This is a genomic window from Rhizobium sp. BR 317 (genome assembly GCF_047445835.1).
GTDB lineage: Bacteria > Pseudomonadota > Alphaproteobacteria > Rhizobiales > Rhizobiaceae > Rhizobium > Rhizobium paranaense.
Genome location: NZ_JARWLB010000021.1, coordinates 57,672 through 102,810, shown reverse-complemented (window position 1 = coordinate 102,810; position 45,139 = coordinate 57,672). Strand labels below are relative to the sequence as shown.

Annotated in this window: 47 protein-coding genes and 1 pseudogene (1 of these 48 running past the window's edge); 32 read left to right on the top strand and 16 right to left on the bottom strand. The window is 59.4% G+C overall.

Annotation, left to right across the window (positions count from 1 at the left end; all coding sequences use genetic code 11):
• Positions 1-1,053, bottom strand: a pseudogene (locus QD357_RS26260) (cache domain-containing protein); the annotation flags it as partial.
• Between the two features lie 366 nt (positions 1,054-1,419).
• Between QD357_RS26260 and QD357_RS26255 the strand changes: the two are divergent.
• The 5 genes from QD357_RS26255 (at position 1,420) to QD357_RS26235 (ending at position 4,594) form a co-directional block, all read left to right on the top strand.
• Positions 1,420-1,734 carry a DUF2282 domain-containing protein gene (locus tag QD357_RS26255; RefSeq protein WP_028751990.1) on the top strand — a complete coding sequence of 105 codons (315 nt, stop codon included), beginning with the start codon at positions 1,420-1,422 and terminating at the stop codon, positions 1,732-1,734.
• A 33-nt stretch (positions 1,735-1,767) separates the two neighbouring features.
• Positions 1,768-2,694 carry a DUF692 domain-containing protein gene (locus tag QD357_RS26250; RefSeq protein ID WP_414125369.1) on the top strand — a complete coding sequence of 309 codons (927 nt, stop codon included), beginning with the start codon at positions 1,768-1,770 and terminating at the stop codon, positions 2,692-2,694.
• Positions 2,681-3,496: a DUF2063 domain-containing protein gene (locus QD357_RS26245; RefSeq protein ID WP_183939756.1), complete on the top strand. Its 816-nt coding sequence runs from the start codon at positions 2,681-2,683 to the stop codon at positions 3,494-3,496. The genes QD357_RS26250 and QD357_RS26245 overlap by 14 nt, the downstream gene beginning before the upstream one ends.
• Positions 3,480-4,034 carry a DoxX family protein gene (locus QD357_RS26240; protein WP_183939758.1) on the top strand — a complete coding sequence of 185 codons (555 nt, stop codon included), beginning with the start codon at positions 3,480-3,482 and terminating at the stop codon, positions 4,032-4,034. Before QD357_RS26245 ends, QD357_RS26240 begins: the two co-directional genes overlap by 17 nt.
• Positions 4,035-4,138: 104 nt before the next feature.
• Positions 4,139-4,594: a thiol-disulfide oxidoreductase DCC family protein gene (locus tag QD357_RS26235; protein ID WP_183939760.1), complete on the top strand. Its 456-nt coding sequence runs from the start codon at positions 4,139-4,141 to the stop codon at positions 4,592-4,594.
• Between the two features lie 23 nt (positions 4,595-4,617).
• Here the strand turns inward: QD357_RS26235 and QD357_RS26230 are convergent, their stop codons facing one another.
• Entirely contained in the window at positions 4,618-5,043 is a 426-nt protein-coding gene (locus QD357_RS26230; RefSeq protein WP_183939763.1) for a hypothetical protein, read from the bottom strand.
• A 489-nt stretch (positions 5,044-5,532) separates the two neighbouring features.
• Here QD357_RS26230 and QD357_RS26225 point away from each other — a divergent pair, with 489 nt between their 5' ends.
• Positions 5,533-6,027 carry a hypothetical protein gene (locus tag QD357_RS26225; protein WP_183939765.1) on the top strand — a complete coding sequence of 165 codons (495 nt, stop codon included), beginning with the start codon at positions 5,533-5,535 and terminating at the stop codon, positions 6,025-6,027.
• A 96-nt stretch (positions 6,028-6,123) separates the two neighbouring features.
• On the opposite strand, the gene QD357_RS26220 is transcribed toward QD357_RS26225, so the two are convergent.
• Together QD357_RS26220 and QD357_RS26215 are read right to left on the bottom strand one after the other, a co-directional pair.
• A complete protein-coding gene (locus QD357_RS26220; protein ID WP_183939766.1) occupies positions 6,124-6,771 on the bottom strand; it encodes a response regulator in 648 nt (215 codons plus the stop codon).
• The gene (locus tag QD357_RS26215; protein WP_183939768.1) at positions 6,768-8,192 is read right to left on the bottom strand and encodes a sensor histidine kinase; all 1,425 of its coding nucleotides are present in this window, start codon (positions 8,190-8,192) and stop codon (positions 6,768-6,770) included. The genes QD357_RS26220 and QD357_RS26215 overlap by 4 nt, the downstream gene beginning before the upstream one ends.
• A gap of 306 nt (positions 8,193-8,498) precedes the next feature.
• On the opposite strand from QD357_RS26215, the gene QD357_RS26210 reads away from it, so the two are divergent.
• Positions 8,499-9,206, top strand: coding sequence for a hypothetical protein (locus tag QD357_RS26210; protein ID WP_183939770.1), 708 nt, complete (start codon positions 8,499-8,501; stop codon positions 9,204-9,206).
• A gap of 460 nt (positions 9,207-9,666) precedes the next feature.
• Positions 9,667-10,257 (top strand): sterol desaturase family protein, encoded by a 591-nt coding sequence (locus QD357_RS26205; RefSeq protein ID WP_183939772.1) that lies wholly within the window; start codon positions 9,667-9,669, stop codon positions 10,255-10,257.
• A gap of 67 nt (positions 10,258-10,324) precedes the next feature.
• On the opposite strand, the gene hutC is transcribed toward QD357_RS26205, so the two are convergent.
• A complete protein-coding gene (gene hutC, locus QD357_RS26200; protein WP_104826450.1) occupies positions 10,325-11,080 on the bottom strand; it encodes a histidine utilization repressor in 756 nt (251 codons plus the stop codon).
• A 195-nt stretch (positions 11,081-11,275) separates the two neighbouring features.
• Between hutC and QD357_RS26195 the strand changes: the two genes are divergently transcribed.
• The 6 genes from QD357_RS26195 (at position 11,276) to solA (ending at position 17,153) form a co-directional block, all read left to right on the top strand.
• Entirely contained in the window at positions 11,276-12,121 is an 846-nt protein-coding gene (locus tag QD357_RS26195; RefSeq protein ID WP_028751980.1) for a transporter substrate-binding domain-containing protein, read from the top strand.
• 114 nt (positions 12,122-12,235) lie between these two features.
• Positions 12,236-12,958: an ABC transporter permease gene (locus QD357_RS26190; RefSeq protein WP_183939776.1), complete on the top strand. Its 723-nt coding sequence runs from the start codon at positions 12,236-12,238 to the stop codon at positions 12,956-12,958.
• A 9-nt stretch (positions 12,959-12,967) separates the two neighbouring features.
• Positions 12,968-13,672 (top strand): ABC transporter permease, encoded by a 705-nt coding sequence (locus tag QD357_RS26185; protein WP_183939778.1) that lies wholly within the window; start codon positions 12,968-12,970, stop codon positions 13,670-13,672.
• A gap of 32 nt (positions 13,673-13,704) precedes the next feature.
• Positions 13,705-14,481 carry an ABC transporter ATP-binding protein gene (locus tag QD357_RS26180; protein ID WP_414125368.1) on the top strand — a complete coding sequence of 259 codons (777 nt, stop codon included), beginning with the start codon at positions 13,705-13,707 and terminating at the stop codon, positions 14,479-14,481.
• Positions 14,478-15,974: an HAL/PAL/TAL family ammonia-lyase gene (locus QD357_RS26175; protein ID WP_183939781.1), complete on the top strand. Its 1,497-nt coding sequence runs from the start codon at positions 14,478-14,480 to the stop codon at positions 15,972-15,974. The genes QD357_RS26180 and QD357_RS26175 overlap by 4 nt, the downstream gene beginning before the upstream one ends.
• Positions 15,975-15,983: 9 nt before the next feature.
• Complete coding sequence (solA, locus tag QD357_RS26170; RefSeq protein WP_414125367.1) at positions 15,984-17,153, top strand: N-methyl-L-tryptophan oxidase; 1,170 nt, start codon at positions 15,984-15,986, stop codon at positions 17,151-17,153.
• A 23-nt stretch (positions 17,154-17,176) separates the two neighbouring features.
• On the opposite strand, the gene QD357_RS26165 is transcribed toward solA, so the two are convergent.
• The 3 genes from QD357_RS26165 to QD357_RS26155 form a co-directional block, all read right to left on the bottom strand.
• Positions 17,177-17,950 (bottom strand): slipin family protein, encoded by a 774-nt coding sequence (locus tag QD357_RS26165; RefSeq protein WP_183939785.1) that lies wholly within the window; start codon positions 17,948-17,950, stop codon positions 17,177-17,179.
• 36 nt (positions 17,951-17,986) lie between these two features.
• Entirely contained in the window at positions 17,987-19,342 is a 1,356-nt protein-coding gene (locus QD357_RS26160; protein ID WP_414125366.1) for an NfeD family protein, read from the bottom strand.
• 123 nt (positions 19,343-19,465) lie between these two features.
• The gene (locus QD357_RS26155; RefSeq protein WP_183939787.1) at positions 19,466-19,606 is read right to left on the bottom strand and encodes a hypothetical protein; all 141 of its coding nucleotides are present in this window, start codon (positions 19,604-19,606) and stop codon (positions 19,466-19,468) included.
• Positions 19,607-20,550: 944 nt separating this feature from the next.
• Between QD357_RS26155 and QD357_RS26150 the strand changes: the two genes are divergently transcribed.
• The 4 genes from QD357_RS26150 to QD357_RS26135 all read left to right on the top strand — a co-directional run bounded on the left by QD357_RS26150 (position 20,551) and on the right by QD357_RS26135 (position 22,584).
• Positions 20,551-21,084, top strand: a complete 534-nt coding sequence (locus QD357_RS26150) for a hypothetical protein (RefSeq protein ID WP_414125365.1) — start codon at positions 20,551-20,553, stop codon at positions 21,082-21,084.
• Positions 21,081-21,680: a hypothetical protein gene (locus QD357_RS26145; protein WP_210318853.1), complete on the top strand. Its 600-nt coding sequence runs from the start codon at positions 21,081-21,083 to the stop codon at positions 21,678-21,680. Before QD357_RS26150 ends, QD357_RS26145 begins: the two co-directional genes overlap by 4 nt.
• 34 nt (positions 21,681-21,714) lie before the next feature.
• Positions 21,715-22,110 carry a hypothetical protein gene (locus QD357_RS26140; protein WP_183938287.1) on the top strand — a complete coding sequence of 132 codons (396 nt, stop codon included), beginning with the start codon at positions 21,715-21,717 and terminating at the stop codon, positions 22,108-22,110.
• Between the two features lie 294 nt (positions 22,111-22,404).
• A complete protein-coding gene (locus tag QD357_RS26135) occupies positions 22,405-22,584 on the top strand; it encodes a PAAR domain-containing protein (protein ID WP_414125364.1) in 180 nt (59 codons plus the stop codon).
• 69 nt (positions 22,585-22,653) lie between these two features.
• Here the strand turns inward: QD357_RS26135 and QD357_RS26130 are convergent, their stop codons facing one another.
• Positions 22,654-23,961, bottom strand: a complete 1,308-nt coding sequence (locus tag QD357_RS26130; protein ID WP_414125362.1) for an MFS transporter — start codon at positions 23,959-23,961, stop codon at positions 22,654-22,656.
• Between the two features lie 264 nt (positions 23,962-24,225).
• Here QD357_RS26130 and QD357_RS26125 point away from each other — a divergent pair, with 264 nt between their 5' ends.
• From QD357_RS26125 to QD357_RS26115, 3 genes are all read left to right on the top strand, one after another.
• Positions 24,226-24,537, top strand: coding sequence for a putative quinol monooxygenase (locus QD357_RS26125; RefSeq protein WP_183938284.1), 312 nt, complete (start codon positions 24,226-24,228; stop codon positions 24,535-24,537).
• Between the two features lie 43 nt (positions 24,538-24,580).
• On the top strand, positions 24,581-24,895 hold the full coding sequence (locus QD357_RS26120; protein ID WP_414125361.1) for an EthD family reductase: 315 nt from the start codon (positions 24,581-24,583) through the stop codon (positions 24,893-24,895).
• A gap of 90 nt (positions 24,896-24,985) precedes the next feature.
• Positions 24,986-25,843, top strand: a complete 858-nt coding sequence (locus QD357_RS26115) for a sigma-70 family RNA polymerase sigma factor (RefSeq protein ID WP_414125360.1) — start codon at positions 24,986-24,988, stop codon at positions 25,841-25,843.
• Positions 25,844-25,911: 68 nt separating this feature from the next.
• Here the strand turns inward: QD357_RS26115 and QD357_RS26110 are convergent, their stop codons facing one another.
• The 3 genes from QD357_RS26110 to QD357_RS26100 all read right to left on the bottom strand — a co-directional run bounded on the left by QD357_RS26110 (position 25,912) and on the right by QD357_RS26100 (position 28,235).
• Positions 25,912-26,949: a GH25 family lysozyme gene (locus QD357_RS26110; protein WP_183938281.1), complete on the bottom strand. Its 1,038-nt coding sequence runs from the start codon at positions 26,947-26,949 to the stop codon at positions 25,912-25,914.
• A 199-nt stretch (positions 26,950-27,148) separates the two neighbouring features.
• Positions 27,149-27,430 (bottom strand): hypothetical protein, encoded by a 282-nt coding sequence (locus QD357_RS26105; RefSeq protein WP_414125359.1) that lies wholly within the window; start codon positions 27,428-27,430, stop codon positions 27,149-27,151.
• 7 nt (positions 27,431-27,437) lie between these two features.
• On the bottom strand, positions 27,438-28,235 hold the full coding sequence (locus tag QD357_RS26100) for a DUF899 domain-containing protein (RefSeq protein ID WP_414125358.1): 798 nt from the start codon (positions 28,233-28,235) through the stop codon (positions 27,438-27,440).
• A gap of 122 nt (positions 28,236-28,357) precedes the next feature.
• Here QD357_RS26100 and QD357_RS26095 point away from each other — a divergent pair, with 122 nt between their 5' ends.
• The 8 genes from QD357_RS26095 (at position 28,358) to QD357_RS26060 (ending at position 36,428) form a co-directional block, all read left to right on the top strand.
• Positions 28,358-29,578 carry a helix-turn-helix domain-containing protein gene (locus QD357_RS26095; protein WP_414125357.1) on the top strand — a complete coding sequence of 407 codons (1,221 nt, stop codon included), beginning with the start codon at positions 28,358-28,360 and terminating at the stop codon, positions 29,576-29,578.
• 9 nt (positions 29,579-29,587) lie between these two features.
• A complete protein-coding gene (locus tag QD357_RS26090) occupies positions 29,588-30,244 on the top strand; it encodes a glutamine cyclotransferase (protein WP_414125356.1) in 657 nt (218 codons plus the stop codon).
• 421 nt (positions 30,245-30,665) lie between these two features.
• On the top strand, positions 30,666-30,911 hold the full coding sequence (locus QD357_RS26085) for a helix-turn-helix domain-containing protein (RefSeq protein WP_183938277.1): 246 nt from the start codon (positions 30,666-30,668) through the stop codon (positions 30,909-30,911).
• A gap of 423 nt (positions 30,912-31,334) precedes the next feature.
• On the top strand, positions 31,335-32,816 hold the full coding sequence (locus QD357_RS26080) for an ABC transporter substrate-binding protein (protein ID WP_414125370.1): 1,482 nt from the start codon (positions 31,335-31,337) through the stop codon (positions 32,814-32,816).
• Between the two features lie 57 nt (positions 32,817-32,873).
• On the top strand, positions 32,874-33,815 hold the full coding sequence (locus QD357_RS26075) for an ABC transporter permease (RefSeq protein WP_414125355.1): 942 nt from the start codon (positions 32,874-32,876) through the stop codon (positions 33,813-33,815).
• Complete coding sequence (locus tag QD357_RS26070; protein WP_414125354.1) at positions 33,815-34,684, top strand: ABC transporter permease; 870 nt, start codon at positions 33,815-33,817, stop codon at positions 34,682-34,684. The genes QD357_RS26075 and QD357_RS26070 overlap by 1 nt, the downstream gene beginning before the upstream one ends.
• 3 nt (positions 34,685-34,687) lie before the next feature.
• Positions 34,688-35,890: an amidohydrolase/deacetylase family metallohydrolase gene (locus QD357_RS26065; RefSeq protein WP_414125353.1), complete on the top strand. Its 1,203-nt coding sequence runs from the start codon at positions 34,688-34,690 to the stop codon at positions 35,888-35,890.
• A 40-nt stretch (positions 35,891-35,930) separates the two neighbouring features.
• Positions 35,931-36,428, top strand: coding sequence for a RidA family protein (locus QD357_RS26060; RefSeq protein WP_414125352.1), 498 nt, complete (start codon positions 35,931-35,933; stop codon positions 36,426-36,428).
• A 15-nt stretch (positions 36,429-36,443) separates the two neighbouring features.
• Here QD357_RS26060 and QD357_RS26055 read toward each other — a convergent pair whose 3' ends face one another.
• The gene (locus QD357_RS26055) at positions 36,444-37,262 is read right to left on the bottom strand and encodes an IclR family transcriptional regulator (RefSeq protein WP_183938311.1); all 819 of its coding nucleotides are present in this window, start codon (positions 37,260-37,262) and stop codon (positions 36,444-36,446) included.
• Positions 37,263-37,390: 128 nt separating this feature from the next.
• On the opposite strand from QD357_RS26055, the gene QD357_RS26050 reads away from it, so the two are divergent.
• The 3 genes from QD357_RS26050 (at position 37,391) to QD357_RS26040 (ending at position 41,487) form a co-directional block, all read left to right on the top strand.
• Positions 37,391-38,590 (top strand): aminotransferase class V-fold PLP-dependent enzyme, encoded by a 1,200-nt coding sequence (locus QD357_RS26050; RefSeq protein ID WP_414125351.1) that lies wholly within the window; start codon positions 37,391-37,393, stop codon positions 38,588-38,590.
• Between the two features lie 22 nt (positions 38,591-38,612).
• A complete protein-coding gene (locus QD357_RS26045) occupies positions 38,613-40,448 on the top strand; it encodes a dipeptide ABC transporter ATP-binding protein (protein WP_414125350.1) in 1,836 nt (611 codons plus the stop codon).
• Between the two features lie 118 nt (positions 40,449-40,566).
• Complete coding sequence (locus QD357_RS26040) at positions 40,567-41,487, top strand: alpha/beta hydrolase (protein ID WP_414125349.1); 921 nt, start codon at positions 40,567-40,569, stop codon at positions 41,485-41,487.
• Here QD357_RS26040 and QD357_RS26035 read toward each other — a convergent pair whose 3' ends face one another.
• The 3 genes in view from QD357_RS26035 to QD357_RS26025 are tightly spaced (at most 4 nt apart) and all read right to left on the bottom strand, a layout consistent with a single transcriptional unit that may run on beyond the window.
• On the bottom strand, positions 41,488-43,494 hold the full coding sequence (locus QD357_RS26035) for a CocE/NonD family hydrolase (RefSeq protein ID WP_414125348.1): 2,007 nt from the start codon (positions 43,492-43,494) through the stop codon (positions 41,488-41,490).
• Between the two features lie 4 nt (positions 43,495-43,498).
• Positions 43,499-45,130 carry an ABC transporter ATP-binding protein gene (locus QD357_RS26030; RefSeq protein WP_183938267.1) on the bottom strand — a complete coding sequence of 544 codons (1,632 nt, stop codon included), beginning with the start codon at positions 45,128-45,130 and terminating at the stop codon, positions 43,499-43,501.
• Positions 45,123-45,139 carry the 3' end of an ABC transporter permease gene (locus QD357_RS26025; RefSeq protein ID WP_183938266.1) on the bottom strand. Its footprint extends 811 nt past the window's final position, so the window shows 17 of its 828 coding nt (coding positions 812-828); its start codon lies off the right edge, out of view; the stop codon is at positions 45,123-45,125. Before QD357_RS26025 ends, QD357_RS26030 begins: the two co-directional genes overlap by 8 nt.

Here is a 45,139-nt window from a genome sequence, read left to right as displayed (position 1 = left end):
CCGATGTCATTGCCCTTGGCATTGACCCGGCCCATGGCGGCTTCCAGATGCGACAGCGCCTCGTTGAAGTTGTTGCGCAGGCCGGCATAGCCGATGCCGATATCGCCGCAGGGTCAGGTCGCCCGCGGCCAGCGCTTCGAGCGCCTGGCCAATGGTGGAAACGACACGCGCCTGTTCATGCGCCTCATCTTGCTGCTGACGCAGGTTCTGTTGGCGCTCGGCGTTGATCGCCTCTTCCTGCGCCGCCTGACGCGCGGCCATTGTATGGCGCTCGCGAATTTTTTTCTGGAGCGCCTGGGTGGCCTTGGCCATCAGGCCGATTTCGTTACGCATCTCGGCATGCGGGATCGCAACCCTGACATCCTCGTCGGCCACGGCCTTGAGGGCGGCGTGAACCTCGGTCAGGGGCTTCGAGATGCCGCGGATGACGACGAAGGCCGCGCCGAGTGCAGCGGCAAAGAGCACGAGGCTCGACCACAAGGTCATCCAGATCTTCTCGCGGACCAGCGCGTCCAGGTCGTCCATATAGACGCCGGTAATGACGACGACCTTCCAAGGTTCGAAGGCGCGGGCATAGGCGGTCTTGCGGTAAGTGGCGTCGGCGGTCGGCTGCCCGGGTTTGCTGGCATAGAAATCGGTAAGGCCGCCACCCTGCTGGCCGAGCTTGACCAGTTCCTCACGATAGTAGTGGCCCTTCGGATCGGGTTGTCCCTTCAGGCTTTTACCGACCTTCGACGCGTCATAGTGGAAGACCATGTTGATGTCGTAGTCGTAACCGAAGAGATAGCCGTCCGGGGTGTATCTGATGGCGTTGACGGCGGCAAAGGCCTGTGCCTTCGCCTGCTCTTCGGTCAGTTCGCCGGCCTTTTCCTGATCATAATAGAATTTCAGGACGGAGATGCCGGATTCGACCTGCGTGCGAAGCATTTCATAGCGTTCATTGTAAATGGAGTCCGCAGAAGAGCGGATTTGCAGATAGGTAGCCGCAGCGAAAGCGACCATAAGCCCGGTGACGAGCAATATAAGCTGACTTGAAATTTTCAGATTTTTTATGGCGCCTCGCAACAGGATAGATCAGTGAGCCCGGCGCGGTTTGATCCCGCCTGTGTGATCGCCCAGGTGCAACCAGGCGAATCTACTGCTGCTGAAAATGACATGCTGCTACCGGCGGGATTGAAAATGGCTTGATTTGGCTAAGAAAACTTTAATTCATCATTTCAATCGATCCTATGGCAGCTAATATTCGCTGAGCGGCCGCGGTCAATCTCAGTTCCTTCATGACGGCCACTCACGCTTGGCCCGATGCGTTGGCAATCACGCGTTCGTGACAATCTCGGCTGTAACGAATCTCCCTTCCCGAACGAGTATCTGACGTGCCCCGAAGACAGGGGCGTCAACGAACCCAAATGGAGATAGTTCATGTTGAAAGCTACTGTGAGTTCTGTCCTGCTCGCCGGTGCGGTTACGACGGCGCTTGCGTCCATGGCCGCCGCCGCACCGCTGACGAAGGCTGAAGCCAGTGCTGCCGTCGCGGCTCACAAGGAGAAGTGCTACGGTGTCGCACTGAAGGGCCAAAACGATTGTGCCGCCGGTCCGGGAACCACCTGCCAAGGTACGTCGACCGTCGATTTCCAGGGCAATTCCTGGAAGTTTGTGCAGGGCGGCACCTGCGCCTCGCTCGACATTCCCGGCGGCCGCCACGGCTCGTTGATGCCGCTCAAGCGCGACCTCTGATCGACCCAGCTATCGGAAAGCGGAGAAAACACGATGAACGCCCACAATCGAACCGTCGCGCCTGTCGGTAAAGCGAGTGCGGATCTCCGCTTTCCCTCCTATCCTGTTCACGGCTTGGCCGGCACGAGCTTCAAGCCGGAACATCTGTCGGCCATACTTGCCGAAAACGGACCACAAGGGTTTTTCGAAATTCATGCCGAGAACTACATGGGCGCCGGCGGCCCTCCTCATCACGCGCTCGAACTCGTGCGCCGGGATCATCCGATCTCGCTCCATGGCGTTTGCATGTCCCTCGGTGGGCCGCAACCGCTGAACAAGGACCATCTGCGGCGTTTTCGCGAGCTGGTGATCAGATATGAGCCCGCGCTCGTATCCGAGCACCTGGCATGGTCGACCCACGAGAACACCTATCTGAACGATCTGCTGCCCCTGCCTTATACGAGTGCCACGCTCATGCATGTCTGCGATCACATCGACGAGATGCAGACGGCGATCGGACGTCCCATTCTGCTGGAAAATCCATCGACTTACGTACTTTTCGCCGAATCCTCGATGAGCGAAACGGATTTCATGGGCGAGATTGCAAAGCGGACTGGTTGCGGTCTTTTGCTCGACATCAACAATGTCTTTGTTTCGGCCACGAACCACGGCTATTCCGCGCTGGACTATCTTGCTGACTTTCCCTTGACGAAAGTCGGTGAAATCCATCTCGCAGGCCATGCGGAGCAGACGGATGATGAGGGCGAGCAGCTGCTGATCGACAGTCACGATGGACCTGTCGCGGACGCGGTCTGGCGTCTCTACGAGATCGTCATCGGCCACTGCGGCGGGGTTCCCTCGCTGGTCGAATGGGACAGCAAAATCCCCGATTGGCCGGTCTTGCGCGCCGAGGCGGTCGCAGCGCAGGCAATCCTCGATCGGCAATCACAGACGGTAGGAAAATCTCATGCGGCCCGCTGACGTCCTGTCCATCGGGCGCGGCGACCCGTCATTCGCTTCGAGTTTTTCCAAACCGCTGCTGGATCCCGAACAGCAAACGCCGGCTTCGGTGGTCGGCCCGCATGGGAAGGCCGCCGACAAGCGCTACAACGTCTACCGCAACAACGTCACCGTAAGCCTGATCGAGGCGCTGGCCGCGATTTTTCCCGCGACCCAGCGCATAACGGGACCGGATTTCTTTCGGGCGATGGCGCGATTTCACATTCGAGAGACGCCGCCGACGTCACCGCTTTTGTTCGAATATGGCCACGACTTCCCCGCTTTTATCGATGCCTACGAATATGCCCAGTCGATGCCTTGGTTGGGCGATGTCGCGCGCTTGGAGCGAGCCTGGTTGGATGCCTACCATGCGACCGATTGCCCGGTTATTTCGGCAGATGATCTCGCGTGCGTAGCGTCGGGGGCGTTGCCCGAACTTCGGTTTCGCGTCCATCCGGCGACGAGAATTCTCTCCTCCAGATTTCCGGCCGTGATGATCTTTGCCGCCAACCGCGGCTCCGATCCGGTGGAGCGCATCGAGCATATCGTTCCCGAGGACGCGTTGATCACGCGGCCGGAACTTGAGGTCGTGGTCCGCTTGCTGCCGCCCGGGGGAGCGGCATTCCTCCTCTGCCTTGCCGATGGCGGCGCTCTCGGGGCGGCTGCGGCTACGGCGCTGGACGTCAATTCCGCCTTCGATCTTGCAGGCATGGTCACAGAGATGATCGAGGCCGGCGCTTTTACTGAAGTTTACGTGGAGAATTCCCATGTCGAAAACGATTGAAACTGCAGCCGTGAACAAGCCGTTTGCGTCGATCGTTGGATTGGTCGAAAAGGCAAGCTGGCTGATACAGATGATCGCGCAGCCATCCCTAGTGCAACTCGTCCTGCGTGTCGGGCTGGCGGTGCCATTTTGGCGTTCCGGCATTCTCAAATGGGATGGGTTTCTGCAGTTGAGCGATACGGCCGTCGAGCTCTTCACGGACGAATTCATGCTGCATCTTCCGGGCGGGCCATACCCCTATCCCGCGCCAGCGGTGATGGCATTCCTGTCTGGTTCCGGGGAGGTCGTATTTTCGACGCTTCTGGTGCTCGGCCTTGCCACGCGCTTTGCCGCGACTGGTCTTCTCGCGATGACGGCTATCGTGGAACTGACCGTTCCCGATGGATGGCCCGTTCATATCACCTGGGCGGCGATGGCGCTCGGCATCATGGCCTGGGGACCGGGACGTTTGTCCTTGGATTATCTTGTCCGGCGATTTTTGGGGTTGGATGCACCTCTCCGGACGATCTCGCCCGCAGAAAGTGGTCATGGGACTTGAGGTACCAGGTCTTGCCGAAATGACGTGCGCTTGATGATTGCGACAGCTTTCACTTGACGCAAAAGGTAACGCGACGTTCATTGTGCTTCGGAGATACGTTGCCGATGACCGAATTTGCCTCATACAGTTTCAGAAATGACCCGAACGTGCCGCCTCACGATCAAGACAAGGGTCTTATCGTTTTCGACCACGAGTGCATTTTCTGTTCATCGTTCATCCGCTTTATCTTCGCGCACGACCCTTCCGGCCGCTTCCTGTTCACGGCCGCACAGTCTCCGCTCGGGCAGGCGCTTTATCGGCACTACGGCCTCGATCCGACGGATTTTTCGACCAACTTGTTGATCGTAGACGGCGTCCTGCACACGAAGATGGACTCGTTTGCCACAGCTATGCGGTGCCTCGGTTTTCCTTGGAGCCTGCTTGCGGTGGTGAATGTTTTGCCGCGACGGCTGGCCAACGCGGCTTACGATCTGATCGCTAAGAACAGATACCGCCTTTTCGGCAGAAACGAGACCTGCCTTGTGCCATCCAAGGAGTTGCGGGCGCGCGTCATCGAATAGCGGTCTTGCCGCCCGCGATGAGGCTACAGCGACGCTTGTCCGAAAGGATTTCTGTCGATGGTTATCGGCTGAGACGCTGCGGCGGGATGCATTGGGGTCACGGATGCATCAACAACGCGCAAAGCCGGAGAGCAATGTTGCAGTTCGATGGCGAGAAGCGCTACGGCGTCCGCCAGAACTTTCTCCGCATTGGTAAATGCGAGTGCCGAACCTGCCTCTCTCGCAAGGCCATATGTTTCGGCAGATGCCATAACGCGCTCAAAGAGGTAATGGCATTCAGGGGTCGCCTGGACAAAGCTTAGGGAGATACGGAGATTCATCGCCACCTGAAGGACGAAAGCGGCGGCTGAAAAATCGGCAATCGCGCCGGGTGGCTTCGCCTGATCCAGGTACATCTTCCACTGCGCTTCCATTTTCATGCCTTTCATATCGGGCCAGGTCGAAATCAATCAGAACAGCCGGCGGTAGTTTCTATGCCGGCTCTGTCCGAGACCATTGCGTGGCGCCACGCGTACTCCCCGTCGCTGCGATGACTGTGATCAAAACAAGTGAGTCGGCGAACGTGCCTGCGAGAGCTTCCCCATTTCCATCCCCGTCTGCAGTCGGACGTGACGAAAGACGTTTTCCCCCATGCCTTCGCCCGGCGTGCCGACTAGCTTCCAGGTAGTAGTAAGGGCAGGGCGGGCGCTCTTTCAATGGCGCTCGTTGTGATTGAGGCTTCAGTCGATTCGGCCCTGCGACCTTCGTCCGATGGCGAGCAGGACCAAGGTCTTAGCCGAAATTGCAAAAGTCCAAGATTTGCGTTTTTGCCGAGACTATGGTTGACGGCTCCCTCACAGAAACGATCTGATGTGTCGTGGTGAAGGCTGTTTTCAATCTGGTGGCTGAACGGTCTATTTCGCGCAGTGTCGATTCCCTAAACGTGTAGGAGGCCAGCTATGTCTTTTCGCGGAAAGTCGATCGCCGTTCTTCTCGGCGTTTCGTTTACGCTGGCGCTTGTCGCGACGCCTTACACCGTCGCGATTCGTGGATCTTCCATCGGACTTGTCGCGCAAACTGCCGATGCAAAAAGCGGCGGTAATGGCAATGGCGGAGGCAATGGCAACGGCGGGGGTAACGGCAACGGCGGCGGTAATGGCAACGGCAACGGCGGCGGGAACGGTAACAGCGGCGGCAATAGCGGGAATGGCGGCAGCAATGGCAATGCCGGTGGAAATAGCAATGGCAAAGCCAACGGAAAGAGTGCCACACAAAGCGACACGGACGACTCAGCAGATGCGAACGATGCATCGATGGCAGTGCATCACGACGACGGCATGAGTGAAGAAATAGCAAATGGTCGTTATGTCATGAAGGATTCGAAGGGGCGCACGATCATCAATCGCAGTGCGACCACGGCCGATCAGCAAAGGCTGCGGTCTTTCCTCCACTAGAACATCCGGCTTTCAGGTCACCCTGCAAGCGGAAAAGATGGCTTAAATTCAAAGAATTAGAATGACCTTTGTGCGTTCAAATGAACGCACGGCGCTCTAACCACGCTCGTCAAGCGCATCCCGAAAAGCCATCGCAGCCTCTGTTCGGTTTGCAACGCCCAGTTTCGCGAAAATCTGCGTCATATGATGCTTGACCGTCTTCTCGTGAAGATCGAGCTTCAGGCCGATGTGCTTGTTGCTCAATCCGGATGCGACGAGCTGAAGGACCTCGCTTTCCCGGCCCGTCAGATCGCGAAGAAGATCCGCTTTTCGCAAGGAGGCATTACCGTCGCCAGAGATCAGGCGAGCGGAAAGAGTAGGGGCGACATAGCTTTCTCCCGAGGCAACCGTGCGAAGGATATCTGCCAGCGATCGCGAGCCTACACCCTTCAGCACATATCCCTTCGCCCCGTTTTTCAGAGCTGCCGTCACATCGTCGCTGGCCTCGGAAACCGTCAGCATCACGACCTTCTGATCGGGCGCCCGTTCGAGAATCAACGATAGTGCGTCCAGGCCACCACCAGGCATGGAGATATCCAACAACAAGACGTCCGGACGCTCGTCTTCGGCTATTCGAATCGCATCTTCCCTTGTGCTGCCTTCGCCAACGATCGCAAAGCCCCCGATCTCGGCAAGGCTGCGGATGACCCCTTCGCGGAACAACGGATGATCATCGACCACCGCGAGACTGATTGCCATCGTCATACCTGCTCCATTTCCATTGCGTTCAGCGACATTTGAACCACGGTGCCGTTTTCGGAAGACCTCAATTCGAAAACGCCGCCGAGACTTTCTACCCGTTCTCTCAGTCCAGCCAAACCGATACTGCTTGGCGGTATATAGGCTGGATCGAAGCCGGGTCCCTCGTCCGATACTGCGATCTTGATCTGCTCGCCGTCGATTGTTTGTTTCACTTGCTGTGCTGCGCCTTCACCGTGACGGTAGCCGTTGTTCAGCGCTTCTTGAATGAAGCGGTATATACATATCTTGGCAGATGTCGAAAGCTCTTGTGTCGTGCCGGAAACAGATAAGCGGACCGTGACGCCGGTTCGTTGCTCATGGGCGCGGACGGCGCGCTGCAATAGTTCGGTCAGGTTTGCCGACTCGATATGCGGCAGCACCAGCCCGCTGCAGATGCTTCTGATGTCCGCCATCGCATCGTCCAAGCTTGATTTGATGGCCGCAAGCGACCGCTCTCGTTCCTGCGCCGGCGTGGCCGGATGAACCAGGGCTTCGCTGTCCAATCGCAGTGACGCATAGGCAATGAGCTGGGCGGGCCCGTCATGCAGATCGGCGCCGATGCGCCGGAGATAGCTCTCGTTGAGGGCGGCGGCGCGTTGAGAAGCTCTTTGAACGCGGGCGTGCAAAATTTCGTTCTGCTGTAGAAGCGACGATAGCTCGCCGATGCGCGCTTTCAATGCGCTGCGCTGGCTTTCAATCGTTCGGCTGCCGCGAAGGACGATAATGGAAAGAACGAGGAAGAACGTCAGCGTGAACAAGGCAACAGCCATCCAGCTTCTGAATCGCGCCTGGTTCAGGCTCCGCTCGAAGTCGTACGCGACCTCATAAAATTCGGAAACGGCCACGACCTTGCCCGACCAGGGTTGGAGGACCGGGTTGTAGATCTCCAGAAGCGGCTTACCGCTGTTGCGCTCGGCGACGCTTTCGACATCGTCGAGTTGATTGAACTGCGCCACCATCTTGCCGGCAAATGCTGTCTTCAGATCATTGCTGAGCGGGAACTGCTTGCCCATGAGGTTTTTGTCGTTGGAATAAAGAATGGTGCCGTCATTGCGCCAGAGGCGAAAGGACATGAGGCGGCTGCCAAGCGCACCTTCTCCGAGCGTTTCGTCGAGGGCGTGCGTCACCGTATCGTCCAGAACCACCGTCTTCTGCATATCCGGAAGCAGGGGGGCAATGACGCTATCGACATAAAGCGCTGTGCTGGCAGCGGAGTTGCGCGTGACGGCCTCCTCGATGAGGTTGGTGACGAAGGCGCCCACGACGAGCATCGCGCAGGCGGACACCAAACCGCCGATCAGGAGAAATTGTTTCGCCAGTGATTGAGAATTCCAGCCGGCGATTAAACGAACCGGGGACAGCATTGATTTGAGGCTCGTCTGCATGTCTGGCTACTTTCAGCGATCACCACTCAATACCGCATACCTATCGTAGCCAGGCCGCGCGTCAAATGGCTGTTGGTTCATCTCACCGGCAGGTCTGAGGATTGACGCACCTCAAGCCGCTTTGAAACCGATGAGACTTTTGGCGACCAGCGATAAGTCTAAGGTCCGACCGCCGGTCGCATTGGTCTGACCCGAGTGGAAACTTTCTTTTCCAGCAATATTGTGGCGAGCAGCATCATTGTTCGTCCTGCGTCGCGGTCGCATGGCACCGGAAGGGCGCAGGTCTGGAATGAAAGGAAGAGGCACATGAAATTCGGATCAGTCTTCGGAACGACAATGGTCGCCCTGACGCTGGCGGTCGCTCCGGTCGGTGGCGCTGCTCTGGGTCTGGCAGGCATCGCTTATGCCAAGGGCGGCAACGGAAACGGCGGCGGAAATGGAAATGGCAACGGTGGCGGCAATGGAAACGGCAATAGTGGGAGCCACGGCAGCGCCAATTCTAGTCATGCCAAGTCGTCTGACGACACAAATTCAACCAGCACTGATGTGGACGGAGACACGGATACCGATGTCGGCCACGCCAAGCATACGAATCACATCTCGAAGTCCGCGGCTGCTAATGAGAAGCTTGAGAAGCACAGCGTAACCAAGGTCAAAACGCAGGCGTCAGAGCTTGGTAGCCTCAATTCCCTCAAGAGGAACTATCACGCCTATATGAATTCCAAGGATCCGAAGATGGCGGCTATCAGAGCCTACGTCATGGATTATGCCGAGTTCGAACTCAAGAATGGAATCAATGCCGTCCCAACGGACCCGGCCCTCAGCGACGAAGCGCTTCGTTCGGCTCTGGCTCAGTCTTCGAAGACCGGCGTTGTAACCGACCAAACGCTGGCCGAGGCTAAGGACATCCTGGGCGTCGGCCCCGCCGTTGGAAAGATCGATCAGGTTCGCGATGCGCTGGAAAGGTCGACTGTTGCGCCATCCGACGACGACGCAACAGACCCCGCTGATTGATCGATAGTTGCAGCGGGTGTGAAAAGGCCCCCCCAACCGGAAGCACCCGCTGCTACGAGCGACCAACACGCCGCCAATCGTGTTGGTCGCTGTTTTATTGCCTGATGTAGCCGATATTGCCTGAGCTTGGCGCTACGTCACTTGCCTGTCATTTTTTTAAGACACATCTTGTTCGGCATGCTTCTACGCTCGTTCGCGATTGGCCGGTTTAAGGACCGGCATTTTGCGCTGCGAAATGGAGGGGATGTGGTTTTCGCCATGTGCGAACCGCTTCGTCTCGGCCTTGAAGCGGCCTGCACATAGGGCTGAATCCCGCTCATGTGTAAATATTGAAGTGCTTTCGCCTCTTCGCGCGTTTCTCAAACATGCGTCGACAGAGGCATATGAATCGTTTCTGCCTGTAGAGAATGAAGAAGAATCTTATGACGAATCTTCGCAGTCAATGCAGCGAGCACGCCATATGAGGCGCTCACTTTCGCGAAAACCAAATGCGATCGCTTATTATGCGGATTTTGTCGTCTACCCGATCACCGCTGTCGGACTGAGCGCCGCCTATTTTCTTTGGGGCTATGATGGCCGGCCCTTGCTCTGGCTTGCCGCCATCGCAACCGGCGCAGCCGCATGGACGCTGGTGGAATACCTCATTCATCGCTTCGTGCTGCACCATGTCGTCTATGTACGCGACATGCATATTCACCATCACCACGCGCCGACCGAGTTGATCGATACGCCGATCTGGCTCAGCCTGTCTTTCATGGTCGCGGGTGTATTGTTGCCGTCTTGGTGGGCCTTCGGCTTTGGCGTGGCATCAGGCTTCACCGTCGGTATGACGCTTGGCTATCTCACCTACGGAACAATGCATCACGCGATGCACCACTGGCGGATTCCGCACGGCACCTATCTCTACCGTGCCAAGCGCTGGCATGCGCAGCACCATGCCTCCACCGACGAGGGGAATTACGGTGTTTCGTCGCTTTTCTGGGATCACGTTTTTGGTACGGTGCTGCCGGACCCGGCGATGAAGAGCAAAAAGAGGCGCGAAGGTGGCTGAGTGCGGCCGCTTCAAAGTGCTCATAATTTAAGCGCATTATGTTCCATATACAAGTTGGTCGATCTTTTCATTCCTCGAACATCTTGCCGCTACGCGCTTCGAGCCGATACCGGTGTCCGGGATAGACGAGGCGGGCGATGGAGACCACTTGTCGTGCCGACCATGTACGCCGGCGGATCGCCAGGCAAGGTTCGGTCTTCAAGACGGTCAGGAGCTTGCATTCCCAGGGCTGCGGCATTGCTGCCTCGACGATGTGCTCCGAGCCGCTGAGCGGGGCCGCAGCCGTCAGATAAGCATTCGGCGTCAGCGTCGTGAAATCCTGCTCGAGATATTCGGGCGCTGCTTCCGGGTGAACGAAACGGTCCTCGATCTGCACAGGAACGCCGTTTTCGCTGTGGACGATCAGCGAGTGGAAAACCGCCGCGCCGATCTCCAGCTCCAGAGCGTCCGCAACCTCGGGAGAGGCCGTTTCGCGGGCCAAAACGACGACGGAAGCCTCATGAACATGGCCGCGCTCGGCGATCTCATCGGCGATGTTGCGCACCTCGAACAGCGCCGAATAGCCTTTGCGCTCGGCAACGAAGGAGCCCACACCCTGGATGCGGACAAGTTCGCCTTCATTGGCAAGCTCTCGCAGTGCCCGGTTGGCGGTCATCTTGCTGACGCCGAGTTCCACGACCAGCTCGTTTTCCGAGGGAACGCGATGCTTCGGCGGCCACTCGCCGCTGTGGATCCGATCAAGGATCATCTGCTTGACGCCGGCATAAAGCGGGCCGGAGTCGTTTTCGGCCAGCTCACGTTTCCGATCGGTAGCGCGTTTCATTGCCTAATCCTTGTGCAGTCGCGAATTTCGCTTTGTAAATCGACTTGGCACTTGCATAACACAAAATATCACATATGGTACCCTATACAACTATCCGATCGATGTGACCAGCAAATGCAGGTCGCCGACCCGGCAAGCCGGCGAAGACTGGCGTAAACAGAAATTGGCTATTTCGATCTCAAGAGGAGAACATCGATGAAGATTAGACATGCCCTTCTTTCCAGCGCCCTGGCGCTTGCCGTTCTCGCCGGCCCTGCAGCTCAGGCGAAGGACTGGAAAACCGTTACCATCACGCTCGAAGGCGCTTATGCGCCATGGAACCTGACCAACTCCGACGGTACGCTCGGCGGCTTCGAGCCGGAACTGGCCAAGGTGCTGTGCGAGCGAGCCAAGGTCGACTGCAAGCTGGTGGCGTCCGATTGGGATGGCATGATCCCGGCTCTGAACGCTGGCAAGTTCGATGTGATCATGGATGCGCTGTCGATCACCGATGAGCGCAAGCAGGTCATCGATTTCACCGTTCCTTACGCTGCGACCCCGGCTGCTTTCGCGACCGCGAAGGATAGCCCGCTGGCCAACGCAGCCGGCACCGGCGCAACCGTCAAGATGACGCCCGGCCAGACCGGCGTTAAGGAGATCGACGCGCTGAAGGCAGCCTTCAAGGGCAAGACCATCGGCATCCAGGCCGCTACCGTTTACGCCAAGTTCATTTACGACAACTTCGGCGACGTCGCGACGATCCGCGAGTACAAGACCGGCGCCGATCGTGACCTCGATCTGCAGAATGGCCGTATCGATCTCGGCTTCGACGACGCCGTCTATTTCCAGACAGCTTTCGATGCCGCCAACGGGGCGCTCGCCTTCACGGGGCCGCAAGTCGCCGGCCCGATCTGGGGCGTCGGCGAAGGCCTCGGCGTCCGCAAGTCCGACACGGACCTTCGCGACATGTTCAGCGCGGCAATCAAGTCGGCACTGGCCGACGGCACCGTGAAGAACCTCTCGATGAAGTGGTTCAAGACGGACGTCTCGCCGCAGGAATGATCGTTCGCCGGCGCTTCCATCGGGGGGCGCCGGCTTTCGGCTTCAATGCCGCTTCCCGCATGTTATGTTTGACTAATCAAGAAAACAGACCGCTCGGTACGGGGAACGAACGAGATGGCGATATTGCAATTGATCGGTTTCGGCTCGACCGGCTGGGGCGCTCTGCTTCTGCTCGGAGCGCTGATGACGCTGTGCGTCACTGCGGTCGCATTGGCGATCGGCGCTGTCTTCGGCGCCATCATCGCGGCGGCGAAGCTCTCCGGCAATCTCATCCTGAAGACGCTTGGAAACGTCTATACAACCGTTTTTCGCGGCGTGCCGGAACTGCTCATCATCTATCTGATCTATTTCGGCGGATCGAGCGCGATCACCAGCATCGGCAAATCCCTCGGCTATGAGGGGTTTCTCGGCATGCCGTCCTTTGCGGCCGGTGCCCTTGCCGTCGGCATCATCTCCGGCGCCTATCAGGCGGAGGTGTTCCGCGGCGCCTATCTCGCTGTTTCCAAGGGCGAGCTTGAAGCGGCCTCGGCCATCGGAATGCATGGAGGCCTGAGGTTCCGGCGGATCATCATGCCGCAGGTGCTGCGCTACGCTATTCCCGGCATGGGCAATGTCTGGCAGTTGAGCCTTAAGGATTCCGCGCTGATTTCGGTCACCGGCCTTGCCGAGCTGATGCGGACCAGCCAGGTCGCCGCCGGATCGACACGGCAATATTTCCTGTTCTTCATCGTGGGCGGCGCGCTCTATCTCATCCTGACGAGCCTGTCGGATCGCATCTTCAACGGCGCCGAACGGCGCGCCAATCGCAGCATGCCCTCTGCAATGGGCCAGGCCTGAGGATCGGTCATGGATTTCGCTTTTCTCGGACAGACCATGCTCACGCTGCTCGAAGCTCTGCCGACGACGCTGGCGCTGTTTTTCCTGTCGATCGCCATCGGCGGCGTTCTCGCAATCCTGATCGTCTGGATGCGGGTCGGCGGCAATCCGATCTTCACCGCCATCGCCAAGGGCTACATCTTCATCTTCCGCGGCTCGCCGCTGCTCATCCAGATGTTCCTGATCTTTTACGGGCTCGCCCAGTTCGGATTCATCCGCTATGGGCCTCTCTGGCCGCTGCTGCGTGAGCCTTTCGTCTGCGCCGTCCTATCACTTGCGCTCTGCACCGGCGGTTATACTGCGGAGATCTTCCGTGGCGGCATTCGCGCCGTCTCCCCGCGTGAGATCGAGGCGGCGCGTTCGATCGGCATGTCCGGTTTCCTGCTCGTGCGGCGCGTCCTGGCGCCCATCGCCTTCCGTCACGCATTGCCTGCCTATTCGACCGAAATCGTACTGATGATGAAGTCGACGGCGCTCGCAAGTCTCGTCACCGTCTGGGAAGTGACCGGCGTTGCCCAGCGGCTGATCTCGCATACCTACCGCACGATGGAAGTCTTCCTCTGCGCGGCCGCCATCTATCTCATCTTGAATTTCATCATTCTGCAGGCGCTCGGCCTGCTGGAATATCGTCTGTCCCGCCATCGTCGCGCCGTTCCGGCGGCGCTGAAGGCGTGAGGCAACTGGCCTAGATCTGGATTGGAGAGATCATGCCCGGCGTCACCCGACTTTCGGTCCGTAATATCCGCAAGAGCTTCGGCACGCACGAGGTTTTGCGCGGCATTTCCCTCGATGCTCAGGATGGCGACGTCATCTCGCTGCTTGGCGCCTCCGGCTCGGGCAAATCCACCTTTCTGCGCTGCATCAACCTCTTGGAGACCGCCACGGATGGCGAAATCTGGGTTGATGGCGAGCAGATCCGCATGGTGCACAAGGGCGGCAAAACTAAGCCGGCGAGCCAGAAGCAGGTGGATCATATCCGCTCCGAGCTCGGCATGGTGTTCCAGTCGTTCAATCTTTGGTCCCACATGACAATCCTGCAGAATGTCATCGAGGGGCCGGTGCATGTGCTGAGGCGGCCGCGGGCCGAGTGCATCGCCGAAGCCGAAGTGCTGCTCGAAAAGGTTGGCATTGCCGATAAGCGTCATGCCTATCCGGCGCTTCTGTCCGGCGGCCAGCAGCAGCGCGCGGCGATTGCCCGTTCGCTCGCCATGAAGCCGAAAGTCATGCTCTTCGACGAGCCGACCTCGGCGCTCGATCCAGAGCTTGTCGGCGAAGTGCTGCGCGTCATGCGTTCGCTGGCGGAAGAGGGCATGACCATGCTTGTCGTCACGCATGAGATGAGCTTTGCCCGCAATGTCTCCAACCGCGTCGTCTTCATGCGCGAGGGCCTGATCGAAAGCAGCGGCCCGCCGCAGGAGATGTTCGGCAGTGGTGCCTCGCCGGCTTTCCGCCAGTTTATCGGACATTTCGGAACGCCGTCATGACCATCATGCTTCGAACGGTGCTGAGCTGGCGCGATGTCGCCAGCGTGGCAGATGGCGCGCCTTTATCACTCGCACCAGCCGTCCGGGAACGCATCGCCTATGCCAGCCGGATCGTCGAACGCATCGTGGAGACCGGCGTACGCGCCTACGGTGTCAACACCGGGGTCGGCGCGCTGTCGGATACGGTGGTCGATCGTGAATCCCAGAGCCGTTTGTCGCGCAATATCATCTTGAGCCACGCCTCTGGAGTCGGGGAGCTGCTGGCGCCGCGCGAGGTGCGTGCCATCATCGCCGCCCAGATCGCCAATTTCGCCCATGGCCATTCGGGCGTGAGGCCGGAAATCGTCAGTCATCTCTCGACCTTTCTCGAAAAGGACTGCATCCCCGACGTGCCCTCGAAAGGTTCGGCCGGCTATCTCACGCACAATGCTCACATCGCGCTGGTGCTGATCGGTGAGGGCAGCGCCAGGGTCGCAGGTAAGGCGATGTCCGGACGTGAAGCCTTGGCCGCGATCGGTCTTGAACCGCTCGTACTCGGCGCGAAGGAAGGGCTGAGCCTCGTCAACGGCACAGCCTGCGCGACCGGTCTTTCCAGCGTGGCGCTGGCTCGTGCCGAACGCCTGCTTGCCTGGGCCGATGCCGTCGCGGCATTGACGCTGGAGGCAGCCGGTTGCCAGGTGGCTGCATTCGATGAAGCCGTTCTCGCGCTGCGTCACTCCAAGGGCATTGCCGCAGTCGGTGTTTCCTTGCGCGCCCGGCTGCAGGGCAGCGGGGTCATCGCAGCGGCATTGGGCCGGCGTACACAGGATGCTCTCAGCCTGCGCGCCATTCCGCATGCTCACGGCGCGGCGCGCGATGTCTTCGATAATTCCGCACGCATTGTCGATCAGGAGCTTGCCTCCGTCACCGACAATCCGGCGGTTTCCGGCACGCCGGAGAATCCCGTAGTTTCCTCGGAAGCCCATGCGGTTGCCCCGGCGCTCGGCCAAGCCGCCGACAGCCTTGCCATCGCGCTCGCCCAGATCGCGGCGATGAGCGAGCGGCGCATGGACCGGCTGGTCAATCCGCTGGTCAGCGGTCTGCCGCCCTTCCTCGCAAGCGATGCCGGCAGCAATTCCGGTTTCATGATCGCGCAATATACCGCCGCAGCCCTTGCCAACGAGAACCGCCGATTGGCGGCACCCGCCAGTACCGATGGCGGACTGACCTCCGGCCTACAGGAGGATTTCCTCGCGCATCCGACGGCGGCGGCAAACAAGCTGCTCGCAGTGATCGACAATGCCGAATATATCCTTGCGATCGAACTGATGGCAGCAGCGCAGGCGCATGACTTCCTCAGTGCCGCGGGAGGCCGCGCCGCCGGCACCGACGCGATCTACGAGATGGTGCGAGCCCGCGTTCTGCATTATGGCGACGACCGGCCCTTGAGCGGCGACATGGAAGCCTTGCGAAATCTCATTCGAGAGACGTTGCCGCCGGATTTTGCCAAATAGGATAGTTTTATGACCGCTCAGTTCGACGTTGCCGTCATCGGCCTCGGCGCCATGGGGAGTGCGGCAATTTCCTTTCTTTCGGCGCGCGGCGTCAAGACGATCGGCATCGATGCCCACTTTCCCGCCCATGCGCTCAGTTCATCGCACGGCGACAGCCGGCTGATCCGCCTCGGTTATTTCGAAGACCCGTCCTATGTGCCGTTGCTGCAGCGCGCCTATGAAAACTGGCGGGCACTGGAAGCGCGGCTGCGCGCCGACATCCTGACGATCACCGGCGTGCTGCAGATCGGCAAGCCGGACAGCAAGATCGTCAGCGGCACGCGGGCTTCCTGCAAACTGCACCATCTGCCCTATGAGGAGCTGGATCGGAGGGCGATGGGGACGCGTTTTCCAGCCTTCGCGCTGGACGAAGACGAGATGGCGCTGCTCGACCCGCAGGGTGGCTATCTCCGTCCGGAAACGGCTGTGATGGGCTATCTGAAGCTCGCGGCGGAGGATGGGGCGGTCCTGCATTTCGGCGAGAAGGTGACGGCAATCGAGCCCGATGATGCCGGCGTGACGATTTCGTCTGCTGTTGGCCGCTATCGCGCCAGTAAGGTGATCGTTTCGACCGGTTCGTGGATCGCCGAACTGGTGCCGCAGTTGCGGGAGCATGCCAATCCGATCCGCCAGGTCGTCGCCTGGTATCAACCGCGCGACGGCTTCATGATGCAGCCACATCGCATGCCCGCCTTCCTCCGCGATGAGGGCGATGAGGGTTCCTATTTCGGCTTCCCGGCCATCGGTGTCGACGGCATCAAGGTCGGACGCCACGCGCATTTCATGGAGTCGATCGATCCGAACCAGGCAAACCCGCCCGTCAACGACAGGGATAAGGCACTGCTGGACAGCTTCATCGCCAGGCGCCTACCGGCCGCTGCCGGCGTTCGCGTCAATGCAATCACCTGCCGCTACACGATGCTGCCAAGCGAGGATTTTCTGATCGATCTCATGCCCGGCGAGCCAAATGTCGTCGTTGCCTCGCCCTGTTCCGGCCATGGCTTCAAATTCACGAGCGTCGTCGGAGAAATTCTTGCCGGTCTCGCGATGGAAGGCGGCACAGGGCTGCCCATCTCGGCCTTCTCCTTCAAGGCGATGGAGAATTTCCTTGCGGGGCGGAAGATGCTGGCTCGCGCCTAGCGATAGCGCCAGATTGGAGCGCGTTATTGCGATGGCTTGTCCGTCTTGGGCGGGAGCAGATTGGCGAATTCCATCGGGAAGGGAAATAGGATGGTCGAGGTCTTTTCGCCGGCGATGACATTCAGCGTGCTCAGGTAGCGTAGCTGCATGGCTTCCGGTTGCTTGGCCAAAACCTCAGCTGCCTCAAGCAACTTCGCCGCCGCCTGTTGCTCGCCTTCGGCATTGATGACCTTGGCGCGCCGCTCGCGTTCCGCCTCCGCCTGACGGGCAATCGCGCGGATCATGGACTCGTTGATGTCGACATGTTTGATTTCGACATTGGCCACTTTGATGCCCCAGGCATCCGTCTGGGCGTCGAGAATTTCCTGAATGTCGTTGTTGAGCTTGTCGCGCTCCGCCAGCATCTCATCAAGGTCATGCTTGCCGAGTACAGAGCGCAGCGTCGTCTGGGCAAGTTGGCTTGTCGCCATCATGAAGTCCTCGACCTGGATCGTCGATCTTTCGGGATCGATGACCCTGAAATAGATCACGGCGCTGACGCGGACCGAGACATTGTCATGCGAAATCACATCCTGTCCGGGCACGTCGAGCACCCTTGTGCGCAGATCGACCCGCATCATCTGCTGAACATAGGGGACGAGCAGGAACAGGCCGGGTCCCTTGACGCCGGTGAAGCGGCCGAGCGTGAAAACCACCCCGCGCTCATATTCCCGCAGGATCTTGATCGCAGACGCGAGGACGAGCAGCAGGATAAGAATAACCACCAGATAGAAGGCGAGATCTGCAAAAATGCCCATGACTTTTCCTCCTGCTTCCCCAAAGCCGCCAGTTTCTCAAGTGCTGCGGGTCACCTCAAGCGTCAGACCGTTGCGGCCGGTCACTCTAACAACGTCTCCCGCGGTAAGCGGCTCTGAGGAAACTGCCTTCCAGCGTTCGCCACGCGCGATGACGTAGCCGGCGGCACCTGTCCAGCTATCGACCTTCCCCGGCATGCCGATCATTTGTTCCGTGCCGGTGCTGACTTTGCGCCAGCGCGACAGGATCGCGAGTCGGGCGACGACGAGGCTGACGGCAACGGTCGCCACGGCGATGGCGCCCAACACAGACCAGGACACTTCAAAGCCTGGAATATCCGTCTCGAACAGAATGGCTGCGCCGAGCACAAGCGCGATCCCACCGCTCATACCAAGGGCGCCGAAGGATGGCGAATGCGCTTCAGCCACGGTCAACCCGACACCGAGAACGATCAATCCGAAGCCGGCATAATTCACCGGTAGCAATGCCAGAGCGTAGAGGCCGAGCAGCAGGCATATGGCGCCGATCGTGCCAGGGACAAATGTCCCCGGGGTGAGAAATTCGAAGATTATGCCGTAGATCCCGACCATCATCAGGATGAGCGCGATGTTCGGATCGGTAATCACGGAAAGTACGCGCGTCCGCCAGTCCGGCTCGAATTCGCGAACGGCAAGGCCGGCGGTATCGAGACGGACATCCGTTTGGCCGACCCGAACGGTGCGCCCCTGCGCCTGGGTCAAGAGGTCTTGGATGGTATCTGCCGTGAAATCGACGACGTGCTCATGCACGGCTGCAGTCGAAGAAAGGCTCGCGGCTTCCCGCACTGCCCGTTCCGCCCAATCGGCATTGCGGTTGCGCAGTTCGGCCAGCCCGCGAATATAGGCGACGGCGTCGTTGACCGCTTTCGCTTCGCTGGCGTCGCGAGAGGGCTGTCCCTGTGTATTGCCTGGCTCGCCTGATTTTCCCTTGTCCGGTTCCGAACCGCTACCGAACGGGTTGCCGCCGATAGCGATCGGCGTGGCCGCGCCGATATTGGTGCCCGGCGCCATCGCCGAGATGTGGCTCGCATAGAGAATATAGGTGCCGGCACTGGCGGCCCGGGCACCGCTTGGGGCCACAAATCCCGCGACGGGCACGGGCGAAGCAAGGATCGCCCTGATAATGTCTCGCATGGATGTGTCGAGACCGCCGGGCGTATCGATCTGCAGGACGACCAGGGTCGCGCCATCTTCGCTGGCACGCTGAAGACCGCGCCGTATATAGTCTGAGGTGGCCGGGCCGATGGCACCATTCACCTTCAGGACCACAGCGACGCGCTCCGCCGCAAATGTCGGAGAAGCGGTCAGGCCGAAAGCCGATGCGAGAGCCAGCATCAAGGCGAGGATTGGCGGCACTCGTCGCCAAAGCTTCAAACACTGCGCTATCGTTCGCCGAGCAGTCATGTTCATAAATATATGGCGGCGCCACCAAACGGTAAGGTGGAAACCACCTTTGGAGCGCAATAGATCCGCGATATTTTATGGCTCGGTGCCGAAATTCTGCAGGCGAGAGCCGACCGACTTTCCACAAGCTGAGATCGTGTCTTCAAACAGCGGTTGCCAATAGGTCACAGCCTCCGGCTCGAAGTTGTCATATTTTGTTTTTTGATCGTCTTGCATATTGCCTCCCGCCTTTTGGTTGATATTTCTGCCATGCCTTTATTACCCAGAGGAGATTCGGGATGCGGAGACTGGCGTCAATTGCACTCATGGTTGTCTTGAGCGCATGTGCGAGGCCATCTGACGGCCCGGACGCCGGTAATATTTACAACGCAACGTTGCCGCATTCTGGCGAGAGAATCCCGGTCGTCGCTTTGGCGGATGCGCCCATGGGGGGTGCGGTACTCTTCATGATAAGGCGCACCTGGTCGTCTGGTTGAGAGCCGCCGGACTTAATATACGTCGTTACTTCGGGGGCTTGAGCTATTTGGCCGCGAGTGGCGACCATCAGATAGGCCCAGCGGCAATGCGCACCCTCCGAGACCAATCCCAGCTTGGAACCGGTCTGTTCACTGACCCGAAGGTGCTCCTCCAGGCTCTCCGTCGATACGCCCTGTGTTTCCGTGGGACATGTTTCCCTGAGATATAGGATACGCCGTCGCCGCGCTGCCGCGCTTCGCAAATCCTCGATAGCCTTGACCTCACCCGCGCTCAGCTTTAGCGGCCCCGATGTTGCTGGCGGCATGTTCGCCAATCGCGCTAAGCGCATTGGTTTTTCACTCCAGTCGCTGTCAGCCGAGAAAAGGATCTGATCTGCGGGCCCAAGCATCCGCGACCGGCTCGTAAGCGAGAGAGTTGGCAACTTTGAAACTGTGGGCAAGTATGTCGGCGGTCTCATCGGCGGCGTTGGCAACGGAGTAGTCCAAGGCGTAAAGGGTGCCGTCGTCGGTGGCGGGGCGGGTGCTGTTGTTGGCGCCGGCGTCGGAGCCGTTGTCGGAGCACCAACCGGTCCCGGAGAAGTTATAACAGTTCCGTCCGGGGCTACAGCGGGTCTGGCGACTGGCGCTGTGGTTGGCGGCGCCTACGGAGCCGTTGACGGAGTCACAACCGGCGTCCCCGCCGGCATGGATGTGGGCTCCAGCGCCGGTCATTGGCTTGATCAGAAAATCGCGGAAATGACGGGCGCCGACAAGGCCGCGGACAAAGCCGATACAAAAGCTAAAACCATTACCTGTGCGACTTGCGAGCAGAATCCCTGTGCCAAATTTGCTTGCGGCATTAAGGGAAAAGGTAAGTATCGCGGTGGTGCTCACGGCTGTATGACGGGAACGCCTGAAACAAAGGGCGACGAGCTTGATAGCCATCATATGCCTGCAAAATCGAAATCACCGCTCAATCCGAACGTAGGCCCGGCCATTCAAATGGAGAAGAGCGATCATGCTCTGACAGCCTCATACGGGGGCAACGTTAATGGTGATTCCTATGCGCCACAAACGGCTCTATTGGCTGAGGGCCAAACAATGCAGGCGATTTATTTAGACGTACTTGATGTCAAGGCTGTTGCAAAGGCCATTGGTGATCCGTCAAAATACGATGAGGCAATCGCTCAGATGATGGTTTATGCGCGCTGTCTCCAAGCAAATGGGATAATTAGATGATCAAACCTAATGACAGCTCTCACTGGGTACTAAAACCTAGAACTGGGCTAGGCAATATATCGTTCGGCATGGACCGTAATGCGGTTAACGCTATTGCCGCCTATGGTGCTGTAACTGGATCGCGAGATAGCAATCCGATACCCGAGGATGAGGCGACTGCCTTTTTAAGAACCCTGGGGGTTCCAGATAGCGACATTACAGCGGCATTAGGCAAGCAAGCGGAGTTTGTGCGGCCAAACGTTCTTACCGAAGCGCGCGCTACTGGTTTGGTTTTGGAATACGACGAAACGGGACTTTTCCAGATATTGGCCGATATCAGGGCCGACAAGCTAAATTACGATGGCCGGTTCATTTTTCGCGAACCCCCGCTAGACATAATAAAACACCTTGCCGCCGCTTTGCGGGAACGGCCGATCATATTTGAAAACGAAGTCGTCTTTGCCAACAATTTGATATTCTTGTTCGAGTTCGTGAAGGTCTCGAAAGATGGCCCTTCCTATTTGGACGGAAGCCGGGCTGACAGGACAATTATCTGGCGACCCAAACCTCGGGATATGGGTGAGGATTTGTCGAAATATAAGCCGATGGATCTTTGATAGTGAACGCGGATTGCCACTGAGCGGATTTCAAATGGCAGATGCAGTCTATCACTGGCAAATTATCCCCAGGGCGGGAATTGGCGAGCTTAAATTCGGCATGCCTCAACCGGAGACTGATAAGTATGCGGGAGTTTATGGCAAGGTGTTACGGAGTGGATCTGACAGAATACCAGATTCAATATTGCAGGACACGCTGGCACAGTTCGGCAATAGTTTGAGCGAGATCGAAAAACAGGCACTTTTAGAGCTTTATAGTGAAGCTTCTCCCGACTCTACAAGCGTCACGGAAGTCCGCGAAAATCACGGTCTTGTGCTGCGCTATGAAAAAGACCGCCTAGTCGAAATAATCCTGTCAATTGATCATAAGCTTGCAAATCTTGATGCGAAGGGCGTTTTCGTACTTCCACCCGAGCAAGTTCTCGCGTGAATGGAGCACCCGGCTGGTATAATGGAACCGCAGCTATATTCGATTCTCTTGGAATTGTATTTGAGGGATTTTGTATATCGGACAAGGGCTCGAAACCCAAACTGCTCAATGCCAGCGATGATAGATTTACATCGCGCACCGAAGGGGTATTCGAAAAGATTGATCGAGCCCTGCAATCAGAAGGGTTCGAGCGCTTTTCGCGGAAATAACTCTGCGCGACGAAGGAAAGCTTTCGGTAAATAGCGAGTAGTCAATCATGGGGTTTCCTGTCTCATTAAAAGGCCACATGCATATATGCCCGATGATCGATCCGGGACCCAAGCCGCATGTGGGAGGACTGTTCCGACGAATGACGACATTGTCGACGGCTCTTCAGTCGCCAATATCAATGGGCAGAAAATCGCGCGCTTCGGTGATCGCTGCAGTCACGGTGGCAGGTTGGTTCAAGGAGTCTCCTGGATCACATTCGAATGAGCTTGACCGACTGCGAGACGCCCACCACGACTTCACCCCAGCGCCCAAACGCAAATAGTGCCCTATCTCCTAAGACGCTGCCGTCCCAATCTGGCTTTCCCCGGCGATCCGCTCCCTCCGTGATATCTGCTGCTCCACCACGAAGACCAGCAAGCCGCCAATGGCGAGGCATCCGGCTAAGAAGAACATCGGGGCAATCGTGCTTCCGGTTGCGTCCTTGATCCATGGTACGACGTTCTGGGCGATGAAGCCGCCGAGATTGCCGACGGAGTTGATGGCTGCGAGACCGGCTGCGGCGCCGGCGCCCTTCAGGAATCGCGAGGGCAGACTCCAGAAGACTGGCTGACCGGAAAAGATGCCCGCGGCGGCGATGGACAGGAACGCGAACTGCAATTTGTGGTCTGGGATCAGCGCGGAAAGCAGGAGCGATGTGGCTCCGACAAAGGCCGGGATGACGATATAGGGCGTCTTCGATTTCGCCTTTGCCGCCATGGCGGGAACGATATAGAGGCTGATCGCGACCAGGATCCAGGGAATGATGTTCAGGAATCCGTTCTCGGTATTGCCGACACCGAAGCTTTTCACGATCGTCGGCAGCCAATAGCTGAGGCCATAGGCGGCGAGCGGAAAGGCGATGTAGCAGAGCGCCATCAGCAACACGCGGGGATCGACGAGAGCTTTGAAACCATTATCGGCGTTCTTGTCCATGCCGGCATTTTCGGAGGCAAGCTTATCCTGCAGCCAGCGCTTTTCCTCGTCCGTGAGAAAATGCGCCTGCGCCGGCCGGTCCGATAGATGGAAGAGGGTCACCACGCCCAAAATGATGGCCGGAATGCCCGTTACGATGAAGACCCATTGCCAGCCGGCGATATTGTAGAGCCCGTCGAGATCGAGCAGCATGCCGCCGAGCGGTGCGCCGACGGCGTTGGCGAATGCGCTGAAGATCATGAACAGCCCGACCATCGTGCCGCGATAGGCCGACGGAAACCAGAGTGTGAGAAGATAGAGAACGCCCGGGAAGAAGCCTGCCTCGCAGGCGCCGAGGAGGAAGCGTAGGATATAGAACATTGTTGCATTCTGCGTATAGGCAAGGAGCGTCGTCACGATGCCCCAGGACACCAGAATTCTGGCAAACCATCTGCTGGCGCCAAATCTTTCCAGCATCAGGTTGCTCGGCACTTCGAAGATGAAATAGCCGATGAAAAACAGAGATGCGCCAAGGCCATAGGCATATTCGCTCATCCCGAGAGCACCGACCATCTGCAGCTTGGCGAAGCTGACATTCTGGCGGTCGATATAGGCGACCAGATACAGGAGCCCCAAAAAGGGCATCAGGCGCCAGGTGATTTTCGAGATGAGCTCCTTTTCGTCGACCATGGCTGTTTCTCCCACAATTTTATCCGGATGTTCTGAGCGCCCGAGGATGAGCAATCTGATTATTTCGCTTTCTAGATGTAGCGGCAGAAGCCTGTGGCAATACGTGTTCGGCAAGTTCGTCGCTGATGGCGACATCTTCGGCCATGGCGACAGGCCGTCGAACCGCGTCTGGCAGTGTTGATTTTCAAAAAAATTTTCGATGCCGCGATCCGTTTTCACCCTTCGGATCGTCCTTGGTGTGTCTGAAACAAAAGGAGACATCGCATGTCCAACGAGTCCGTTATTTTGATCAATTTGCTGAAGGTCGAACCCGGCAAGCAGGATGCGCTGATCGCGCTCTTGAAGCAGAGCACCGAGACGGTGATCTGCACGCTCCATGGCTGGAAAACGACCCGGCTGATTGCGGCAAAGGACGGCGCCGGCGTCGTTATCTACTCCGAGTGGGAGACCGCCGAATCTGTAGAGGCGATGCGCAGCGATCCACGCATGAAAGCCTATTTCCCGCAGGTCAGCGAGCTGGCGAGCCTGGACTCAATGATGGGCTCGGCAGTGTTCAGCGAAACCCGGTGGGGGTGAACGCAAGTTATTTTCGTCATGTAAGTAACAAAGGAGAATTTCGATGGCCCGCATGGTCGTTATTTATCCCACGCCGAAGAATATCGAGGAATTTGACCGGCATTACTTCGAAATTCACGTGCCCCTCGCCAAGAAGATCCCGGGTCTCAGGAAATACGAGGTCAACGACGGCCCCATCGCGACGCCTGTAGGAAGCGCCGCCATTCATCGGATCGGAACGCTGTATTTCGACGACCTTGCGGCGATCGAAAGGGCGTTTGCAAGCCCGGAGGGACAAGCGACTGGCGCGGATCGCCGGCTTTTTGCGCCGGATGACTCGGGCGTTCAAATGTTCCTTTTCGACAACCGGGAAGTTTGACTCATCATCTTTGTTTGTCGAAGATTTTCATCGACATTTGTTTTCAATGCTTAGTGGAACAAAGCGCGGCAGCGCAGTTTGGCCTGATACATGGATACTGACGAATTCGAAGATCGTCTGAAAGCGCTGCGGCCGCGCCTTCACCGCTACTGCGCGCGCATGACCGGATCGGCCGTCAGTGGCGAGGATGTATTGCAGGATACCCTCGTCAAGGCCCTTCACGCGCGGGCTGAGGGCGCCGAGGTGGATAATCTCGAGGGCTGGTTGTTTCGCATTGCCCACAATACGAGCCTCGATTTCCTGCGCGAAAGGTCCCGGAAGGCGGTCGTTCCGCTCACCGAAGACATCGAAGCGGCGCCTTTAGCCGAGGCCGATATCGTCGCGATCAGCTTCCAGACGTTTCTGCGGCTGCCCGAACTTCAGCGCTGCGCGGTGATCCTCAAGGATGTTCTCGGTCATTCCGTCGAGGAGATTGCTGACATCGCGGAGTGCTCAGCAGCGTCGGCCAAATCGGCGCTTCAGCGCGGGAGAGCTGCGCTGCGGCAACTGGCGCAAGAGCCCGAAGATATCCGGCTGCCGCTGATGTCCAGCTCGGACCGGCAAAAGATGACTGCTTATGTCGATCTGTTTCGAAGCGGCGATTTCGACGCAATCCGCGCCATGCTTGCAGATGAGGTGAAGCTTGAACTGGTGAACCGGCTGCGGCTGGAAGGGCGCGAAAAGATTGGCGTCTATTTCACGCGCTATGCGGAAGAGACGAGATGGCGGTTCGCCCTCGGCGCGGTTGAAGGACAGCCGGCCATGCTGGTCTTCGACAGCAGCGGCCCGATGGAAAGGCCCGCGCATTTTGTGCTAATCGGCTGGTCGGAAAACCGGATCGTCGATATCCGAGATTTCCTCTTCGCTCCCTATGTGCTCGAAGCCATAGATTGGGTGCGGCTAGGCTAAAACCGGCGGCCTGCGTTTTTAAGTTGCAAGTGACCGGAAACGCCAGTCAGGCTCGATCGGCTCGCGGCTCAATTCGAACGCGCTAGCCAGTTGTGCCATTCCTCCTCACTGCCGTGGAAGGCATTGAGGTCGATCCGCCCTTCGACGCCATGCGTGAGACCGGAGCCGGAATATTGCCAGAAGAGCCATTTCCGTCCCGGATAGACTTGGGAGGGATGCGCGGCCACCGAGCGCAGCCAGAAGGGATAGTCGGCGAATTCGCCTCTCAAGTTGTCGCGGTAGAAATCCGGTGCGGTATAAATGATCGGGCGCTGGCCGTAGTACCGCTCCAGCCTGTCCATGAAAACCTTCATTTTTTCGAGGACGTGCTCGCGCGAGGGTTTTCTCTTGCAGCTCGATTCCCCGTTCCACTCGACGTCTATGACCGGCGGAAGGGCGCCTGCTTCCCTCGGAACGTTGCGAATGAACCAATCGGCCTGTTCGCCGGCTGTCCGGCACCAGTAGAAGAAATGATAGGCACCCCGTTTCAGTCCGGCCTCCTTGGCCCGGCGCCAGTTCTTCTTGAACATGGGGTCGAGGTGATCGCCGCCGTCGGTCGCTTTCAAATAGACGAAGTTCGCACCCTGCGTCTGCAATTTCTCCCAATCGATTTCGCCCTGCCAGCGCGAAACGTCGACGCCATGCACGGCGAGTTTTCTCGGCGAGGAACTGCCGAAGTTGATGGGTTTGGCGTCGCGGAAACGACGGCTGTAGATTTGCATCCGCGTTTGCGGAGCCGCGCTGATCACGGGGTTCACCGGCATGAGCAGAGCAACCGGTTTTTCCGAGGGGATCGGTACGCTATCGGTCTTGGCTGTGGGCAGGAACGCCTGCGGCCGCGGGTCCGGTTCCGTCCATGCCTGCGCTTGCTGCTGCTGGCTTGTTACCTGCGCAGCGGCGTTGCCCACCTCGGCGGATGGCACAGGCCCGCTCGAGCGGGTGATGGAATTGGTCGTCTCCTGCGACGGCGGCGCGACGGCCATGACGTCTTCCGGACCGGAACTGGCGGCGCATGCCGACAAGATCAAAGAGGTGAGAAAGATTGCTGAGACAGCCGTTAGACGCATATGAACCCGCACGCAAAACCACAGTCGACCGCAGAATCCATGCAGTCGGACACCCGCCGACATGAATTGCTAATGGAGAATTACCAAAAAAGATTGAATCCAATCTTTACGAGTCGGTAATCGCGCATCGCAGGTTTGGAATTGCCGGGGGCGGGAGCAACTGGCTCCCATGGTGGTGATCTGCATGGCGAACGCCGGCTTAGGACCGGCGTGCACCGCTTCGTTGGCGGGACAGAAGTCTCAGCCAGGGCGCGATATGGAAGACGCTCATGAGCAGGTACATCGGAACCATTCCGCCGAATGGTGAGGCCCCCTGCATGGTGGAGCAGATCATATCGGCATTGCCCATAGTGGCTGTCAGCAGCGCCATGATCCCGAATGTCGGCGCTGCGGCGAGGGACAGCCAGTGAGTGATGCCGATGGCGGCAGCGTCGCCGGCAGATCCGCTGCCGGCGGGAAAAGGGTTGGGTTGAGTAGGCATGGGAATGTCAGCTCCGGCCGTACCGGTCATGATGGCGCCACCAGATCCCATTCTCGTTGCGTCCCTTGGGGGCACGGTCGAGCCATTGGTACATGCCCCAGAGGCCGTCGAGCCCGCGCGCATAGCTGGAATAGGTGTGATAAACGACGCCGTCATCGAGCACGAACGCGCTGACGCCCGGCCTTTCGCGCGTAAATGTGGCGGCGTCGGTCCCGGTCATAGCTGCCATCTGCGTCACTGGTTCCTCGCTGCCGCACGCTTCGCATCCCTGAACGGTCTTGCTTGCGAGAGGCTGAGGTAGAGGCGCCTCGCGGCGGAAATTATATTCAATGCCGCCTTCGCGCTGCTGTTCTTCGCTGAAGCAGACGCTGAAGTCGCTATTGAAATCGCTGCCGAATGAGGACGCCCAGGGGAAGGTCCAGCCCATGCGCTGCTTGAATGCCTGCAGCTTCGCCAGTGGTGCGCGCGATATCGCCGAGAAGGCAACATCGTGGTTTTCGAGATGAACGAAGAAGCCGTTGAACCCATCCGCGATCGAGGAGCAAGACGGGCAGCCGGCAGTATAGTCGGGGCCGAACATGAAGTGGTAGACGAGGAGCTGTGAGCGTCCCTTGAAGAGATCGCTGAGCGAGGCGCTGCCATTCTCCGTCTCGAAACGATAGTCCTTGTCGATCCGTACCCAGGGAAGGGCTTGCCGGCGCAGTGCCAATTCGTCGCTCTGCCGTGTCAGCGCCTTTTCATCCGCGAGGAGGTTAAGCCTTGCTGCCAGCCATTCCTGACGTGTTCCGGTCGCGTGTGTAGTCATGATTTTTCTCCCTTGGCTATCTGCCGTCGTATCATTCAAGATGCGACGGGCTGTTTGGTGGTCGCGAGTAAACTACGCCCGGCTATCGAAATGATGGGAGTTACAAGTTTGACGGGATTTCGATGGACTCGATGATCACCGCTGCGGCACGTGCTCTGGCGGGCGGCGATCCTCTCGGCGCGTTGAAGCGGGTTGCCCTGCGCGATGACGCGCCGGCCCTCGCGCTCAGGGGCATCGCGATGGCCCAACTCGGCGATCTCAGCCGGGCAAAGGCGCTCCTCAAGCGTGCTGCGCGCGCCTTCGGGCCGAAGGAGGCCATGGCCCGCGCGCGGTGTATCGTTGCCGAAGCCGAGATCGCGCTCGTCTCGCGCGACCTCACCTGGCCTGCCAAGGCGCTTTCTACAGCGCGGGCAACGCTCGAAGCGCATGGCGATCGCATGAATGCCGCGCATGCACGCAATCTCGAAGTCCGGCGCCTGCTGTTGATCGGCCATCTCGATGAGGCTGAAAGTGTGCTTGCCGAGCTTGACCCGGCACCGCTCCCTCCCGCCTCGAGGGCTGCGCACGAGCTGGTGGTTGCCGGAATAGCTATTCGCCGCTTGCGGACGAAGGCTGCCCGCGCGGCGCTCACGCGGGCTGGGCAGGCCGCGCGCGCGGCGGATATCCCGGCGCTGACGGCGGAGGTCGAAAGCGCTTCCCTCGTCCTGAACACGACGGCGGCACGGCTGATCCTGCGTGACGAGGAACGCCCGCTTCTGCTTGAGGAGGTGGAAACACTCCTGGAGTCGGGGACGCTGGTGGTGGACGCGTGCCGGAATGTCGTGCGCAACGCCGAGGCGGTCGTTTCGCTGGCGACCCGCCCGGTCCTGTTCACGCTTGCCCGTGTACTTGGTGAAGCCTGGCCCGGAGACGTGCCGCGGAGTACGCTCCTCGCGCGCGCCTTCCGGGCGAAACATGCCGATGAATCGCATCGCGCGCGGCTGCGTGTCGAAATGGGGCGGCTTCGCGCAGAGGTGCGGACGCTGGCGGATGTCAAGGCGACGAAACGAGGCTTTGCGTTGGTGCCGCGCCGCTCACGCGAGGTCGCGGTACTGGCGCCGCCCGTCGAAGAGCAGCATGCGGCGCTGCTCGCCTTTCTCGCCGACGGCGAGTCCTGGTCGAGCTCGGCGCTGGCGATTGCGCTTGGAGCGAGCCCGCGCACGGTACAGCGAGCTCTCGAACAGCTTGCGGAAGCTGGTAAGGTACAGTCCTTGGGCCTTGGCAGGGCACGCCGCTGGATGACGCCACCCGTTCTCGGGTTCCCGACAATCTTGTTACTCCCCGGTCCTCTGCCGAACGAATAGGATGACAGCATGAAACGATCTCAAGCCGAAATTCTTCGTGAATATGGACCTTTTCCGGGCGCCGACCGTGTGAATGGCGTCACCTTCGACGGCCAGCACGTCTGGTTTGCCTCCGGAGACAAGTTGAACGCCTTCGATCCGGCAAACGGAGAGCAGGTGCTGCGCTCGATCGAGGTTGCCTCGCATGCGGGGACAGCCTTCGACGGCCAGCATCTCTTTCAGATCGCTGAGGATCGCATCCACAAAATCGATCCGAAGACCGGCAACGTGCTCGCCACGATCCCGGCGCCAGGCAACGGCGGTGACTCAGGGCTCGCATGGGCCGAGGGCACGCTCTGGGTCGGGCAGCATCGGGGCCGGAAGATCCATCAAATCGATCCGCAAACCGGGGCTATCCTCCGCACAATCGAGTCCAACCGCATCGTGACCGGGGTTACCTGGGTTGACGGCGAACTTTGGCACGGCACCTGGGAAGGTGACGAGAGCGATGTGAGACGGATCGATCCCGAAACGGGAAAGGTGCTGGAGAGGCTCGACATGCCGGCTGGCGTGGGCGTGTCGGGACTGGAGTCCGATGGCGGCGATCAGTTCTTCTGCGGTGGCGGAGGCAGCGGCAAGGTGAGAGCTGTTCGCCGGCCAAGTCGCACGTCCAAGTCCAAGGGCTAGACCTTCACCTTTGGCGGCACCGATCAGATGTCGCTACCAAGCGAATCGGCGATGGCTTGTTTGAAAACGCAAGCCGTCCCGCCTTTCTTCGTGCAGGAATTCGCCTTCTTACCCCTCCATATTCACAGATATTTGCGATAAAGATACGCGGAGTCACGACCCTTCACTGCTGTTGGCGTGCGCTCTGTGATCGGGGAAAAATCCGTTAACTATCCGTTATTTGATCATCTGCCGTAGGCTGTGAGCCTCGGCATTGATGCACAGCGTTTCCGCGCGGCCACAAGCTCGGCCGGCGCGATGCGACGATTTGCGCTTGTTCATATTACAATGCTGAAATAAAAGGTTATCGGCGCCTTAACGGGAGCCTGTCCCGAAACTCACAAAAAGAATTCGCAAGAATCTATGCAGAGAAGGAGACGATATGTCCATTTCACTCAATAATTTCAATGAGGTTCAAACGGAACCCGTGCAGGCGGACGATGTGGCGGCGCGTGTAAAAGCGGCCCGCGAAACCGTGGGCTACAGTATCGAGGATCTGGCGGTGACCTGTGGTCTCGCCAACGAAGAGATCGTCCACATCGAGGACGGCGACGATATAGATCCAGCCAAGTTGAGGCGGATCGCTGCCGCTCTTCAGCTCCCACCGTCAGCGTTTTTGACACTTTAGTCTGATAAGCAAGTCTGGTCGGCTTTGTTTTTAGCAGGAGCCGGCCAGCACGACTTTTGTTCGCCCTTCATTGGCGAGCACTTTCGCGGTGATGCATTCCGATGGTCTGCGTATCCCGCTCATTGCGATTGACGGCTCATACTTTGCCGCATGTTCGACATTTCTGCTTCAACGCAGCGCCGCCGGCTTTTTACAACAGATGATGCTTTCGAAGACCGCTGTAATCGGTCTCGAGGTTGGCGTGCATTGCCGCCGCGCCTGTCAGCAAGACGGGCTCTCGTAATATCCCCGCCGTATTGACATCGTTCACCCCACCGCTATCATTCCATTATAACATTTAATATTCCGTAATAGCGGAATAAATAAGGGGATGATATCGTGCGAAACAAATTTGCCTTTCTTCTGGGAGCTGCTCTTTTCATCATGCCATCGGCGCTTCTGGCGCAGGAAAAGGGTGGCGTGATCAATGTCGCGACGATCGGCGAGCCGCCGACATTGGACCCGATGGCGTCGACGGCCGATTTGGTCGGCATCGTTTCGCAGCATATTTTCGAAACACTTTTTACCTTCGACAAGAATTGGAAGGTGACGCCGCTTCTGGCCGAGGGCATGCCTGACATCAGCGGCGACGGTAAAACCTATACGATCAAGCTTCGCACCGGTATCAAGTTCCACGACAACAGCGAGATGACTTCGGAGGATGTCGTTGCCTCGCTCAATCGCTGGACCAAAATCGCTTCCCGCGGCAAGCAGACGGCGGCGATGATTGACAATATCTCGGCGGTCGATCCCTCGACGGTCAAGATCGTATTGAAGCAGCCCTATGCGCCGCTGCTTTCGCTGCTCGCCTTCAACAATTCGGCCGCGGTCATCATTCCGGCCACGCATCAGGAAGACCCGATGACTGCCTTCATCGGCACCGGTCCCTATATGCTGAAAGAGCGCAAGGCCGACCAATATATTCAGTTGGTGCGCTTCGATGGGTATAAGTCCCGCAGCGGTGAAGCCGATGGTTATGGTGGCGCCCGGCACCAATATCTCGATGAAATCCGTTTCGTGCCCGTTCCCGACGCCAACACCCGTGTCGAGGCGGCGGTTGCCGGTCAATATGATTATGTCGACTCGCTATCGGTCGAATCCTTCGACCGCGTGAAAGGCTCGACTGCGTCCGAGCCGGTCATGCTGAAGCCCTTCGGCTATCCGGTCTTTGTCTTCAATACGGCGAACGGCATCACCAAGAATGTCGATATCCGCAAGGCGGTGCGCACCGCGCTCAGCATGGAGGACATGCTTGCCGCCGCTTTCGGCAGCACCGATTTCTATTCGCTCGATGCCGCTCTTTATCCGAAATCCTATGCCTGGAATACGGATGCCGGCACGAACGGCGCCTATAACGTCGCCGATCCCGAGGCCGCGGGCGCACTGCTGAAGAAGGCGGGCTATAACGGCGAGCCGCTGCGTATCCTCACCAGCCGGCAGTATGAATTCCACTACAAGATGGCGCAGGTTGCCGCCGAATATCTGAAGCAAGCCGGCTTCAATGTCGACATGCAGGTGGTCGATTGGGCGACACTCACGCAACGCCGTGCCGATCCGAAGCTGTGGGACATCTATATCACCCATAGCCCCTTCCTGCCCGAGCCGGCTCTGATGGGGCAGATGTCGACGAGTTCACCTGGTTGGTGGGACACGCCGGCCCGAAAGACCGCCGTCGATGCCTTCAATTCCGCCGTTGATGCCGGCCAGCGCCAGGCGGCGTGGGCTGATGTCCAGAAGGTGATCTACGACGAAGTGCCGATGATCAAGATTGGCGACTTCAATGCGCTGGCTGCCAAATCGAAGAAGCTGGAAGGGGTCGAGGCTGCGCCTTGGCCGTATTTCTGGAACGCGTCGATCAAGAAGTAGCAGCCATAGGCTCGTCATTCCGGCCGCGACGGAAGCGGCCGGAGGATCGGACAAGACATGATACGCTATATCCTTCAGCGCCTCTTCGGCATGATCGTTGTGATGTTCCTGGTGGTGACGATCGTCTTCGTGATCGTGCGCGTCACCCCCGGCGATCCGGCCGCCGTCATGCTCGGTCCGGATGCGACCGCGCAGGACATCGCAAGCCTCAGAGCACGGCTCGGTCTCGATCAGCCGCTCGCCCTGCAATATCTCTATTACTTCGGCCAGCTTTTGCGGGGCGATCTCGGCCAATCGATCTTTCTCAACGAGCCTGTAACTTCGGCGCTGGTCGAGCGCGCCGAACCAACCTTCTTTCTGACCGTATTTTCGCTTGTTATCGCCAGCGTTATCGCCCTGCCGATCGGCATTTATTCCGCCTATCGCCGTGGCTCACTGTTTGACCAGGCGGCGACGGCGCTTGCCATGCTTGCCGCCAGCATTCCGAGCTTCTGGCTCGGCCTCATCCTCATTCAGTCCTTCGCCGTCCGCCACGGCATCTTTCCCGTCTCCGGATATGGCGGGCCGGGTTCGTCCTTCGTGGATCGGATGTATCACCTGGCACTACCCTCGATCGTGCTCGGCGTCGTTTCCTCGGCACTGATCCTGCGCTTCACCCGCGCCTCGATGCTGGATGTGCTTGGCGACGATTATATCCGCACGGCACGGGCAAAAGGTCTCGTCGAGCGCAAGGTCATCCTGAAGCATGCGCTGAAAAACGCGCTCATCCCGATCCTCACTGTCATCGGGCTGACCGCCGCGGTGCTGATTTCCGGCGCGGTAGTAACAGAGACCATCTTCAGCCTGCCCGGCATTGGCAATCTCGTGGTGTCTGCCGTGCTTCGGCGCGAATATCCGGTGATCCAGGGCGCACTGCTCGTCATTGCCGGGCTCTATGTGCTGATCAATTTTGCGATCGACATGCTTTATCTGCTGGTCGATCCGAGGGTGCGCTACTGATGGCCGCTGTATCACAAATCTCCGCCGGCGCCGAGCGCCGCAAATTCGCCAGGCGTCTCTTTAAGCGCAAGACGGTCGTCTTCGGCGTCGCCGTGCTGACGATTTTCGTGCTGCTCGCTGTCTTCGCGCCGCTGATTGCGCCCTTTGCACCGGCCAAGCTTTCCATCGTCAACAGGCTGAAGCCACCAAGCTTCCTTCATCTCTTTGGCACCGATGAGTTCGGTCGTGACGTCTTCACCCGCACCATCTATGCCGGTCGCCTGTCATTGCTCGTCGGTGGCGCGGTCGTCGCGCTGGCGGCGGTCATCGGCGTCACGCTTGGCCTGCTCGCTGGCTTCTTTAAGCAATTGGACACGCCGATCGCCCGGCTGGTCGATGCAATGATGGCCTTTCCCGATATCCTGCTGGCGATCGCGCTGGTCGCGGCCTTGGGGCCATCGCTGACGACAGTCATCGTCGCGCTCAGCATCGTCTACGCGCCGCGACTGGCACGCATCGTTCGGGCTTCGACGCTGGTGATCCGAGAACTGCCCTATGTGGAGGCGGCACGCGCGCTCGGCATTTCGACGCTGCATATCATGACGCGGCATGTGCTCAGAAACCTGCTCTCGCCAATCCTGGTGCAAGGCACCTTCCTGTTTGCCAACGCCATGCTCGCCGAAGCCGGTCTTTCCTTCCTTGGCCTTGGCGTGAGCCCGGATATTCCGACCTGGGGAACGATGATTGCCGCCGGCCGGCAATATCTTGACCAGGCCAATTGGATGACGCTGTTCCCGGGCTTCGCCATCATCCTCTCCGTCCTGTCGCTGCAGATGGTCGGCGACGGATTGCGCGACATTCTCGATCCCAGACTTCGAAAGGACTTGTAGCTCATGTCTTCCGGATATGAACCGAAACGGCCGTTGCTGATCGCCAACGTCAAGCCGATGGCTCTCGGGCAGTCGACATCCGGCAGCGTCACCGACGTGCTGATCGGCGCGGACGGGCGCATCGCCGAAGTCGGGCCGTCGCTTGCCGTCTCGGCCGACGTCGAAAGGATCGATGGCAAGGGCGCCTGGATGTCGCCGGGCTGGGTCGACCTGCACGTCCATATCTGGCATGGCGGGACCGACATTTCCCTCCGCCCATCGGAATGCGGCGTCGAGCGGGGTGTGACGACGCTGGTCGACGCCGGCTCGGCGGGCGAAGCGAATTTCCATGGTTTCCGCGAATACATCATCGAGCCGGCGCGCGAACGCATCAAGGCGTTCCTCAATCTCGGCTCGATCGGCCTCGTTGCCTGCAATCGCGTCAGCGAATTGATAGACATCCGCTCGATCGATTTCGACCGCATGCTCCAGGTCTATGCCGACAACAGCGAGCATATTGTCGGCATCAAGGTGCGTGCGAGCCACGTCATCACCGGCTCCTGGGGGATCACGCCCGTCAAGCTCGGCAAGAAGATCGCCAAGATATTGGAGATCCCGATGATGGTGCATGTCGGCGAACCGCCGGCACTCTATGACGAGGTGCTGGAGGTTCTCGGGCCCGGCGATATCATCACGCATTGCTTCAATGGCAAGGCCGGCAGCAGCCTCATCGAGGATGAGGATCTCTTCGATCTCGCCGAGCGCTGCGCCGGCGAGGGCATCCGTCTCGATATCGGCCATGGCGGCGCGTCCTTCTCCTTCCGTGTCGCAGAGGCAGCCATCAAGCGCGGGCTTCTGCCATTCTCGATCTCCACCGATCTGCATAACCGATCACTGAATTTCCCGGTCTGGGATCTCGCGACGACCATGTCGAAGCTACTGTCGGTCGGCATGCCTTTCGAGAAGGTGATCGAAGCGGTCACGCATGCGCCGGCCTCGGCCATCAAGCTGCCGCTCATCAATCGGCTTGCGGTCGGAGAACGGGCGGAATTCACGATCTTCGATGTTGTCGAGTCCGATATCGAGGCGGTGGATTCGATGGGCGATACCGCCATGTTGAAACAGCTTTTCGAACCGCGTTACGCGGTCATCGGCGCTGAAGCCTTTGCCGCGAGCCGTTACATCCCGCGGGCGCGAAAGCTGACGCCCCATGGTCACAGCCATTAGCCGATCTTCGAAATTTTATGATTGTACGACAGGAGTTTGTGTGAACCAGTCTTCAGCCACAGCCGAGAGCGCATCGGGTTCGCCCTATGAGCGCCTCTCCACCCTCGGCATCGCGCTGCCGCCACCGCCGCCGCCGATTGCCAATTTCGTGACGCATGTTCTCGAAGGCAACATGCTTTACCTATCCGGCCAGGGTCCGCGTGAGGCCGACGGCACCCTGCATTTCGGCAAGGTCGGCGCCGAGGTCGGCATCGAACAGGCCTATGGCCATGCGCGGCTGACAGGCATCAATCTGCTGGCCGTCATGCAGGATGCGCTCGGCGATCTCAAACGCGTCAAGCGGGTGGTGAAGCTTTTGGGCATGGTCAACGCCACACCCGATTTTGCCGATCATCCAAGCGTCATCAACGGCTGCTCCGACCTGTTCATCGAGGTTTTCGGAGCGGCCGGCCAACATGCCCGCTCGGCTGTCGGCTTCGGCTCATTGCCGGGCAATATCACGGTCGAGATCGAAGCAATCGTAGCGTTGCACGGCTGACGGAAGGACAGGACATCAATGACCGCGCCAGCCCATCAGTCTTTCGATCTTCTCCGCCGAGCTTCGAACCTGCGCGACATAGTGGCCTTCGTCGGAAAAGGCCTTCTGCTCCGGCAGAACGATGGAGATGGTGGCAACGCACTGGCCGTCTCGATCGCAGATGGGCGACGCAATGCAGGCGACCGCGTAATCGGATTCGCCCGCCTGGATCGACAGGCGGGATTCCAGCGCTTTTGCCGCAGCCGTCGACAGCGTCACGGGATCGACATCGGCGCGGCCGGTCGGAGAGGTGCGCGCGCAGTGCCGGAAAAGCGCGATGCGTTCCTCTTCCGGCAGGTGGCCGACGAGCAGGCGGCCGGACGCCGTCCAGTTGAGCGGCACCCGCGTGCCGACGCGCGAGGCGACCTGGAAATGGCTTGGGCCGTCGGCCATGGCGAGAACCAGCATATGGTCGCCGTCGCGGCCGCAGACTTGAACGGTTTCGCCGGCCTGACGGCAGAGATCGTGCATTTCATGGGTGGCGACGCTCATGAAATCGAGCGATCGTGCGTAGGCGAGACCGTAGTGGTAAAGACGGGCGCCGAGCCAGATCGTGCCGTCGGCATTGCGGCTGAGAAGGTTCTTCTCAACGAGATCGTCGACGATGACGTAGACGGTCGAGAGCGGTGCGCCGATCGCCTTGGCAACAGCGTAGACACCGCAGGGCGCGCCGGTTTCGTAGAGATAATCGATGACCTGCATCGCTCGGTCGATGCCGCTGACGCGCGAGCGCCGCGGTCCCTTAACGGCATCGCCTTGGTTTTCATTGGCCGTCTCGGTCTCGGAGTAGCCCATGGGTGATGTCTTTACGTCCAAAAACCGAACTCCCGTTCAAATCGGTGGTTTGTTACATAATTATGGCATAGCTGTCGATGGCTCGGTACTGCAAGCACCGGTCAGCAGCAAAAAAATCTGGAGATCCCATGCCGAATGAAGACATTCGTCCGTCCGTCGGACTTCGCCCCGTCATCAATGTTTCGGGCACGATGACGAGCCTTGGCGCATCGATCGTCGTTCCGCAGGCGATTGCGGCAATGGGTTCCATCCTGCCGCAATTCGTCGAGATCAACGATCTGCAGCGCAAGGCAAGTACGGTCATCGCGCGGCTGACCGGCGGCGAGGCGGGTTTCGTCACGGCCTCGTGCTCGGCGGGCATCAGCCTGGCAGTCGCCGCCGCCATTACTGGGAACGATCTTGCCGCGATCGAGCGTTTGCCGGACGTGCGTGGCGATAAGAATGAAGTCATCGTTCAGATGGGACATGTGGTGAGCTATGGCGCGCCGGTCGACCAGGCGGTGCGGCTTGCAGGCGGCAAGGTCGTGTTGATCGGTCAGGCGACCTCGACATACAGACATCATCTCGAAGGCGCGATCACCGAAAAGACGGCAGCCGCACTTTATGTCGTTTCGCATCATGTTGTCGGTTACGGCATGCTGAGCCTCAACGAATTCTGCGAGATCGCCCATGCCAAGGGCGTGCCGGTCATTGTCGATGCGGCCTCCGAATATGATCTGCGTATTTTCCTGGAGCAGGGAGCGGATCTCGTTCTCTACTCCGGCCACAAATTCCTCGGCGGCCCAACGTCGGGCATTGTCGCGGGACGCAAGGACATGGTGCGCAACACTTTCCTGCAGAACCTCGGCATCGGCCGCGGCATGAAGGTCGGCAAGGAAAGCATCTTCGGCGTCATGGCGGCACTCGAAGCCTGGGAAACGCGCGACCATGACGGCATCCGCGAGCGCGAGAGCGGCTATCTCCATCTCTGGCGCGACCGGTTCGACGGCCGCCCCGGCGTCAAAGCCGTGATCGAGCCCGATCCGACCAACAATCCGCTCGACCGGCTGCGTCTTACCATCGATGCTCGCGAGGCCCATATCACCGCCTGGGATCTGGCCGACGCCCTAGCGCGAGGAACCCCGCCGATCATCGTTCGCGATCACGAGGTTGAGCACAATTACTTCTACCTCGATCCCTGCAATCTGCATCCGGGCGAGGAGGTGATCGTGGCGGCCCGGATCGGTGAAGAGCTCGACAAGGCGCAAGCCTCCAACGAGATCATCGCCACGTCCTTGGAAGATCGCAGCCGTCGCCGTTTCGATGGTCTGTTGCGCTGGCCGGATTGAGGCGGTGAACAAGGGGACGATGATGGCCAGTAGCGACGCGCAGACTTCACAGATCGCCGAACCCGTACTCTCGGTAGAGGGAATGATGACCTCCTTCCTGGTGGAAGGCGCTTGGAAGCCTGTGGTGCGTGACGTGTCTTTCACCGTAGTGCCAGGGGAAACCGTGGCGATCGTCGGCGAATCCGGTTCCGGCAAGAGCGTCACGTCGCTGTCCATCATGCGGCTGTTGCAGCAGGACATGAGCCGGATCACTGGCCGCATCACGCTTGGCGGGCGGGACATTCTGGCGTTGTCGGAAAGCGAGATGCGCAAGGTGCGCGGCAAGGATGTCGCGATGATCTTTCAGGAGCCGATGACCAGCCTCAATCCGCTCTTCACCATCGGGGACCAGATTTCCGAGGCGCTGCTCTGCCACGGCGATATCTCCAAGGCGGAGGCGAAGATAGAGACGATCCGGCTTCTGGAGCGCGTGCGCATTCCGTCGGCCGCCTCGCGCTTCGACGAATATCCGCACCGCTTTTCCGGCGGCATGCGCCAACGCGTGATGATCGCCATGGCGCTGGCCTCGCGGCCGAAGCTGCTGATCGCCGATGAACCGACGACGGCGCTAGATGTCACCATTCAGGGACAAATCCTCGATCTCATCAAAATGCTGCAGGAAGAGCAGGGAACATCCGTCCTCTTCATTACCCACGACATGGGCGTCGTCGCCGAGATCGCCGATCGCACCATCGTCATGTATCGCGGCGAGCAGGTCGAGACGGGCGAGACCACCGAGATATTCTTCCGCGCCAAGCATACTTATACGCGGGCGCTGCTTTCGGCCGTTCCCGTGCTCGGCTCGATGAAGGGACACGAGCGTCCCCTGCGGTTTCCGGTCGTCAACAGCGAGACCGGCCAGGTGGAGCCGCTGACAGAGGCGGCTGACACCGTCGCGGCCGCACAAAGGCCCGTGCTGCAGGTGAAGAACCTCTGCAAACGGTTCGACATTCATTCCGGCCTTTTCGGCCGGCTACAGGGCAGGGTGCACGCGGTCGAAAACGTCTCGTTTGATCTCCACGCCGGCGAGACGCTGTCGCTGGTCGGCGAATCCGGTTGCGGCAAGTCAACGACGGGCCGCGCCATCATGCGGCTGATCGAGCCGCAAAGCGGCTCCGTGCTCGTCGACGGCGAGGAGATGCTGGCCCTTGATCGCAAGGGATTGCGGGATATGCGCCGCAAGGTGCAGATGATCTTTCAGGACCCCTTCGCGAGCCTCAATCCGCGCATGACGATCGGCGCTGCCGTCGCCGAACCCTATCTCGAACATAGGATGGGAACGGCGAAGGAAGCCCGCGACAAGGTCACCGATCTCCTGGTGAAGGTCGGCCTCTCGCCAGATATGGCGACGCGCTACCCGCACGAGTTTTCCGGCGGGCAGCGTCAGCGCATCTGCATTGCCCGGGCGCTCACCCTCGATCCCAAAGTGATCATCGCCGACGAGAGTGTTTCCGCCCTCGACGTCTCGATCAAGGCACAGGTCATCAACCTGCTGCTCGACCTGCAGCAAAGCCTGAACCTCGCCTTCCTGTTCATCTCGCATGATATGGCTGTCGTCGAGCGCGTCAGCCACCGGGTCGCGGTGATGTATCTCGGCGAAATCGTCGAGATCGGGCCGCGCCAAGCAGTGTTCGAAAACCCGCAGCACCCCTATACCAAGAAGCTGATGTCAGCGGTGCCCGTTCCCGATCCGGCGCGGCGGAGATTGAAACTCGGCGTCGCGGCCGATGAGCTGAAGAGCCCGATCCGTGCGCCGGACCACATGATGCAGCCGCTGAATTATGTGGAGATCTCACCCGGTCATCAGGTTGCTCTTTGACGGCTGGAGCTTTGGCGCGTTCCATGTCGTCATCTCAGCGTCGCAGGCCGTCCCTGGATAAACGGTTTCCGCCGATGATGTTATGGTTGCACAACGAGCCTTATCGTGAGGATATCCCATGGATTTTTCCCAACATCCCAGACCGGACGAGGCGGGCATTCTGGAATTCATGGAGATCTGCGATTCCTTCTATCCGCCTGACGCGGTGACGGCCTCCATAGAGCAGCAGCGACAATGGTACGACGCGCTTTGCAGCCGCTTCGATCGCCCGCTGCCGGACGGCATGCGCACGCAGGATGAAATGGTGATGGGAAGAATTCCGGTCAGGCGTTACCAGCCGCGGACGATCCGGACCCCGGCATGCCTACTCTATCTTCACGGCGGCGGCTTCGTGGTCGGTTCGCTCGAGAGCCATCATGCGATCTGCGCTGAGATCGCCGACCATGCCGGGGCCGAGCTGTTGTCGGTCGATTATCGTCTGGCGCCCGAACATCGTTGGCCCGCGCAAACGGATGATTGCTATGGCGTTCTCAAATCGTTGCTTGCCGAGAGAAAGACCGTTGTGCTGATCGGCGACAGCGCCGGCGGCAATCTGGCGGCGGGGCTCGCCGTTCGGGCAAAGGGAGAGGGGCTCTCCGGCATTGCCGGACAGGTCCTGATCTATCCGGCGCTCGGCGGGGATCTTGTGTCCGGTTCCTACGAAGAGATGGCGAATGCGCCGGGGCTGACGACCGCCGACGTCAGCTATTATCGCATCGTATTGCAGGCACCGGCTGGCGATCCGGTTGCCGGGCCTCTTGCCGCATCGTCTTTTGCCGGCCTCCCGCCGGCCTTCATCACGGTTGCGCATTTCGACCCGCTGCGGGACGACGGCCGCAACTATGCCGCAAGGCTCGCCGAGGCAGGTGTCGAGGTCTGGTTTCGCGAAGAGCCGCAGATGGTACATGCCTGGCTGCGCGCGCGGCATATGAGCGACGGCGCGCGCGCCGGTTTCAGCGCCATATGCGCGGCTGTCAGCCATTTTGCCGGATCGAACTGATCACATCAGATCGCGCGGGATACGCTTTTCCTCGAAGATTTTTTCGAAAATTTGCGTATTACCTTCGAAGGCGATGACGGATGCGCGGATGATCCATTCGGCTGCCGTGCAGGAAATCGTCGCCGTCGCCACCGTGCGGACGTACCATCCCGGCCGCCGCATATCGCATGTCCAGATCGAGGTCCCACTCATCGACAGCGGATCGTCCGGCGCGATGGACCAGACCTCTTCGCGGAGCTGGCGTGTGGAAAGTCCGGTGCCTGGATGTTCGAAGAGGCCAGTATCCTCCCGGATTTCATAGAGGGTCTTGTTGGCGGAGAGATCGCGCACGACCTGACGCTTCGTCGTGGCCGGGGCATGTTCGACATATTTCGGCAGCGGGTCGGGATTGTCCGGTTGCTTGATGTCGATGGCGTCATAGGCGCCAAGTTTTGGCAGGGCAAAACCAATGGAGGCGATATCGATCGTCAGCCCCGGATTTTCCGGCGGCGGCAGGATCATCGGCCAGTATGAGGTGGAGAGCGAAAGGGCGATGCGATGACCTTTCCGGAACCGATAACCGCAGGCATCCAGCGTCAGCCTGATTGTGGTGCGCTCACCCTTCTTCATGGGTTTCGGCGCGGCATTGCCCTCGCGGTGGGCAAGGTTGAGCACGCCGAAGGAGACCCGCGTCGCGGTGCCGTCCGAATGGAGGTCGATAAGCCTGGCACAAAGATTGGCCGTTTCGGCATCGCAGCGCAAGGAAAGGGTAACGACAGGACGGCCGAGATAGTCATGATCGGCAGCTAGTGGTGTGGTCTGGAAGGTCAGCGATCCGGCATCGTCGAGGCGCTGGTCGATCGCCATTTCGGCATCGGGTTTCAGGGTGAAATATTCGCCTGATGTCGTGCCCGTATCGAGGGGCGAGCGGAGATAGACGGCATGTTCCGGCGCGTGCGGGATCGGCATGCCTTCCATCAGCGTACCGAACTGCTCGACATAGAAGCACTGCATCTCCGGCTTTTGCCAATCGCGTTTGGCGATCCAGAAGCCGGGATCGAAATCACGGCGTGGCGCAGGCTTCACCGCGTCGAGAATATAGGCGCGCACCTGCGGTAGGTTCTCCGCACCGTTCTGGTCGCCACGCAGCCAGCGGTTCCACCAGGCGATCGCCTCGCCATGGAAATCGGCGCGGGGCTTCGGCCAGGCAAAATGCGGATATTTATGGACCCACGGACCAATCAGCGCCTTCGCGGTATCGCCGAGGCCTTCGACGGCCATCAGCGGCGTGTTGCGATAGCCATCCGCCCAGCCGGCAATGACCAGGGCGGGAATGTCGACATCGGCGAAATTCTCGCAGATCGAGCCATGCCGCCAGAAATCATCACGACGCTGATGCTGCAGCCATTCCTCCATGAAGAAGGGCTCGTTCTCCAGGCGTTGCAGCCACATATCCTTCCAGCGGTCGCCGACGATCTCGGGATCGGGAGAGCGGGATTGATAACCGAGCATGGTCGCAGCCCAGGAGAGCTGCGCCGAAAGATGGCAGCCATTCTTATAATGGATGTCGTCATTGTAGCGGTCGACCGTCGAAGCGATCGATATCACAGCCTTGAGCGCGGGCGGGCGCAATGCTGCGACCTGCAAGCTGTTGAAGCCGCCCCAGGAAATGCCCATCATGCCGACGGAGCCATTCGACCAGGGCTGTGCCGCGATCCAGGCAATCAGCTCGCAGGCATTGGCGAGTTCGAGTTCGGTATATTCGCCGTCGATGACACCATCGGATTCGCCCGAACCGCGAATATCGACACGGACACCGGCGATGCCGGCGGCGGCAAATACCGGGTAGGTTGATTCATCACGGGGGCTCGTTCCATCGCGCTTGCGATAGGGCAGGAATTCGAACACTGCCGGCACCGGGTCATTTTCCGCGCCATCAGGCATCCAGATACGCGCCGCAAGCCGCGTGCCGTCCTTAAGCGTGATCCAGTGGTTTTCGATGACAGTGAAGTTGCGGGCAAACGTCATGGTATCAATTCCCAGCACTTTCCATCTTTCTCGTCGTCAGGACACGTTCCAGCCAGCCGATCTCCATTTCCGGCACTGATTTTAGCAGTAGATCCGTGTAGTCGTCGAACGGCGGCGAAAGCACTTTCGATTTCGGCCCGAAGCGCACCAGTTTGCCGCGATGCATGACCGCGACGCTATCGGCGATGGCGCGGACGATAGCGATATCGTGGGTGATGAAGATGTAGGAGAGCTGGGATTCCTCCTGGAGCCGCATCAGCAGTTTCAGGATGCCTTCGGCAACGAGCGGATCGAGCGCCGAGGTAGGCTCATCGCAGAGGATGAGTTCCGGCTTGGCCGCAAGGGCACGCGCAATCGCGACGCGCTGCTTTTGACCTCCGGAAAGCTCGGCCGGATAACGGTCGATGAAACCATTGCCCATCTCGATCTCGTCGAGCAGCTCTTTCACCCGTGCCGTCTTTGCCGCGCCCCGCAGGCCATAATAGAAGGTAAGAGGGCGGCCGATGATGTCGCGCACGGTCTGGCGCGGGTTCATGGCTGTATCGGCCATCTGGTAGATCAGTTGAATACGCCGCAGCTCGTTGCGCGAGCGGTTTTTTAGGGCCGGCGTCAGCGGTTTGTTGTCGAAAGAAATCCCGCCATCGCTCGGCGGCAACAGCCCGGTGATGACGCGGGCAAGCGTCGACTTGCCGGAGCCGGATTCGCCGACAATTGCGAGCGTCTGACCTTTTGGTACATGTAGAGAAACGTCGTGCAACACCTTGAAGCCGTTCGAATATTGCGCGCTGACGTGTTCGACTTTCAAAAGCGTGTTGGATTGATCCACCGCCTCTTCCCGCGCGGTCTGGCGGACATTGACGAGCGCGCGGGTATAGTCTTCGCGGGGTGCCTCGATGATCTGCTGCACCGGGCCGTATTCCACCTTTTTCCCGTGCCGCAACACCATGATGTCGTCTGAGATCTGCGCGACGACGGCAAGGTCGTGCGTGATGTAAAGTGCTGCCGTATGGGTCTCCTCGATGGCGTGTTTGATCGCGGCCAGGACGTCGATCTGCGTCGTTACATCGAGTGCGGTGGTTGGCTCGTCGAAGACGATGAGTTCAGGATTGGAGCAGAGCGCCATTGCCGTCATCGCGCGCTGAAGCTGGCCGCCTGAGACCTGATGCGGAAAACGATCGCCGAAGGTTTCGGGGTTGGGCAGGCCGAGGACGCGGAAGAGGTAAAGAGCGCGCTTCCTCGCCTCGTCCTTCGTCATCAAGCCATGCTTTACGGAGGCTTCGATCACCTGCTCGCCGAGCTTGTGGGCAGGATTGAACGCGGCTGCGGCCGATTGCGCGACATAGCAGACGCGTGCGCCGCGAATCCTGCGGATGCCCGACTTGCTGAGCGGAAGAATGTCGACGCCGTCGAGGAGCACCGTGCCGCCGGTGATCTCCGCGCCGCCGCGGCCATAGGCGAGCGCCGAGAGGCCGATGGTGGATTTGCCGGCGCCGGACTCGCCGATCAGACCAAGCACCTTGCCCTTCTGTAGATCGAAGGAGACGCGGTCGACGATCGTGACCCGCTTCGGGGGCTCGCCGGGCGGATAGCTGGTCGCTTCGATCTTGAGATCGCGAACGGAAAGAAGCTCAGGCATCGCCACGTC

Coding starts and splice junctions, on each gene's coding strand:
- QD357_RS26255 (WP_028751990.1), top strand. CDS start 1,420: ATGTTGAAAGCTACTGTGAGTTCTGTCCTGCTCGCCGGTGCGGTTACG.
- QD357_RS26250 (WP_414125369.1), top strand. CDS start 1,768: ATGAACGCCCACAATCGAACCGTCGCGCCTGTCGGTAAAGCGAGTGCG.
- QD357_RS26245 (WP_183939756.1), top strand. CDS start 2,681: ATGCGGCCCGCTGACGTCCTGTCCATCGGGCGCGGCGACCCGTCATTC.
- QD357_RS26240 (WP_183939758.1), top strand. CDS start 3,480: ATGTCGAAAACGATTGAAACTGCAGCCGTGAACAAGCCGTTTGCGTCG.
- QD357_RS26235 (WP_183939760.1), top strand. CDS start 4,139: ATGACCGAATTTGCCTCATACAGTTTCAGAAATGACCCGAACGTGCCG.
- QD357_RS26225 (WP_183939765.1), top strand. CDS start 5,533: ATGTCTTTTCGCGGAAAGTCGATCGCCGTTCTTCTCGGCGTTTCGTTT.
- QD357_RS26220 (WP_183939766.1), bottom strand. CDS start 6,771: ATGACGATGGCAATCAGTCTCGCGGTGGTCGATGATCATCCGTTGTTC.
- QD357_RS26215 (WP_183939768.1), bottom strand. CDS start 8,192: ATGCAGACGAGCCTCAAATCAATGCTGTCCCCGGTTCGTTTAATCGCC.
- QD357_RS26210 (WP_183939770.1), top strand. CDS start 8,499: ATGAAATTCGGATCAGTCTTCGGAACGACAATGGTCGCCCTGACGCTG.
- QD357_RS26205 (WP_183939772.1), top strand. CDS start 9,667: ATGAGGCGCTCACTTTCGCGAAAACCAAATGCGATCGCTTATTATGCG.
- hutC (WP_104826450.1), bottom strand. CDS start 11,080: ATGAAACGCGCTACCGATCGGAAACGTGAGCTGGCCGAAAACGACTCC.
- QD357_RS26195 (WP_028751980.1), top strand. CDS start 11,276: ATGAAGATTAGACATGCCCTTCTTTCCAGCGCCCTGGCGCTTGCCGTT.
- QD357_RS26190 (WP_183939776.1), top strand. CDS start 12,236: ATGGCGATATTGCAATTGATCGGTTTCGGCTCGACCGGCTGGGGCGCT.
- QD357_RS26185 (WP_183939778.1), top strand. CDS start 12,968: ATGGATTTCGCTTTTCTCGGACAGACCATGCTCACGCTGCTCGAAGCT.
- QD357_RS26180 (WP_414125368.1), top strand. CDS start 13,705: ATGCCCGGCGTCACCCGACTTTCGGTCCGTAATATCCGCAAGAGCTTC.
- QD357_RS26175 (WP_183939781.1), top strand. CDS start 14,478: ATGACCATCATGCTTCGAACGGTGCTGAGCTGGCGCGATGTCGCCAGC.
- solA (WP_414125367.1), top strand. CDS start 15,984: ATGACCGCTCAGTTCGACGTTGCCGTCATCGGCCTCGGCGCCATGGGG.
- QD357_RS26165 (WP_183939785.1), bottom strand. CDS start 17,950: ATGGGCATTTTTGCAGATCTCGCCTTCTATCTGGTGGTTATTCTTATC.
- QD357_RS26155 (WP_183939787.1), bottom strand. CDS start 19,606: ATGCAAGACGATCAAAAAACAAAATATGACAACTTCGAGCCGGAGGCT.
- QD357_RS26150 (WP_414125365.1), top strand. CDS start 20,551: ATGGATGTGGGCTCCAGCGCCGGTCATTGGCTTGATCAGAAAATCGCG.
- QD357_RS26145 (WP_210318853.1), top strand. CDS start 21,081: ATGATCAAACCTAATGACAGCTCTCACTGGGTACTAAAACCTAGAACT.
- QD357_RS26140 (WP_183938287.1), top strand. CDS start 21,715: ATGGCAGATGCAGTCTATCACTGGCAAATTATCCCCAGGGCGGGAATT.
- QD357_RS26135 (WP_414125364.1), top strand. CDS start 22,405: ATGCCCGATGATCGATCCGGGACCCAAGCCGCATGTGGGAGGACTGTT.
- QD357_RS26130 (WP_414125362.1), bottom strand. CDS start 23,961: ATGGTCGACGAAAAGGAGCTCATCTCGAAAATCACCTGGCGCCTGATG.
- QD357_RS26125 (WP_183938284.1), top strand. CDS start 24,226: ATGTCCAACGAGTCCGTTATTTTGATCAATTTGCTGAAGGTCGAACCC.
- QD357_RS26120 (WP_414125361.1), top strand. CDS start 24,581: ATGGCCCGCATGGTCGTTATTTATCCCACGCCGAAGAATATCGAGGAA.
- QD357_RS26115 (WP_414125360.1), top strand. CDS start 24,986: ATGGATACTGACGAATTCGAAGATCGTCTGAAAGCGCTGCGGCCGCGC.
- QD357_RS26110 (WP_183938281.1), bottom strand. CDS start 26,949: ATGCGTCTAACGGCTGTCTCAGCAATCTTTCTCACCTCTTTGATCTTG.
- QD357_RS26105 (WP_414125359.1), bottom strand. CDS start 27,430: ATGCCTACTCAACCCAACCCTTTTCCCGCCGGCAGCGGATCTGCCGGC.
- QD357_RS26100 (WP_414125358.1), bottom strand. CDS start 28,235: ATGACTACACACGCGACCGGAACACGTCAGGAATGGCTGGCAGCAAGG.
- QD357_RS26095 (WP_414125357.1), top strand. CDS start 28,358: ATGGACTCGATGATCACCGCTGCGGCACGTGCTCTGGCGGGCGGCGAT.
- QD357_RS26090 (WP_414125356.1), top strand. CDS start 29,588: ATGAAACGATCTCAAGCCGAAATTCTTCGTGAATATGGACCTTTTCCG.
- QD357_RS26085 (WP_183938277.1), top strand. CDS start 30,666: ATGTCCATTTCACTCAATAATTTCAATGAGGTTCAAACGGAACCCGTG.
- QD357_RS26080 (WP_414125370.1), top strand. CDS start 31,335: ATGCCATCGGCGCTTCTGGCGCAGGAAAAGGGTGGCGTGATCAATGTC.
- QD357_RS26075 (WP_414125355.1), top strand. CDS start 32,874: ATGATACGCTATATCCTTCAGCGCCTCTTCGGCATGATCGTTGTGATG.
- QD357_RS26070 (WP_414125354.1), top strand. CDS start 33,815: ATGGCCGCTGTATCACAAATCTCCGCCGGCGCCGAGCGCCGCAAATTC.
- QD357_RS26065 (WP_414125353.1), top strand. CDS start 34,688: ATGTCTTCCGGATATGAACCGAAACGGCCGTTGCTGATCGCCAACGTC.
- QD357_RS26055 (WP_183938311.1), bottom strand. CDS start 37,262: ATGGGCTACTCCGAGACCGAGACGGCCAATGAAAACCAAGGCGATGCC.
- QD357_RS26050 (WP_414125351.1), top strand. CDS start 37,391: ATGCCGAATGAAGACATTCGTCCGTCCGTCGGACTTCGCCCCGTCATC.
- QD357_RS26045 (WP_414125350.1), top strand. CDS start 38,613: ATGGCCAGTAGCGACGCGCAGACTTCACAGATCGCCGAACCCGTACTC.
- QD357_RS26040 (WP_414125349.1), top strand. CDS start 40,567: ATGGATTTTTCCCAACATCCCAGACCGGACGAGGCGGGCATTCTGGAA.
- QD357_RS26035 (WP_414125348.1), bottom strand. CDS start 43,494: ATGACGTTTGCCCGCAACTTCACTGTCATCGAAAACCACTGGATCACG.
- QD357_RS26030 (WP_183938267.1), bottom strand. CDS start 45,130: ATGCCTGAGCTTCTTTCCGTTCGCGATCTCAAGATCGAAGCGACCAGC.